The sequence below is a fragment of the Halioxenophilus aromaticivorans genome (genome assembly GCF_042850945.1).
Taxonomy (GTDB): Bacteria; Pseudomonadota; Gammaproteobacteria; order Pseudomonadales; family Cellvibrionaceae; genus Halioxenophilus; species Halioxenophilus aromaticivorans.
In genome coordinates, this window is record NZ_AP031496.1 from 3,915,469 (window position 1) to 3,972,795 (window position 57,327).

Below are 57,327 nucleotides of genomic sequence, written 5' to 3' on the forward strand. Positions count from 1 at the left end.
CAACAAAAGCGCGCCACGCGGCTGTGCAGGCTGGTCGACCAACCAATGGCCAACACGTTTCGAATGATCAGACATGAGCTATAGTGTAAGTCACAGGTTTGGGGACAGATTATCCGCAGGCACGAGATTCACGGTATCTTCATCTGCGCTGTAGACAATGACGATGTCGCCCGCCTTTAATTGTTCTTGTACTTGGGCACACTTACGAGCGAAACTGATTTCCTCGTGACCGTAATCTGTGCCTTCACGAGTGACAAATTCTTCTATGACCCCTTGCAGGGCTTCCTGGGATAACTGGTTATAGGGGATAATCATGACTTACTACGCGAACCAATGGTGTTAACACGATTATGATCGCACATTTAATAATGACTGTAATTGCCGATGATCGCCCCGGCGTTGTGGAAGTTCTGGCGGATGTCATCGCCAGCAACAAAGGCAACTGGTTAGAAAGCCAGTTAGCGCACTTACACGGAAAATTTTCCGGTATTGTTGCCATTGCCGTGCAAGAAAAAGATTTAGGCCAGTTGCAAGGCGCATTGCAAAAATTGTCTCAACAGGGCTTTGCTATTTCCAGCCAGCTGGTTGAAAAACAACCTACACGCAACAGTGCACAACCGTTCAAGTTGACCATTGTCGGCCCCGATCGCCCCGGCATCATTCGCGAGGTTTCCAAGGCCTTAGCCAAGCGAGGCATTAATTTGGTTGAGCTGTCCAGCGAGTGCTCCAGCATGCCTTGGTCCGGGGAGCCCATGTTTACCGCCCATGGCCAAGCGCATATGCCACAGGACGTCAATTTAGCCGAGCTGGGTGATGCGTTGGACACCATCGCTGAAGAGCTGGGCCTGGATATCGCCTTCGAAGATCGTCAAGAGGCATAAACACGCCTCCACTTTTCCCGCCACTGCTTTATAATCTGCCGCCGTTGTCAGCCAGCGGCGCAGAACCACATGTTTAACATCGTTTTATTTGAACCCGAAATCCCACCCAACACCGGTAATATCATTCGCCTGTGCGCTAATACTGGTTGCCACTTACAGCTTATTGCGCCCCTAGGATTTGAGCTGGACGATAAGCGCCTGCGCCGTGCGGGGCTGGATTACGGCGAGTGGAAAGACATCGAAATTCACGATGGCTGGGATGCTTTTATCGCCGCCAAAGCGCCCCAGCGGTTATACGCCGTCACCACCAAAGGCCGCAGCCTACACCACGATGTGCACTACCAAGCCAACGATTACCTGGTATTTGGCCCCGAATCACGCGGACTGCCCAACACCATTTTGGGCAGCCTAGGCCCGGAGCAAAAAATCCGCATCCCCATGCTACCAGACAGCCGCAGCATGAACTTGTCCAACGCGGCTTCCGTACTGGTTTACGAAGCTTGGCGGCAATTGAACTTTAGCGGAGCCCGTTAAAACGCTCCGCGCAGTAGTTGGGCTACCACCAGCCTGGACCAGCCGGCTACCACATTGAAACACGTTGAAACACAATCCAGAGGAAACCATGGCGAGTATCGCATTGTTCTATGGCAGCTCCACCTGCTACACCGAAATGGTGGCGGAGAAGATTGCCAATCAGCTTGGCGCCAATAACGTCGATGTGTTCAATATCGCCGACGAACCCATGGTTACTGCCGAATCCTATCCAGCCGTCATTATGGGTATCCCGACCTGGGACTACGGTGAATTACAGGAAGATTGGGAAGAGATTTGGGATGAAATTGACGACGTCGACTTCGAAGGCAAAACCGTCGCTTTATATGGCCTTGGCGATCAAATCGGATACCCGGAGTGGTTTTTAGATGCCCTGGGCTACCTGCACGCCAAGTTAGAAACACTCGGCGCTAACTTGGTTGGATATTGGCCGGTGGATGGCTACGAGTTTGAAGAATCCAAAGCCCTCACTACGGATGGCAAGCAGTTTGTGGGCTTAGCCTTGGATGAAGAAAACGAATTCGATCAGTCCGAGCAAAGAATTGCCACTTGGTGCCAGCAAATTAAGCCGGCTTTGGGTTTGTGACCACCCCCAAGGACGCAAATCAGCCGATCACCACAGCAGACCTTACCTGGGATGACAACGGCCAGCCGCTTTCCAACTATTTTGGCGACGTGTATTTTTCACGCCACAACGGCTTGGCCGAGACACAACATGTCTTTCTGCAACACAACCACTTGGCCCAGCGATTTAGCCAGTGTACAAGCGATACCCCTTTTACCATAGGCGAGACCGGCTTTGGCAGCGGGCTCAACTTTTTGGCCGCCTGGCAGTTATGGCAGCAAACGGCTCCCAGCCTGGCGCGCTTGCATTTTGTTTCTGTGGAGCGCTTTCCGCTTAGCCACGGCGATTTAGTTAAAGCACTCAGCCTTTGGCCCCAACTACAGCCCCTGGCGCAACAACTCATTGCGGCCTACCCAAAAGCCCTGTACCCAGGTGTGCACAGGCTGGGGTTTGGCCCGGTAAGCCTAACCCTTATTCTGGATGAGGCCGCTGCCGGCTTTACCCAACTACTGGCTTCCCACCACCCCGACTTCGACCATGGCTTTGCCGGGTTCGCAGTAGATGCCTGGTTTCTGGACGGCTTTGCCCCTGCCAAGAATCCAGACATGTGGCGCCCGGAGCTGTTCGCAAGCCTCGCAAGATTAAGCCGCCTTGGCACAACGCTGGCCACATTCACCGCCGCTGGCGTGGTTAAGCGGGGGCTGCAAGCGGTGGGTTTTGACATTGAAAAGGTCCCCGGTTTTGGCAAAAAGCGCGAAATGATTCGGGCGGTACGAAGTAACATCAAAGCCACACCTGAACCGCCCTTGGCGTCGCCCCTGGCGTGGCAGGCAGGCGCTAAGGTTGCCGCCCCAGTGACCACCGTAGCAGTGATTGGCGCCGGGCTTGCCGGGTGTCATACCGCTGCGGCGCTGGCTCGCCGCGGTGTGCACATTCACTTGTACGACCGCCATCCCGCCCCCGCCCAGGAGGCCTCGGGCAACCCCCAGGGTGTGGTGTATGCCAAGCTTTCGCCCCAACCAGGCAACCAAGGAGACTTTAACTGCCTAGCCCTACTCTATGCACAACGCCACTACCAATCATTTTGGGATTGCGACACACAGGACTTCGGCGACCAATGCGGTGTACTGCAATTGGCCAACGAAAAACAGGTTAAAACCTATACCGCCATCGCCAAACGCCTGGGTCAGCAAGGCCTAGTGCACTGGCTTAACCACCAGCAAACCCAGCAACAGGCCGGCGTGACCACCTCGGCGCCTGGGCTGTGGTTCCCGCAATCGGGCTGGCTTTACCCCCAAAAAGTGTGTGCCGAGCTTATCCGGCCTGCTGCAGTTACCTCTTTCTACAACACAGAAATCGGCCGCCTAGAGCCGTTACCCGGCCACCATCAGTGCTCAGACCAACCACAATGGCGCTTAGCCAACACCGAAGGACAACACCTGGGCGATTATCACAGCGTGGTGGTGGCCTGTGCTAACCAAGCCCGCGTCCTATCCCCCACCGCACACCTGCCACTGAAACCCGTGCGTGGCCAGGTTAGCCTAGTGCCGGCAACGAAGCAGAGCCGCCAGTTGAGCAGTGTAGTTTGTTCCGAGGGTTACATAGCACCGAGCTACCTCAATGACCAAGGGCTGGCCAGCCACTGCCTGGGCGCCACCTTCGACCCCAAAAGTTGTGATATGCAACCTCGGCGTGAGGACCAAAGACGCAACCTCGACGCCGCCACCGCGATGTTGCCGGAGATCAACCGCCAGTGGCCAAGGGAAGTTGACAACTGGAGCGCCCGAGTGGCCCTGCGCGCAACTTCCCCGGATTACCTACCCTTAGTAGGACCGGTAGCCGATGTCCCGGCCATGGAAACCGCCTTTGCGAGCCTGCGAAAAAATGCGCGCCAAGCCGTTGCCAGCCCAGGGCACTTTCTGCCTGGCTTATACGCCAATCTCGGCCACGGTTCCCGCGGGCTCACCTACACGCCACTGTGCGCTGAGCTGCTGGCCGCGCACCTACTGGGCGAACCACCGCCACTGGGCTTCACACTCAACCAAGCCCTGCACCCAGCCCGGTTTATCATTCGCGAGCTCATCCGTAATCAACGCTAAATAGCTAATAGATCGAAAGCGTCTAAACTTAGGGCAAGGTTTATAAACACAACAACAGCCATGGTTTAGTGCGCCAACCAGCGCCTGGGCCATTCACCAATGAGTGCACTCCTATGCTTTTGCATGTACACCCCAAGTCGAAGGCTGCCAGCGATCTCGACAGCATTCACAATTTTTATGAAAACTTGGTCATCAACCAAATAACGCAAACCAGTGAACGGGCCGCCAACGATAGCGATTTCTTGGCCGATGTGGCCTGCGTGGCGCTCAATCATCTGCCGCCGCGCTACATTCGATACGATGTCGATATGACGTTTTTCCTATCGCCACAGGAACAGCAAGAAATCCAAGATAAGGTAAACAAAGCGGTTAAAGATGCTCTGGCGTACGTAGCGAAACGGGCCCGGCCAACCGACGACTAGCACTGGGGTTGAGTCTTGCTGGGTACATGCCAGTTTGGCTACACTGGCCACCTATTGCGATGGATGCTTGGTGGCGACTTTGAATGCAAAAAAACGGATTTTAACCCTAACAACCCTATTCACCTGGGGCCTGCTGGCCCTGCCCCTACAAAGCCTTGCTGGCAACGCAATTGCCAACCTTGAATACCAAATCATCGATCAGCAACCCCACCCCAAAGGCCTTTTCACCCAGGGCTTGTTGGTGGACGGGCCCTGGATATACGAATCCAGCGGTGGTTACGGCCGCTCTAGCCTAGTGCGCTATAAGTCCAGCGATAGCTCCATGCTGGTGGAAATGCCCCTGCCCAAAAACATTTTTGCCGAAGGTCTCACCCTTCTCAACGATCGGTTTTATCTGCTGACCTGGCGGGCGGGCAAAATGCTGGTGTTTGACCGCAATTGGAACCCATTGGCCCGCCACGATTACAAGGGCGAAGGCTGGGGATTAACCCACGATGGTGAACACTTGATCATGAGCAATGGCACGGATGAAATCACCTTTTTTACTACCCGGCCATTTAAAGCGGTGAAAGCCATCAAACTGCACGGCGGCGAGCGACGCTGGAGCGCGATCAACGAATTGGAATACGCCAACGGAATACTGTGGGCCAACCGCTGGTTTAGCGACGACGTACTGGCCATCGACCCTAACACCGGCGAAGTATTAGCGCGGCTGGATTTTTCGGACATCGCCAAACAATTCCGGGTCGGCAGGGGCGCCCGCGAAAAAGTACTCAATGGTTTAGCGTGGAGCGAACCAGATCAGGCAATGTGGCTGACAGGCAAATATTGGGATCGCCGGTTCTTGGTGAAATTCCCGGCGACCCTGGAGGAGATTACTCTGCCAACGGCTGAGCGCTAGCAACGGCCTCGTCAATCAAAGACTGGCCAACGGCGGCGAGCTTATCTTCGGTGATGGGATTTTTACTTTTGCGGGCCTTCCATGCGTTCACGCCCACTTTGAACTGCTCGCAGGGCAAGCCCTCAATTTGCTGTAGCGCTTTGCTGATTCTGGCCGCGGTCGCCTGAGCTTGGCGGGAATCGGACTCCGGCAATAAAACCACCAGCTGGTCTTCCCCAAAGCGAGCACAGACATCCACCTTACGCACCGCATCGCGCAGAGCTTGGGCCACCTTCGGCATCAACGGATGATCTCCACCCATGCAAGATTGCACAGCAACGCAGGCCAAGTAACCGCTGCAATTGGCGGTACGCTCTAACTCGCGCTGCATAGCACATTGTAGATATCGCTGGCTGCCCACTTGTAGAACCGGGTCTATTTCCTTTTGCAGTTGTTGCGCTTCGCGCTCCAAACAGGCGCTAATGCAACGGCTAACAATTGCGGCCAGATGCTCTAATAAATTGGCATCCTTGGCAGAGGTAAAGCGAGTGCTCTCACTACTGGCTAAATGCAAGCTGCCGATAACACGATGTTGATCCATTAAAGGCAAAAAGGCTGCACTGCCTACTTTGGGCGCACCGGGGAACAATCGGGTGGCGGTTAACACATCCACCTCTTGCAGCATTACGATGGGGTCAGAGGGATAAATCTTTTGGTAGAAATCCGGGCTTTGACGCAACTGCAGACGGTTGTGAAAATTGCCAACTTGTATTCTGCCAAATAATTGGTCTTTGCTGCCGTCTTCATCTAACAACAGTAAACTGGCACTGGCTAGACGGAAATGACGACAGGACTCATCCAGTAGTAGCTGAAACAACTGGTGCACGCTGGCGGCATTGAGGAGCTGTAGCTCAAAAGATTGGAAGTGCTTGAGAACCTTTTGATTATCATCGATTTTATCAAGCAATTGTTGGACTATTTCGCGCAGGCGACGGTTTTCGTTGGCAATACTCATTTCCACAACGATTCTTTCCTTCATTGACTGTGTTCTTACGTGGGCAATTCAGGCGCGTTTTACTACCACGCTCTGAAGCACACCCCTGCGGCTTTGTATCCGCTTATACAGGGGTTATCGGCAAGCTGGCGCGAAGTTGAAGCCAAATTTGAAAAGCCGACGAACGGTAATCGTGATTAAAACTTGGGAAGATCAACGTATTACAGTAATCTGTAGGCTGAATATAGAGGCGCAAAAACATACCTTCTACGGCCAGCACGCAACGAACGTTTTCAATGAACACCGTTTGAGCAACAGAGGTTTTCTACGTAACGCTAAGATGGCAATAGAAAGTGTGATGGTAAACGGAACAGGCGAGGCATGAGTGGTAACAAAAATGGTAATAGAAAAAGCCATTGAATTTGCAAAGAATGAAAATCCTTGTGTCTTGATTACCGACCAAAAACAAAAAGCCGCTGCAGAATTAAAACTCGCTTACCGTAAAATAAGGAAGATTTAATGCAAGCGAAATCAACTCCACGCTCGGTGGTTGTACTGACCGGCGCAGGCATTTCTGCCGAGTCTGGATTAAAAACCTTTCGCGATAATAACGGCCTGTGGGAAAATCATCCCGTTGAAGACGTTGCCACGCCCCAGGCATTTGCAGCCAATCCAACGCTGGTACATCGTTTTTATAATTTACGCCGAGCTCAATTAGTCAACAAAGCCAAACCTAACACGGCCCATAAAGTCCTGGCCGATTTTGAAATGTCGTTTCGCGGTGATTACACACTCATCACACAAAATGTAGACGATTTACACGAACGGGCTGGCAGTAAAAATGTGTTGCACATGCACGGAGAGCTATTGAAAATTCGCTGTGCAGAAAGTGGCGAAATTTATAGCCACCAACAAGATCTCGACCAAAATATGTCCTGCCCCTGCTGTAACAAATCCGGCCAATTGCGCCCGCACATAGTTTGGTTTGGCGAAATCCCACTGTACATGAATGACATTGAATCCGTCCTAGCCCAGTGCGATTTATTTGTCTCCATTGGCACCTCCGGTAATGTTTACCCAGCGGCGGGCTTTCAACAACTGGCCAAACATTATGGCGCACATACGGTTGAGCTAAATTTAGAGCCATCAATGGCGGCCAGCCATTTTCATGAACAGCATTACGGCCTAGCGTCGGAGCTGGTACCCGAATTCTTCCAAACTGTTTTAGGAAACCCACTATGACCACAGCACTCAATGAGACATTGCAGGCCATTGATGCCATCAACCGCGAAGACCCAAACCTAGAAACCGTCGCCGGCGAGCAACAACCAAAAGAGCTGATCTACAGCCAACGCATGAGCGAGCAATTGGCGGCGTTCTTTCCCGCTGCCCCAGAAACCTTACAGATTGCAGCACGGGCACAGCACATCGGCCGCTGGAAAATTCCACGCTCGGATTACCCCATGGACAAGCCAGGCTATAAACGCTGGCGCACAGAACTGGGCAAATTCCACGCCGACACCACGGCCCAAATTATGAGCGAAAAAGGCTATGGCGAAGCGGATATCGCCCAAACCAAACAGCTATTAACCAAGCGGGGAATCAAATCCGACGAATTGGTGCAAGCTCTGGAGGACGTAATATGCCTGGTGTTTGTTCAATATTATTTGGACGATTTCGCCAACAAACACGAACGCCCTAAGGTCATCGATATTATTCAAAAGACTTGGCGCAAAATGTCCGATCAAGGCCACGCCGCGGCCTTAAAACTACCGCTCACAGAGCAATCACTGGCATTAGTGCAAGAAGCCCTGGCTTAACCGGGTATTCGGTTCACGGCGCTGCAAGCTGTTGGCGCCGATGACAATGGCCAAGTTTATGGAAATGACGACAAAACCACGGCGAAGCTAGCCAGTTTCGTGTTTTGTTTCGGGCCGCTATTGAAACGAATAAACGACAGCGATGCCGTTACAGGAAGGGATGGGAGCCCCGGCCTTACTCCTGGCCTGGGCTGCGCTTTAACTTAAGCAGTGTTTTACGCGGACGATCCGGATTGGGCCTATGCACCGGGCGCACGGGTCTGTTGCTGCTCTTGGCGGCTTTGGCCAGCGCCTCCACCCCATATCGAAGTAGACGCACCTGTTCCAATGCAGTTAAGTGCTTGGGAAATGGCCCCGGATGCACTGCCGATGGATTACGAACAGATCCTTCTACTGACAAGGAAAAACCTGTGGTATGCGTTGCCGACATAGCCTCTAGGTTAACTTCCCAGTCATCAAAGTTGATGCCTGACATACCGCTTTTTGCTCTTTGCTTGTTTTGACTCTAGGGACGGGATTTTAAACCTCGAACCCCCTGCGCAGGAACCCCTTTACACAAATTTACTTAGTAAATTCAAGAATTTTATAACTTTTTTACATGAGTGGATGATCAAAGACCGCCAATTTCCGTTCATAGAACGTTTTATGGGGTGGTTTACTCAATTAATTTATTAACAAAATTAGATAAACAGCGCTGTAATGCAAAGAACTGTGAAACAAGTCAGGTTTAACGCCGCCATACCAGCGGCACCTAATATTTTTATGAATCGGCTTTAGATTGAGTACGGCGCTGCCTGGCCGGCGGCGCTGCGCCAATGTGAACCTGAGAACGCTGCAGGGCCAACTCCACCTGCTTTTGGCGCTCTTTAAAGCGGCTGAGTTGCTCAGACGACAATTTGTCGTAACAGTGTGGGCAGCACACACCTTTCTCATAGTGTGGTGATTGTTTATCTTGCTCAGTGATGGGATAACGGCAACCGTGGCATTGGTCATAGTGGCCTTTTTCTAACTTGTGGTTCACCGCCACCCGGTTGTCGAATACAAAGCACTCGCCTTGCCATAGGCTCTCTTCTGCGGGCACCTCTTCGAAATATTTCAAGATACCGCCCTTGAGGTGGTAAACCTCATCAAAGCCCTGCTCTTTCATATAGGCTGTGGATTTCTCGCAGCGAATACCACCGGTACAAAACATGGCCACTTTTTTGTGCTTGGCCGGGTCTAGATTGTCTTTAACGTAGGCTGGAAACTCTCGAAAGGTAGTGGTTTCGGGGTTTACCGCGTTTTCGAAGGTGCCTATGGCGTATTCATAGTCGTTGCGCGTATCCACCACCACGACATCCGGGTCAGAGATCAGATCGTTCCAATCTTTGGCCTCAACGTAGGTGCCAACCACGTGATTGGGATCAATTCCCTCCACCCCCATGGTGACAATCTCCTTTTTTAGCTTCACCTTCATGCGGTAGAACGGCTGTTCCTGATAATAGGATTCTTTGTGGTCTAGCTCTGCTAGGCGCGGGTCTTGTCGCAAATACGCCAATAACGCATCAATGGCTTGGCGCGAGCCCGACACAGTGCCGTTAATGCCCTCTTTGGCCAATAACAGCGTGCCTTTAATGTCTTGGCTTTTGCAAAACGCAAGCAGTGAAGGTTGGATCTGTTCAAAATCCGGCAGGGCGACGAAGCGATACATCGCCGCGACAACGATTTCCATAGGGTAGCCTTTTACAACGAATAGTGACTTAAAACCCTGGCGTAAACAGGGCTCGACTGTAAAAACGCGCGCATTTTAGCCGCTGAAGCAAGATTTTGCGAGGGCAAAGCAGTTCCGCCGCCGCCAACCCCGTAAGGGCTACTTGCCACCGCCTCCCAAACACTGTGGCGAGTTAGGCGCTAGGCCCTTTTCCTGCCACTCGGTTGGGGTATAGGCGTGGATAGCCAGCGCATGCACACCACCGGCGAGCTCTTGCTGCAACTGTTGGTACACCAACTGATGCCTTTGCACCAAGCGCTTTTCCTGAAACTGGTCACTCACCACCACCACTTTAAAATGCGATTCGGAGCCCGGCGGCACATTGTGCATGTGGCTTTCGTTGTCCACAGACAGAAACACCGGGGCCAGCCCAGTGGTTAGCTTTTGTTCAATAATGGGCTCTATCACTTTAGCCATGGTTTAACAGCTCCTGTAAGTTCAAGGTGTGGCGCGTTTGAGGTGTGCTTAGTTTAAGGTACGGCCAGCCGGCGAACCTTACCACCGAACAGCCCTGTGCTTCAAAAACCGCTAGGTTTCAAAAGATGTACCAGGCCTTTGACGGGGCTTTTACCGGACCTTAACGCTCTTACGCCTAGAGGATGCTATACAAGTAATCGTTGATATTTCCCTTCTAATGGCAGAGGCAAACCCTCCCAAAAACCGAGCAAAGCAATCCAAAGGCCAATTTAAATTGGAATATGAGATCAAATTCGCACTTTAACAAGTCAACCCAAACAACAGACCATTTGGTAATTCTGGCATTGCCCCTTAGAAATAAAAGCGATAGAAACTAACTCGCACATACCAAGAGGTAATCTATACTTGGTTTACGATAAAGATTTAGAAGTGTGAGGGTAGATCAATGCCAGCGAAAAGCTGCTTAGAGGCAAACCAGCTTGTTTTTGTAAATCGCCGCCGTGGTAACGACAGACGCTTAGAGCAAGATCGATGTAAAGACTTGAACATGGATTTGTTTCACCGCAAACGCCGCAAATCCACAGACCGACGCAGCACTAACCGCACCCTGGCCGAAGACTACATGGCGTTCAGTGAGAAACACCATCCCAGCCTAGAAACGTTCATAACGCCTAACTAATTAACCACTCTCTAAACGAGTTGAGCGCTCTCTCGACCCGGTCAACCAAGCCGTCAGCAGGAAGCAATAATGTTGGGGTCATCTTTACTGGCCAGGGCGTGCTGGCGGTTTTGCACAGCCGCCGCAATGCGCTTAATGGGCTGCTCCAACATTTGCTTCAACTCGTCGCTAGCTGCTATTTTTTCCAATGCCTTATTAAAGCACAACAGCCACTGCTCAGTTTCTTCAGGCCCAATGCTGTATGGTTTGTGTGGTTCAGTTAAACACACGGTGCCCTGTTTAGCCTGATACAAAGATGGGCCGCCCATCCAACCGGTTAAATAGTCGCTCAGCTTTTGTTTTACGTCGGTTAAATCTTGCGCGTGCATTGCACGAATGCCCCGCACTTCAGGTAATTCGTCCATAGCATCGTAAAACGCGCAGGCCAATTGCTGAACGCCCTCTGCGCCCAGTATTTCGTAGGGAGTTTTCATACTTCGCTCCGTGCTTACTTATTGTTATTAACTAAAAATGTAGAGGCTAAGCTTCGAGATTATACACTTTTGGACCGCCCGAGTGGCGTTATAGATTATGGACCGCCCGCGTTTACATTAAGAAGCGATAGAAAAGAGTATCAAAAAATCAGAAATTAGACTGGCTAGGTTGACCGGGTTGCCAGGGCAACGGAGCCAATCGCTGAAAGGCGTCTTTCATTAGCTCATCCCAGGAAGCGCGCAAATTACGTAGGAACTCATCGTCCTCAGAATAGGACGTGTAGTACCCAGGTTGCAGGGTGCCGGCCTCTAGGATGTTCATTTCTATGGGCGGGCCTACGGTAAGGTTACTGCGCAGCGTAGCGTCCATGGAAACTAAACCGCACAGAGCGGCGCTCTCTATGGGTGTTTCTAAATCAATCACCCGATCCATAATCGGCTTGCCGTATTTAGCCTCTCCAATTTGCAAAAAGGGTTTGTGGTTGGAAGTAGCGATATAATTGCCCGCCGAGTAAATCATAAATAACCCGCTGGCCGCGCCCAAAATTTCTCCAGCCAATAAAAAGGTGCACTCAAATAACGGCCCACCGCCAGTATTGCCTTTTTGCGCTTTGACGTTAACCCGCCCTAAATAAGCGGCCGCTTCTGCCATATTAGCCACAGTGTTTAGGTTCTCCTTGGCGCCTTTAGCCATTTCGGCTTCCAGCTGAGTGATCACCGCCTGGGTGGTGGCCAGATTACCCGCTGAACACACCACAAATTGGCGTTCGCCAGGGATACCATAGCGCCACATCTTGCTGTAGGAGCTGATATTGTCGACGCCGGCACTGGTGCGTGAATCAGATATCATCACGATACCTTGATTCACTTTAATTCCTAAACAGTAGGTCACGTATTTTTGCTCTTCTCTCATCCTTTGGGTGGGCTATGGGAACACAAGCCAGCGGCACTGACAAGGGTGATTTCTCACTGCCACAAAGCCTTCATAATTAGCTGTAGCATTGCGGCTCCCGCGGGCATACCGCACCCCTGGAACAAATCACCCGGGCCTCCGATGCCAGGCCGGATTCTACCCACCCAATATTCAATATTTTGGCCACGCGCAGCAGCTCTCGGCTGATCGTTTGCGGAATGATAGCCGAGCCGCCACCGGCCACACAGGCCTCCCGTAATTGCTCTGCCAAGCCGTGCCCATCTTGCATCTGGGTATCCAACGCGGGGGTCAAATCAATGCCCGCGCAGAGCACGTGGTCGTTCTCTGCCAAATCGGACACCTTGCGCGACTGACAGGCGTAGATACGAGGTCCGCCAGAGGCTGCCATCACCGAGATTTGCGCGCAGTCTTGGTTGCTATCGACATTCACCATACGGAACACCGCCCAGTGTTGGCAGGCGTCCTCTACCAACCGCATATTGCCCCAGGGTAAGGGAATACCATTACCGCGATACACCGCACGCAAGGTGCCAGGCGCGTAGGCATCGAAGTAGTGCCAATGGGGGTATGGCGAAACCGCCGTCATTCGGCGCATGGCCACCGCTGGCGTTACGCCAATGATCTTGTGCACATCGATACTATAGGCCATACGATCTAACAATTGACGAAATGGCACCTTAGGACACAGCAAAGCCCCAGCGAAAAAACTGCATTCAAAGTCCCGCCAGGCTTGAAGAATATCCAAGGCATTGACCTCCGACGAGTGCGCTACGCCCGTCTCGCCTTGGTTGAGGGTGATACTCTGGCTGCGGCCGGTGACTAGGTAGCTTTTTACGCCGTCTTTATCGTGCAACGTGCAGTGGCCGAGGTGCACCGCCAAATCGTACTTCAAGCGATCTGGCTGGCTTTTAAGGCGATTGTTAAGGCATATCTTGTTGGGCGGCTCGAAGTACGAGCGCACCACCGTTTGTGACATCACCCCCAGTTCATCGGCCATTTCTTCCGGCACCGCGTCAAACCAATGTACCTCCAGCCCCAGGCGACCACAGACGGCTATTAGGTCATGCTCATCCATAGGCATGCGTTTTTGACCGACCTCCTCCGCCGCCCGTTCCAAATCGGGGAAATGGTTGCGGTGATATTCTTGATAGGCACGAATCAATAATTGCGCGAATTGACGCCCGCTGGTACCGGTCTGGGCCAACATCTCTGGCAGTGCAATTTGCAGAATATCGTTAGAAAACAAGAAGCTGGGTTCCAGTGCCATGCCGGCAATGCCCCCCCGGTTGTTTTTAACTGGGGTGATTTCCGCGTCGGCCGAGCTATCGTCCATAAACCAGCCGATATCTTTCTGAAAAACTTCTGCTATTACTTCTAACATACCCTCCGACGGCACCCTCTTGCCGCGCTCGATCATGGATAAATACGACACTGAAGGAGCCTGTTCAGGGTTGATTTTGACGCACCGGGAGGACAAATCCTCCATGGTTAAGTGATTGTTTTTGCGCAGGTTTCTTATCTTTGTTCCCAAAAAATGGGACTTGCGTAGCAGATTATTTGAGATCTTCATTTTGTGTAATTTCGCTTGTGAAAAAATTTACCCATTTGTGTAATTTACACTGTGTAATTTCTTTTGTGAAATTTTAACAATATTTCTATTACACTGCGCAGCACTTAACGACGACATCCATTTTCATTAAAGGAACGCAGCCATGGACCTATCCGTAGTACGTGACACCGCCGACACTAGCCGGCAGCCAGCGCGGGTTAGCTCTGAGCTTTACCAATTCCTGGAAACTCAGGTTCTGCCCCACACCGACCTGGACTCAGCCGCATTCTGGGAAGGCTTTATCGCTCTGGTCGATGAGCTGACTCCTGAAAATAAACGTTTACTCACAGTACGTGATGACTTGCAAGCACAAATCGATGCCTGGTGCACCGAAAACGCCGGCAACATCACGCCTGAAGCCTCCAAGGCATTCTTGGAAGAAATTGGCTACTTACAGCCACAGGCACAACCTGAGCAAATTGGCACTACCAATATAGACGCCGAAATCGCCACCATGGCCGGCCCGCAGTTGGTAGTACCGGTTAAAAACGCTCGCTTCGCGTTAAACGCGGCCAACGCTCGCTGGGGCAGCTTGTACGATGCCTTGTACGGCTCTGACGTTATCCCTCGTGAGGGTGAATTGGCGCCCGGTGCTGAATATAACACCGCCCGTGGTCAAGCCGTTGTTGAATACAGCCAAACGTTCTTGGATGAATCATTCCCATTGAACAAAGGCTCGCACAGCGACGTTACCCACTACTCGGTATTCAGCAGCCACTTGTTGTGCTTCTTCGCCGACGGCAAAACCACAGGCCTCGCCAACCCTGGCCAGTTCATCGGTTTCGAAGGCGACGCCAACGATCCAGAATCGATTCTACTGCGCAACAACGGTTTGCACGTGGAACTGGAATTGGTAACCAGCGGCCAATGTACCGAGCGTGGCGAAGTTATCAGCGACATCAACATCGAGTCGGCGCTGAGCACCATCATGGACGGTGAAGACTCTGTTGCCGCGGTCGATTGCGAAGACAAAATCGAAGTCTACCAAAATTGGTTGGGCTTGATGCTGGGCACCTTGGAAGATCGCTTTGAAAAAGACGGCGAAATTATGTGTCGCCGCCTAGCGTCGGACAAAACCTTCACCACCCCTATGGGCGATGAAGTAACCGTTGCCGGTCGCTCTTTAATGCTGATTCGTAACGTTGGCTTGTTAACCGATATTAACCTAGCCACCGATGCCGAAGGCAACGAGGTTAAAGAAGGTATTGTTGACGCAGTAGTTACTGCATTGATTGGCAAGTTGGATATTACCGGTAAAGGTCAAGTCCAAAACAGCCGCACAGGCAGCATCTACATCGTTAAACCAAAGCTGCACGGCCCGGATGAAGTTCGCTTCACCTGTAAATTGTTCAGCAAAGTAGAACAATTAATCGGCTTGGAAAAGAACACGCTAAAAATCGGCATTATGGATGAAGAGCGTCGCACCAGCTTGAACCTAACCGCGTGTATTTTAGCGGCTCGCGACCGTGTGTTCTTCATCAACACCGGTTTCTTGGATCGCACGGGTGATGAGATTCACACCAGCATGATGGCCGGCGCGTTCATGCCAAAAGGTAGCCTTAAAGGTGAAAACTGGTTGACCGCTTACGAACAACGCAACGTTGCCATCGGCGTACAATGTGGTTTCCCTGGCCGTGCGCAGATCGGTAAAGGCATGTGGGCCATGCCAGATTCCATGGCCGATATGATGGAACAAAAAATTGGCCACGTAAAAGCCGGTGCGACCACCGCTTGGACGCCTTCACCAACGGCGGCAACCTTGCACAGCTTGCACTACCACAAAGTAGACGTGTTTGCGCTGCTTGCGGAAAAGTCGGAAGAGCAACCACTGCCAGTAACCGAACTTTTACAACTGCCATTAATGGCCGATACCAGCAGCTTAACCGCCGAGGCCATTGAGCGGGAGTTAGAAAACAACTGCCAAGGTATTTTGGGCTACGTTGTTCGCTGGATTGACCAAGGTGTTGGCTGTTCTAAAGTGCCAGACATCAACGGCAACGGCTTAATGGAAGATCGCGCAACCCTGCGTATTTCCGCTCAGCACATTGCCAACTGGTTGCAACACGGCATAACCACCGAAGCCCAGGTTCAAGCAGTATTAGAACGCATGGCAGCGGTTGTAGACGAGCAAAATAAAAACGATGCCAGTTACCAAAATATGGCACCTAACTTTGATCAAAGCATTGCGTTTAAAGCGGCGCAGGCACTGATCTTTGAAGGCAAGCAACAGCCCAGTGGTTACACCGAGCCCTTGTTGCACAGCTTCCGTCGCCAAGCCAAGCAGGCCTAACGACGGGGCTAGCAGCCCAAACCGCTTTTCGTTCAACGTTAAATTGTGTCTATTTGTTTTATTCACGCGCCGGGTAATGCCGGCGCATCTCAGATCTAGCCGGAGTGGGTACGTTGTGTAGCCACTCCTCCTAAACCCATTGAGGAGCAGTACAATGCAAAACTACGATCAAACCATCGCTGATGCGGCCAAAGCCATCGAAGGTAACAAGACCTGGGAAGCAATTAACCCAGAGTCTGTATCTCGCATGCGTTTGCAAAACCGTTTCAAAACCGGTTTGGACATCGCCAAGTACACCGCTAAAATTATGCGTGAAGACATGGCTGCCTACGACGCCAACAGCGCTGAGTACACCCAATCCTTGGGTTGCTGGCACGGTTTCATCGGCCAACAAAAACTGATCGCAATTAAAAAGCACTTCGGTGATACCAAGCGTCGTTATTTGTACCTCTCTGGTTGGATGGTTGCTGCTCTGCGTTCAGAGTTCGGCCCACTGCCTGACCAATCCATGCACGAAAAAACCTCAGTTTCTTCCTTGATCGAAGAGCTGTATACCTTCTTGCGTCAAGCCGATGCCCGTGAACTGGGTGGTTTGTTCCGCCAGTTAGACGCTGCTCGCGACGCTGGTGATGCCGCTGCTGAAAAAGACGTTCTGGCTAAAGTCGAAAATTTCCAAACCCACGTTGTACCTATTATTGCGGACATCGACGCAGGTTTCGGTAATGAAGAAGCCACTTACTTGCTAGCCAAGCAAATGATCGAAGCCGGTGCTTGCTGTATTCAAATTGAAAACCAAGTATCTGACGAGAAGCAATGTGGTCACCAAGACGGTAAAGTAACCGTGCCACACGAAGACTTCCTGGCTAAAATCCGCGCCGTTCGCTACGCGTTCATGGAGCTGGGTGTAGACGACGGCGTTATCGTTGCCCGCACTGACTCTTTAGGCGCTGGCTTAACCAAGCAAATTGCTATCACTAATGAGCCAGGCGACCTGGGTGACCAGTACAACAGTTTCTTGGACGGCGACTACATAGAAAGCGCTGACGATATCCAAAATGGTGACGTTGTTATCAAAGCCAATGGCAAATTGTTAAAGCCTAAGCGTTTGGCAAGCAACTTGTTCCAATTCCGTAAAGGTACTGGTGAAGACCGCGTTGTTCTGGACTGTATTACTTCTTTGCAAAACGGTGCTGACCTGCTGTGGATCGAAACCGAAAAACCACACGTTGGCCAAATCGCTGCGATGGTTGATCGCATCCGCGCCGTTGTTCCAGATGCGAAACTGGTTTACAACAACAGCCCATCGTTCAACTGGACTTTGAACTTCCGTCAGCAAGTATTCGATGCTTGGAGCGAAGCTGGCAAAGACGTTTCTGCCTACGACCGCGCAGCATTGATGAGCGAAGAGTACGACAGCACTGACCTGTCTATCGAAGCTGACCGTCGTATCCAGAGCTTCCAGAAAGACGCTTCTGCTAACGCGGGTATCTTCCACCACTTGATCACTCTGCCGACTTACCACACTGCGGCCTTGTCTACCGACAACCTGGCCAAAGAGTACTTCGGTGAAGAAGGTATGTTGGGTTATGTTGCTGGCGTTCAGCGTAAAGAGATCCGTCAAGGCATCGCTTGCGTTAAGCACCAAAACATGGCCGGTTCTGACATGGGCGACGATCACAAAGAGTACTTCTCTGGTGACGCGGCTCTGAAGGCCTCTGGTAAAGACAACACCATGAACCAATTCTAATGAACATTCGCCCCGGTGCAGGGCTGGGGTGATGTTTTTTAGATTGGCAAAACGGCAGTAGGAACAACACACAGATACTTATTTTCTGCCGTGGAAGTTGGGATAGTTTAGCTTGTCGATACTTCAATAACGTTAAACGCCGGAAAACCGCAGCCTTTGGCTGCGGTTTTTTTATGGCTCGTCCAAATCCCGCAACTCAGCTTCAATGATTTTTCGCTCCCACAGGTTTTTGTTACCGGTTTGCTGTTGCAGCAGTTTCAACGCCTCTGCCCTAACGGTTTTAGCCTGCGTTGAGTTTTTCTCCGCTGCCAAAGCTATATCCAATAAATGCAAAGCGTGTAGCGGCTGCAGTTGATTGAGGTAGGCTTGCGCTCGCTCTATCAATGGTTGCACACCACCCAACAATTCCTTTAGATCACCGGCAATACTGGAAGCCGGAACGGAATACAGGTCGGTTATGCCTCGCTCGGGCTCCTGCCAGCCGGTATATTCGTGATAAATAGCGCGTATATTCCAGGATAATTTTCCGTATTCCTCGGTTAGCAACAGACCATCTGGCGGCTGGATATCAGCCATCAAACGGCGCAGGCCCACCCCTGCGTTCATCCCGGCAATGGTTTTATCGTGCACCCATTGCATTGCGTCAATGATGCGCGTCAGTTGTTTATGTATTTTCGCTTGGTCTTGGATATCCTCGTGGCCGGTTAAAATTTGCTTGGGTTTTAAATGGCGCACTCGTTTGGCCGAATCAATAAAAGCCAAAGCACTGCGGGGTTTATCGCCCCTTAGGGTGTTTAAATTGGGGTAGTTGCCAAACAGCGGGCCAAACAGGTTACCAACAATGGCAATTTCTTCATCCGGCAACCAAACCATCGCAGCACTGCGTGTTTCACCTCCGGGGGTGGATATAAGCTCAAACCGCCTGCCACCTAGGGTAAACGACAGGTAATCATCGAACAGGCAATCCGGCAGGATTTCCTGGCTCGGCACAATGTCTTTTTTTGGCCCAGTGATCTGGCTAAAAACCCGTCGCGAACCACGTTGGTAATGCTGGTTAAGCGCATTAAAATACTGCCGATCTTCTAGATAGGTGCGCTGGGCTACCACCGAATTGCTGGGTGTTTTGTAAACTTCCAAACCGCCAAACTGATTGGCATGGCTTTGGGTTAACACAATATAGCGGATGGGCTGGTCAGACACCGCAGCAAATAATTGCCGGCCGCGCTTGGCGTCGCCCAAAGCACCGGCGTTAACCAGCACACTGCCCTCATCGGTGGTGATCAAATAACTGTTGCCAATGCCGCGGCTTTCATAGATGCCAGCGGCCCGCTCGATCGCCTGGGTTTGCCCCTGCCCGGACTGCACCATGCTGGCTACTGTTAATGCCGGATCACTACCCTGCCTGTCATCTGCCATTACTGTTTACCGTTATTGTAATTTAGCGTTACTGTTGGTTATCGATATTGTTAATTACCACTACTCTTTAGAAGCTCAATTAGGTACTCAACCATAAAAATCGGAAGCCCTGGAAATAGCCTGACTAAGGATCAGTATTCAATGTTTCCAACGGTATACCCAATACCCCACATCAAGGATGTATAACTTCACCCACACAAAAACATAAGCCAGCCCCCAATAACACAGCGCCGTGTCCTTTTTAAAAAGTTATGGCATAAATCCGAAATCACTTAGCTTGTGTTAGCCGGTGATAATTTCTACTGTACTGAACCTCCCCCATTTACAACGATAACAACAGGGTTCAGCACAATGAAAATGGCTGTATTGCACGCCCCGCTCGATCTACGGCTGGATGAATTCCCCAAGCCTAGCATCGGCCCCAAGGATATTTTGGTTCAGGTGATCTCGGCCGGCATCTGCGGAACCGATTTGCACTTTCGCCACATGGGCCCGCGTTTTCCAGACAAACCTATGCCGCTGGGCCACGAGTTTGCCGGCGATATCATTGCCGTAGGTGCAGGCGTGACCGGCTTTGCTGTGGGAGAACGTGTGGCCTATAACTCCAACAACAGCCCAGCGGATATGGGGCGCGGTGGCGAATGCGGTGGTTTTAGTCATTTTGTGGCGCTACGAGATGTGGACCAACATCCACAATCCCTGTGCCGTATTCCTGATCACGTCAGTTACGATCACGCCGCATTGGTGGAGCCAATTTCTGTAGGCACCCACGCGGTGACCCGGGCCGACCCTAAGCCAGGAGAAAGCATCACCCTGTTCGGCGCAGGCCCCATTGGCCTGGGTATTATTATGACGCTGGTCAGCCGTGGGCTAACGGACATTGTGGTGTTTGACCTATCGCCGTTGCGCCGGGAAATGGCGCTTAAGGTTGGTGCAAAGGCCGCCTACGACCCGCGAGAAAGCCCACCTAAAGAGGTGCTTAGTCAGCTGCGAGGCACCGGCCCCATCTGGGGTATTCCCCACCCTAAAACGGATATCTACTTTGAAGCCAGCGGCGCACCGGGATTGATTGCCGATATCGCCGGGTTTTGCAATAAAAATAGCCGCATTATTACCATCGCCGTTCACAGACAACCGCTGGAGCTTGATGCCACCAAAATCATGAGTAAAGAAATCAGCTTAATCGGCTCACAGGGGTATCCCACTGAATTCCCCGAGGTAATGGCCAAGCTCGCCAGCGGCGAAATCAATGCCGAGACCATGATCAGCCATCGGTTTCCTTTTAGCGAATTTAACCAGGCGTTTGCTACCGCCGACGATGCAAGCTCCGCGGCCAAAGTGGTGCTGCAATTTTCTGACACAGTACAATAATTATGACCATTACCTTTGATGAAATAGTAAACGCCGCTCGAGAAGCCACCGGACTACCGGACCCAGATCAAGACACCTGGCAAGACGGCCTGGGAATACTGCTGCGCGATCACGCCAAGGCAGGCCTGCTATCGGAGCGAGGTGAAGGCATTATTCGCCGGCGTTACACCAATGCTTTAGCCACCAGAATGCAAGTGGACGACTATTTGCGCCGCCACCCAGAGGTGCTAGAAACGCCGGTAAAACGCCCGGTGTTTATTTTAGGCTTGGTGCGCACCGGCACGACCATGACCAGCTATTTAATGGATGCCGACCCAGCCAACCGCTCTTTATTACGCTGGGAAGCCTATAACGCCGCCCCGCCGGCGGCCCCAGGTGCCTTAACCACAGACGAACGCTGCCAGGCCGAGCTTGCCATAGATAAAAAAATGCTCAGCGAAAACCCGCAGATGTTTACCACCCATTTTGAATCCGCCGATGGGCCAACAGAGTGCGTACATCTATTAGCGCAGGACTTTCGCTCCATGATGTACGCCGCGCTGTCTACCGTACCGGTGTTTTCCGATTGGATTCTCGACTGCGACATGAGCTCGGCCTACGAGCACCGCAAGCGAGCATTACAAATTTTGCAGTCCACCAACCCAGGTCGCTGGGTTTTAAAAATGCCTTCCGACTCTCTATTTATAGAGACATTATTTAAGACCTTCCCAGACGCAAAAGTCATTTGGACGCACCGAGACCCTTACAAGGCCTTCGCCAGCTCGTTTAGTATGCGCGGCAAATCCCGCCATATCTTTAATAAAGATATGGATCAACCCTTTATGCGCTGCAAATGGCCCAAGCAACTTGCATTACATGTCACCCGGCCGTTACAAATGCAACAGCAACGCCCAAATGACATCTACAACCTGTATTATGACGACCTTATGGCCGACCCTGTAAACGCCATGAAGAATATTTATGCCTGGCTTGGCGACGAATGGACCAACCAGGCCGAAGCCGGTATGCAACAATGGCTGCAGGACAACCCACAAAACCGTTTTGGCTCCCACGATTACTCGCTGGAAGAATGGGGCTTTAGCCGGCAAGAATTGGAGCCGTATTTTGCCGAGTATCTCGCCGCTCACCCGGTGGCGAAATAACCGTGGCTACCCAATGCGTGTTTATGCATGGTGGCGGCCAGGGTAGCTGGGTTTGGGCACCGTTAATTAGCGCACTTAAAAACCGCGCCCGGGGTGCCATAAAAGGTGCCATAACAGATGCCATAACAACCGTTGCACTGGATGTGCCCGGCTGCGGCACAAAACGCGACAGAAAGACCGATGACTTAACGCTGCCTGATGTTGCCGATGAATTAATTACTGAACTGGAAAACCAAGGCTTAAGCCAGGTTATTTTGGTGGGCCATTCCCAAGCCGGCCAACTGATGGCACAAATGGCGTTGCGCAAACCGGGTTTATTTAGCCAATTGGTATTTATTGCTTGTTCCATTCCCCTACCTGGCCAAACCGTGATGCAAATGTTGGGCACAAGCCTGCACGGTGAAAACGATGCCGAAGTAGGTTGGCCCCTGTCCCCCGCCGAATCCGACATCACCAGCCGTTATCAGGCCATGTTTTGCAATGATATGAGCGACCAGCAGAGCAAGGCATTTTTTCAACAGCTAGGCTATGACAACTGGCCCGCAAAAACCTACGCCTTTACGGATTGGCAAACAGAGCATCTAGCCAGTATTCCCTCAACCTTTGTGCTGTGCCGCCAAGACCAGAGCCTGCCGCTAAATTGGCAAAAAATCTTTGCTAATCGATTCAAAGCAAACACAACGCTCTCCATAGACGCCGGCCACCAAGCCATGCTCACTCAGCCAGAGAGCTTAGCAAAGTTGCTGTGGCTACATTGGCAAGGCCGGTAGTTATTATTAAATACGCCCTTGGAAATTCTCTTTAGGGTAATCCTCGCATCCCCATTGTTGGTATTCTTGCTCGTCGTAAAACTCCATGGTGAGCCCGTACCAAAATAACTGGGTATACAATTCACAGCGTTTCTCTTGGCTGTTGATTTTATCGTCTTGTTTAAGGCGCTGCTTTAAATCTCTCACAGAAACCGAATGGTCAATCATGCGTATGCCTTTGGGCTGGCCATCTAACACCAATTTTTGGGTTTGTTTGTCACCCCAGCTTTGCCATTGCGGTAACTGGTTACTTTTACCCTTACCCGGGTTGCCAGTATGGGCAAATTCGGCCCAGTAATCTTGCATGGCATGCTCTAAGCTTTGCCTGGCGGGTTTGTCCTCAGCCATGGCAAATAACGGCAATGTGTCCACGCCATCGGTACCAAATAAAAAGGTGACTTCAATACCGTGGGCTGCGCCAAAGGCCTGGGCCATATCAAATCCCATAACGGTTTTTTGATGTGCCCAATCAAAGCGGTAAGCATATACATTTCCCGGCAGGCTTTCGGCCAGCACCTGGGCCGGCTCTGTTACGCCGATGGCTTGCCATTGATCGGAGAAATAACCACTGATGTGGTTAAGGTTTTCTGGCTGTACCACCTTAGGTAAGATACCCAAACGGAAATCGGTAAACCCTTCGTCGTTCCACAACCAAATTTTATATTCATCTCGGTTATTACCAATGATTACAGGAACGCTGTTAAAGTTTTGTGCATCCGAAAACACCTCTAGCAACGATTGTTTTGGCAGTGCAATACCATCACGAATATTGGCCAATACAAAGTAGCCCAATGCGCCCCTGGGCTGGGCCGCTGCAAATAACGCCTTGGGTTCCAGGCTTTGTAGGTAATTCACTAACTCATCCGGAGCCATGGATTCCTGTATTGCTTTAGCCTCTAACCTATTCGATGCTCTACCCTGATCGATTAACACGCTGTTAATCCACTCCTTGGCGCTGTAAGCAAAGCCGGGCTCGGCGTCATCCAGGTAATTTTCTGCCCAACTCTGAGGGATAGTTTGGGTGTTGCCACTTTGCACAATGGCTTTATGAAACAAGCCTTCCGCCAGTGGTGACCCCAGCAGAGAGTACACCTGAAAATCACCGGCACTTTGGCCAAAAATCGTGACATTGTTTGGGTTACCGCCAAAAGCGGGAATATTCTCCTGCACCCACTCTAGCGCCAAGATCATATCCAGCGTGGCGAAATTACTGGTTTTATCGTTTAATTGAGACGCAGTTTGCCTCAGCGCAGGGTGGCTCAACCAACCTAATAAACCCAGCCGATACTGCAAGGCCACCACAATCACATCGCCCCTGCCGGCTAAGTCGTGGTAGCGAATGGCACTGCTCATACCCATGGTGTTAGCGCCGCCATGTATCCACTCCATTACCGGTAAATTAGCATCGTGCAATTCTGATGGCGGTATTCTCGGCGACCAAATATCCAAGTTTAAGCAGTCCTCCTCTCCCATAACTTTGCGCTGGCCGAACAACTCAAACAGCAGTATCTGTGGGCACATGGGGCCGCTCTCCAAGGCCTCCAGCACACCCTGCCAGGGTTTAGCGGGAAGTGGAGCGCTCCAACGTAAATTGCCCACTGGGGGCTGGGCAAACGGTACTCCTAACCAGGCGTAGGTGTTGGATTTATCAGCAAACCCTACCAGGGTGCCGGATGGCGTGTGCCTGGTTGAATCGTTACCTAACTCTGTTGTATCGGGTAACAAGGCAAGCCCAACAATTACCAGCGGCACTCCCAGCAACATCGTCCATTTGAGTTTTTTGTTCATTATTATTTCATCATGTAAGCAGTAGACCCCAGATTGTAAATGACTGAATTATGAAAGATTTAGGTTCAACAATTTTTCTATATCGCGAAAAGGACGTAGCTATGAATTCGCACATTACGATGAATGCTTCGACTGGCTCGACCCTAGCTAGACAATTAAAAGCAAATATCACTTTAACTTTTATTAACGCTAACAGGCCAAATTTCACCCACCTGCACTTGACGCCAAATTCAACATGGAGGTTCATTTTACAATTGATGCTGGGAGCTTACTGCGTCGCGTGCATGGAATGTGGGTTGGCTAAAAATAATTAAATCGGGAAGAGTCGTTGCGCCATGGATTTTATTTACGGATAAAAGAGCAATTCTATGCAGAGAAAATACAAGGCGAGTATTTTTGCGGTAGCACTCGTCACCACAACAAAAGCAACCGCCGATATTGTGATAGATCGCTGCACTGGCCGCCACTGCGAAGCTCATCGCTGGCGGCGATGTCGGCCATAATTTAGCTACGATATCGGCAGCGGAAATCAACATAGGCGGCGCCATTAATGTTGCAGGCCTAACCGCCACAGGTTTACCCATGGCAGATAATTAACCTACCTCCAGCGAAACTCAACCGATCTGCATACCAGCAATCGCTTAATAATATCGCCTCGCCACCAGACTCTGTGAAGGTGGAAAGTGATTTAGGCGGTACCAGCACAATTCCCGTTACCATTCAGAACTAAGCTCGCCAATTCGACGCAAGGGGCCTTGGCCCCTTGCTGAGATTATCTAACCTGGCCTTATGCTATAAGCCAGCTAAGAACACTGTGAATGCCTCACAGGCGATTCCCCCATAACCCGCTTATACGCCCGCGAAAACGCCGCTTCTGATTGATAACCAAGCTCTTCGGCCAACTGGCCCAAGCTAATAGACCCGGTTTTTAATCGAGAGCGCGCCAAGCTCATCCGCCATTCGGTAAGATATTGTTTTACCGAGCTGCCAATAATTTCACTGAACCTTGCTGAAAATCCCGAGCGCGACATCCCCGCCTGCTGGGCCAGTCGCTCCACCGTCCAGTCCGATTCCGGGTGGTTGTGAATTGCCGCCAGGGCTTTGCCGATTTTTGGGTCTTTTAACGCCGCTAACCAACCTTGCGCCGCCTCCGGTGCAGTGGCAATCCAGTGACGTATGGCGCGAATGACGATGATGTCGGCCAGATGAGCGACGACGGTCTCACCGCCTGCGGCCATGGTGGTTGCTTCGTCGGCCATCAATTGAATCAACGGCCCAAGCTGCTGCACACATTGGCCATCTTCGCTTTTTATATGAATGATGGGCGGCAACTGACTGATAAGTTTTTCGCCGGCCACGTGATCGAAGCTCAGCACCCCGCAGGTAATATTGGTGCGTTCACCACCACCGCCGTAACGCAACAGCTCAAACCGCTCAGATAGCTTAACCACTGGAATATCAAAAAATGGCTCACAGGGTTGAGTTTCAGCACTGGAAATTAGATGCCCCTCGCCCCTGGGTAACAGTGCAAGATCGCCCGGCTGTAACAGGACGTTAGCGTAATTAGGAAAACGCAGCCACACACTCCCCTGGGTAACAATGTGGAACATCATCTTATCTTTCATGACAGGCATATCGATGCCCCAGGGCGCGGTTAATTCCGAACTGGCGTAGATCAGCCCATTGAGCCTAAGCGCACACAGGGTTTCGCCCAAGGTGTCAGAAATTTCGGGTATGTCTCGCTGTTTTGCCACCACCACAATGCACTCCCTTTCATCGGAAACCAGCAAAAACTATGGTTAGTTGAGAACTAAAAATCAAGCGCCAGCCAATCCGTTGAGTTTGGACGAATTGCAATAAACCTTGGCCAAACGAGCATTAATGATTCCCCTCCTAAAGCGCACAATGCTCTGCAACAACTCACCACCACAACCTAGGAGCGAACCATGCCATACAATGCAGATTTAACCGTAGCGGTAATCGGTGCCAGCGGCAAAACCGGTAGCCGTGTTGTGCGCCAGCTTACCGAGCTTGAGATTAAAACTCGCCCTCTATCAAGACAAACCTCCCCTGCTTTTGACTGGGCCAATCCTCAAGCCTGGCCGCAGGCACTAACAGGCGTTGATTCGATTTATATTACCTACCACCCCGACCTCGCCCTACCCCAAGCAAAAGACGACATCGCCCAATTAATTACTGTGGCCAAAGCTCAAGGTGTAAAGCACTTGGTGCTTTTGTCTGGCCGGGGTGAAGACGGTGCCCAACAAGCAGAAAAACAGGTTATTCAATCAGGCTTGAACTGGAATATCGTTCGCGCCAGCTGGTTTATGCAAAATTTTAGCGAAAGCTTTATGTTAGACGGTATTTTAAACGGCGAATTAGTGCTGCCCCATCCCCAAGCCACCGAACCCTTTATTGATATCGATGACATCGCAGAGATCGCTGTGGCGGCACTCACCAAACCGGAGCTTGCCAATCGATTGTTTGAAGTCACCGGGCCAGAACTACTGAGTTTTGCACAATGCATTGAATTACTAAGCCTGCGATTAAATAGGCCCGTTGGATTAACCACCATCGCTCTGGAGGACTACATCGCCGCGGCCCAACAACAGCCAGACTTACCCGAGGGGTTTGACTGGTTAATACACGAATTATTCAGCACCGTATTAGACGGCCGCAATGAATTTACCACCGACACCATTAATAAAGTGTTGGGTCGGCCAGCCACCCGTTTTGAGCAATACCTAGAGAAAACGGCTGAAAACGGCGTTTGGCGAACACGCCAGCGGGAGAGCTTGCCATGTTAATTGCGCTTACCGTAATGACTGGCATTATGGCCGGCATATACGCTGCCTTCTCGCTGTTTGTGATGCGCTCGCTGGCCAAACTCGACGCCATCAATGCCGGCGAAGCCATGGTGGCCATCAACCAAACCATTGTAAAAACACTGTTTGTGCCTTTGTTTTTCGGCTCGGTGTTGCTTTACGCCTACGCACTGGTGGATGCGCTGGTTTACTCAAAGCCCCAAGCAACGCTATTAGCCTTTGCCGCAGTCATTTACCTTTTGGGAATGTTTGTGGTCACGCTTAAAGGCAATGTGCCTATGAACAATCGCCTACAGGTGCTAGCACCAAATCACCATCAGCTGCGGGAATACTGGCCACAATACGCACAACAGTGGAGCCGATTAAATCATATTCGCACCGTCAGCTCTGCTTTGGCCACTACGCTGCTGTGCAACGTTATGTACCTGGCCCAATAACCGGGTTTTAAATTCACCGAGCTCAAAATTCATCGTAATTGAGATAGAGGAAACTCTGATCAGGAGCAAAAAAATGACTGCGTTAAAATGGATTGCAACAACCTTAATACTGATTATTTTTTGGCTAGCAGTAGTGGTGTACGGCGCGCTGAGCGGGTGGTGGTTGAAGGCCATTGCACCCACCAATGATTCCAAGCAATTTATCTCCGCCATAGATTCCAAGGTTGAACAGACAATGACGGCTGGCAGGGCCGGTAACGTTATATGGGCGGTACTCAAGGATGGCGAAGTACGCCATCGCTCATCTGCATACTCGTCCGACGGCATCAATGAGCAAACACTGTTTCCGGCGGCGTCCATGAGCAAATTAATTACCGCCTACGCAGTGTTACTTATGCTAGAGGAATTTAGTATCGATTTAGACGAACCTATCGTCAACCGGCTAACTCGCTGGCAGCTACCCGCGGGTGAATACAATCACAAGGTTACTTTGCGACACTTGTTATCTCATACCGCGGGCTTAACCGATAGCTTGGGCTTTGGCGATTATCAGCCCCAGGCTACTCTTCCAAGCTTAGAACAAAGCCTCAGCAATCCACTTGCCGCCAATGGCTCTGCAGAGATTAAAGTCACTCAACCCCCTGGCCAGCAGTGGGCGTACTCTGGCGGCGGCTACCTATTGATGGAGTTGCTGGTAGAGGAAATTACTGGCGTCAGTTTTGAGCAATGGGTACAGAGCCGAGTATTTGACCCACTGGATATGAACCGATCAACCTACGACTACTTAGGCGATCAAACCAATATTTCTCAATCCTACAACGCCAACGGTCAATTAGCGCCACTATTTCAATATGCGTCCCCCGCAGCCACCGGCTTAAATACCACGCTTGCGGACCTAACCAAATTTGCCCAGGCATTAATGCAGACAGAGCAACAACCGTTTGCGCAACAAATGCAACAAGCCACAGGCTTTAAAGCCGGTGCCGCCATCTGGGGATTGGGCGCTATGCTGTACGCACCTACCGAACAGGGTAGTTTTGTATTTGGCCACGACGGCAGTAACGATCCAGCCATAAACGCCACACTGAGAATCAACCCCGCAACCCACTCTGCCCTGATTGCACTCACTACAGGGCCAAAGTACTTGGCCTCGGAAATCGGCTATGAGTGGACCCTATGGCAAACTGGATTGCCTGATTTCTTACATTTAGATACAGCATTCAATAGCGCGGTTGTTCCCGCGGTTGTGGGCCTGACCGTCATTATTGGTTTGCTAGTCTTCGCTGCTTGGTGGCGCACCCAATTCCAACGCAGTCTCCCATCAAAAGCATCCCCTATACCGGCGCTGTAAAGCCGGTGCCAACACGGCTCGGCAGGGATGCTGTAGCGCTATAGCTTGAAAGACCAACATTGCAAGGACGACATTGCAAAGACAACATTGAAAGACCAACAAAGCCGCTTTGCTACACCGTTGGTAAGCACGCGGCGCTTTGGTACATGCTTCATTTACTTGTTCGGCAGAGTAGAAGGTATCAATCAACGCTACCTATCGACACTACCTATCAAAGCTACCCATAAAAGCTAATATCCGCGCCTACTCATAGGCACCGAACATCAGACTCTCTTACGCCCGGCAGCTTTCCTGGTGTGGCAACTATTACGGCGTTGATCAATTTCTGGTAGTCTTGGCCATCGCCAAAATGACAGCGATGTCAATTTGCCGATTTACTTACGGTCCCACATGCCTTAAAACGGACAAGTGGGTTTTTTTTGGCCTCGAATTGAGGCAGCAGCCGGAAAGATACATTTCATGACACCGATAAAAATACGATTAAGCTTTATGATGTTTCTCCAGTTCTTTGTCTGGGGAGGATGGTTTGTCACCCTTGGCACCTTTATGGCAAGTAACCTTGCCAGTAGTGGTGCGCAGATAGGGTTGGCGTTTGGCACGCAATCCTGGGGAGCGATCATCGCGCCATTCATCGTTGGTCTGATTGCAGATCGATTCTTCAACGCCGAGCGCATTCTGGCTGTGCTCCACCTAGTGGGTGCCGCCCTACTCTACGGCATGGCAACCGCTGACGATTTCTCCGCGTTTTACCCGTTAGTGTTTGGTTACATGGTTCTGTACATGCCAACCTTGGCGCTGGTAAACAGCGTCGCCTTCCGACAGATTGACAACCCAGCCAAGGATTTCCCAGCCATTCGAGTATGGGGCACCGTGGGTTGGATTGTTGCCGGCTTGGCCATCAGCTATATATTTGCCTGGGATTCCCAGGAAGCCATTCAAGAGGGTATGTTGCGCAACACCTTTTTGTTAAGCGCTGGTGCGTCTGCCCTATTGGGTGTCTACAGCTTCACTCTGCCCGCCACGCCACCGGTTACCACCTCGGGCGAGTCCATTTCTTTGGCTAGCCTTGTTGGCGCCGATGCGTTTCGCATGCTGAAAGACAAGAATTTCTTAATCTTCTTCGTTGCATCCATTCTGATCTGTATTCCGCTGGCCTTTTACTACCAGAACGCGAACCCATTCCTAAGTGGTGTTGGCGTTGAGAACCCCACCGGCAAAATGACCTTGGGGCAGATCTCAGAAGTCGCGTTTATGCTGGCCTTGCCGATTTTCCTGGCTCGCTTTGGTATCAAAATCACCCTGATCGCCGCCATGCTGGCATGGGCTCTGCGCTACGCGCTATTTGCCTTCGGCGATGCGGATGCGGGTTTGTGGATGTTAATTCTGGGTATTGCGCTGCACGGCGTTTGCTACGACTTCTTCTTCGTGGCGGGCCAGGTTTATACCGATGCCAAGGCCGGGCCAAGTCATCGCAGTGCTGCACAGGGCATGATTACCCTGGCCACCTACGGCGCTGGTATGTTGATCGGCTTTATGGTTGCCGGCTGGGCCAGCGACCATTATCAGGATGGCGATGGCGTTATCTGGTCACACCTGTGGCTGCTACCGTGCTATATCGCATTGGCAATTACACTGCTGTTTGCCGTTAGCTTTAAGGGCGACAAAATCGATAACAAGCCAACCGCCTAAGCCCCACCCTACCTAACCCTGGTGTTATTCTGCTGCCGTAGCCGGCCTGCGGAATAATTGCCAGGGCCAAGCCTTTTAAAGCTTTTCGCCCTCACCCAACAAGCTCTCCCCCCCATGCCAGCCAATTACCATCCATCAGCCGTAATACACAGCTATATCAGCGCTAGCAACGCAATAACTGGCTGTTACTCCCATGAGTTGAGGGATTACGGATTTCCTTGTGTTTCCCCCGTCTTAGTACGCCACAACTGATAGTCATCAGTAATCACCATGCTCCTACCGTAATTTTGGTATGTATTACCGTACTTCGTCTATTCTTGGGTTAGAAGCAAGCTGATAGCCTAATTGCACACTAAAACAGACAGTACACTTGCCATGAACCTATCCCTCATAAGACCACTTTCTTGCTATTTTTTTGCCTCTATCGCATTGGGGGCAGCCTCTACAACCGCAGAATCGTCACAGCCCAACGTTCGCTATCTAGATTCCGGCCAGGCTGCACCGACAACGACCGTAGCATTATCAAAAAAGGCCTTTGCACCGAGCGACGAGGTAACGCTTTATTGGCTAGGCATGGCTGGATTTTTAATTAACAATCAGGGTACAACCATGATGATCGACCCTTTACTAGAAGGGTTTGACATGGAGGTAATCATTGATTTTCCAATACAGGCGAGCCAAGTAGAGTTACTTGACGCAATTTTGATAACTCACTCTGACAACGACCACTTTAGCTTGCCAACGCTAAAAAACCTCGCCAAGACCGGCGCCGTTAGTCACGCCACACAGTACACTCACAGTCTGATACAAGCACAAGGACTGGCGTCTATCGGCCACGATATAGGGGCCGACTTTAGCGTTGGCGACAACACCAAAGTCACGGTTATGCCAGTGGATCACGCTTGGCAAAACAGTTATCCAGACGCCGCCGAGCGAGAATTTAAACTGGAAGACAGCGCTGGGTTTTGGATTACTACCAGTCAAGGAACGATCTGGGCCACCGGTGATTCGCGATTAATGGCCGAGCAACTGACCTATGCCCCAAAGCCAGATGTTATCCTGTTTGATTTCTCCGATAGCGAGTGGCACTTTACGCTGGCTGGAGCTGTAAAACTGGCGAACCATTACCCCAACGCGCAACTTCTTCTGCACCATTGGGGCTCGGTAGACGCTCCGGATTTTGCTCCGTTCAACGGTGATCCTAATGATTTATTTGGCCTGATCGACAACCCAGAACGAATCCACGTGCTGCTACCGGGTGAGCCATTTACACTTTCAGCCCAGCCTACAAACCACTCTAATACTCCGAGCCAATGACGAAACCCAATGTTATCGAGACCCTACACTCAGTGGCGGCGTTTAACCGAGAGCGCGGCCAAGCCACCCACCACCCATTGATATCGGTTATCGACCAAAAGGACTCCACGCCATTTTTTCCGCAACGCTACCTAAGCGAGTTATTCATCATTTTTTTAAAGGAAAGCGAATGCGAGGGTATTATTTACGGCCGTGGAGAGTATGCATTTTACAGGGATAATTTACTGTTTATAGCGCCGGGCCAGGTATTATCGCATCATTCAGACGAGCAATATCGCCCCCAGGGGTGGGCTATTGCCTTCCACCCGGATCTGATCGCCGGCAGCAACATCAACAGCAACCAATTTGATTTCTTTTGCTACGACAACAACATCGCCCTAGCCGTTACCGCCGACGAAAAAAAGCGCCTGCTGACTTTATTTGCTCAGTTAAAGGATGAGACCGAGAGTTCCACCAGATACTCGCCCTCGAATAATTTAATAGCCAACAACCCCATTGAGGACCAAGTCATATTAAGTTATTTGGAGTTGATTTTACGGATTTGCCACAGGCTACATTTACAAACCAATAACCAAACACCCAAGCCAAACAGTGATCTATTATTACGCTTGGAGCAAGAGCTGAATTTTTATCTGCACAGCGGCCAGGCACAAGACGTTGGCTTACCCTCTGTGCAATACTTTGCTGAAAAAATGCATTTAACACCGAATTACTTTGGCGATGTCATTAAACGCGAGACGGGTATATCAGCCAAAGCATTTTTAGAAAAATGGCTAACCAGTATCGCCAAACAAAAAATGGCCGACAGCTCGCTCAACATAGCCCAAATTGCCTACCAATTGGGTTTTAAGCACCCCCAGCACTTTACTCGGTTCTTTAAACGCAATGTGGGCGTAACGCCTACACAATACCGGTAACCAGAGGCAAAACAACCATTAACAGGCAAACCACCATGCGCACTTTTTCGTTATTAGCCACCACAGCATTTACAGTGTTAATGGGCTGTAGCAGCATCACCCCCAAACATCACCAACAAGGCCATAAGATGCCCTATTCAGACAGCGATTTTAACAGCATTAAACGGCAGTTTATCTCACAGGACATTGATACTATTGATGTCCTAAGCAACACCCAAAAGCACATCAGCCGAATAGCGGCGCTGGCCACTCAGCAAGCCCTGCCTCAGCTAGAGCAGGAAATAATGACTGCACTGAACAACGGTGTTGCGCCAACGGATATCAAAGAAACACTCTATATTACCGCGCCGTTTATTGGTTTTCCCAAAACCGAAAACAGCCTAGCCACAGCCTACTTGGCATTTAAAAAAGCCGGAGTTGAATGGCCGGTAGACCAGCAAGAACGAGCGTCGGACCGTTATGAAAAAGGCTTAGCAATACAGTTTCCTATTTACGGCAATGCCATTAAAGACGCCTACGCAGACTACCCCCAACCGTACAATGAAAAAATACCCACGCTATTAACGGAGCTGTTGTTTGGGGACATTTACAGCCGCAGCGGTACCTCTTTGCAAAACAGAGAGCTGGCTGTTTTTATTATCCTTGCCAGCCTGGGTGCAGACCGGCAGTTGGCTTCCCACGTACGCGGCAATTTAAAGGTCGGTAACAGCAAACAAGTGTTGGTCGGCGCGCTGGTACACTGTTTACCCATTATTGGTTTCCCGGCCATGTTTAACGCTTTAGACGATGTGAAGCGAGAGGAAATAGCCGCCTCACCCTAAGGAACGTTTTAATCGTCGCCAATGGTTAATTGATACGCCGTTACCGTGTTGTCGTAAAATCCTGGCAGGTAAATGATCTTGTTTTTCGAATCGTATCCCAGGTCCGCCGCACTGGTGCCGTTGGTGAGAAGTTTTTGAGCGTGGCCTTGGCTAACCAAATAGAGATTGCCCTTCCAGCAAGACACCAGCCAGCGGTGTTCGTCTAGGCGTTCTATGCCATCCACTACCCCTTCCATGCCGTCTGCAATCAGCGTTACTCTGCTCTCTTCCAGCCGTTCCTCATTTTGCTGCCCTTCATTTACCCGGCCTTCATTCAGACGGCCATCATTTAAACGATAGAGTGCTCCGTTATCAGCAAAATACAGCCCATCGGGCTGCCAGAGTACGCCGTTTAGTTTTACGCGCCCCTGCAAAATGGCCGTAGCCCTACCCGCCTCAATGCGATAAATAATGCCCTCCTTGGAGTTGGTGGCGTATATCACACCGCCGGGGCTCGCACTGACGTCGTTAACCTGGCCGGTGGTGGTCAGTGCTAGGCGATCTATCATTGCGCCGGTTACTAGATCAATCGTGACCAAATCGTCGCAATCCGTGACGTACAATTGCTGCTCGTGAATGACCATCCCCTTGGGGCAGTTGAGGCCCTGCACCCACTTATCCTCCAACACCTCGCCTCCGAGTGACAGCTTGGAGATATAACCTACGCCATCGTCTCCCCAGGGCTCACCCGCAATATTGGAGACGTAGAGAACCGAGCGTTGCGGGTCGAACCGAACCGACTCCGGTACCGCCAAGCCCTGGTTCTGCTGCCATAACTGAGTGATAACAGAAGTCTCCTTTGCCTGTAGTTCGCCCTGCTTACTGGTACTGCAGCCTATACCACCGGCCATCACCACCAAGAGCAGCCCCCCCAAGTACAGACCTACTCGCTGATTGAGGTGCCGATACCGCGCTACGATTCTCGTTATAGTTTTAGCCATGATGTTTATTGTCCTGTTTGTATTTGGGCCCTTCCCAATGTAATTGGCGCCGTCTCGTATGCCATCTAACATGCCAACCGGATATGCTAACTACTATGCCACCGGTAGCATATCAAAATGAGACCGCACAGCACCAAACTATCGCCCGCCATTACCAGCAGGTTCGTATCTGAACCGAATGTAGGCTTTAATGCGACTGCCAAGAAACGGAGTACTCGCCTTAATGGGGAAAGAATTGGTGGGCTTAGGCTTCGAATTTGGTGGTATCGTTAGAACTCAACCAGCCAGGATATGACCATGCAGGATCTACTACTCAGCGCAATTGACGCCCGAATACTGGGCGTTTTAATGGAAAAACAACTCACCACCCCGGACCAATACCCACTAACGCTGAACAGTTTGGTTACCGCCTGTAACCAAAAAACCAGTCGTGAACCGGTCTCCAGTTACAGCAGCGGCGAAGTGGGAAGTAGCTTAAACGAGCTGCGTAATAACAAACTGGTTGAGGTGGAATACGGCTCCCGCGCCGAGCGTTACCACCAGAAGTTATCTCGGGTATTGGGGCTGGATAAACGCAAACAGGCCATATTGACCATTATGTTACTGCGCGGGCCGCAAACCGCCGGCGACCTGCTCACGCGCAGCCAGCGCATGGCAGAGTTTGACGGCATTGCCGACATGGAAGAACTGTTAGAGACGCTGTGCAATAAATCTCAGCCCATGATTATGCGTATTGCCAAAAGAGCCGGCCAACGTGACGACCGTTATATGCACCTGCTGTGCGGTGAAATCGATCTATCGAGCCTGCCAGAGCCGAGCGCCAGCGCTGCAGGCTCAGCCACCGCCAGCAATGCCGAGCTGGTGAAGCGGGTAGAAGTATTGGAAAGAAAGCTGGCCCTGGTGATGGCCCAATTAGACCTACAAGAAGATTCCTCGGAAGAGGAGTGATCCAACAACTGCCTCCTGGGCCCTAATGGCATAGCGCTTGCTGTTCATCAACTCTGAACTCACCAAAGAGAAACCCTGAGGCCGTCTAATTACTACTCCAGGCGGCAGGGTTGTTGACTGGACCCGCAAATATGCGCAATTTTATAGCCTCACTCCCCAAAGCCGAACTTCATGTGCACCTCGAAGGCACGTTTGAGCCCGAGCATATCTTCGCCATGGCCCTGCGCAATGGTATAGAGCTAGGCTACGAATCGCCGGAGGCCATTGTCGCCGCCTACGATTTTCACGACCTACCCTCGTTTTTAACCTTCTATTACAAGGCCATGCACGCCCTGCAAACCGAGCAGGATTTTTACGAGCTGACCTACGCCTATTTCGAAAAAGCCGCCGCCGACAACATTGTCTATGTGGAGCCTTTCTTCGACCCCCAGGGCCACACCAGCCGTGGCATAAGCTTCGCTACAGTTATCAACGGCATTCACCGTGCCCAGCAGGACGCGGAACAAAACCTGGGCGTGAAATCCAATTTAATTATGTGCTTTTTGCGCGATATGAGCGCGGAATCGGCCATGGAACATCTGCAGCTAAGCCTCCCCTACAAAGACTGGATTATTGGCGTGGGACTGGACAGCGATGAAAAAGACAACCCGCCGATGAAGTTTAAAGCGGTGTTTGATCGCGCCCGCGCAGAGGGCTATAAGCTCACCATGCATTGCGATGTGAACCAGAAAGATATCGTTAGCCACATATGGGAATGCCTAAACGACATCGATGTAGAACGTATCGACCACGGCATTAATAGCTTGGAAGACGATGCTCTGTGCGCAGAGATCGCCAAGCGAGAACTTGGCTTAACCATCTGCCCCGTATCCAACCAATTTGTGGTACAAACCTACACCACCGATGAAATACGCAGCATGCTGCGAAAAGGCATGAAGCCCACCATCAACTCCGACGACCCAGCCTACTTCAGAGCCTACTTAAACGACAACTTTGAAGCCTTGGTAGAACACGGCAATTTTAGCCAAAGCGAGATACTGCAACTGGTGAAAAACAGCTTTGAAGTTAGTTGGTTGGAACCAACGGATAAGAACGGCTATTTGAGCAAACTGGCGGAATTAGAAACTTGCTAAGCGGTGCCTACTGCTTGGCTATGTACTCCTTAAACAACTGCACCAAAGCAATAGCTTTCTTTGACTGGGCATAGTCAACTGCGTTGTAGCCGTTATTATTCCTTACCATCGGATCGACGCCCTTTTCAAGGAGACTTGCTGCAATTTCCAAGCGATCCAGTAGCGCTATATTGGACTTTGATAACGACACCAAAAGGTTGGAACCGGATTCGCTTTTATAGTCGGCGTCGATATCCCTGCGCAGCAATTGCTTAAGTACAATCGCCTTACGGGTTTTAACCTTGTTGTACTCAGATTCGTCCGAAGGGCTCCCGCCACTTACGAGGCTAAGCGGTGCGACATGATTTTCCAGTGCGCAGGCGATCAGATAAGCATTTTGATTAGGATTGAGAGTGGGATAACCGCTGGCATCCAACTTGCCGATTGAAGCACGATAACAGGCAGGTTCTAACCCAGCACTGGTTGTTTTCTCATCTAGGCCATGTTCACCTATCTTATGTGAAGCCGCACTGTTTTCCTGAGCCGCACTGGCTTGGCAGGAAAACAGTGCAATCAATACCAAGATAGCCATCAATTCCAGAGGCTTATAGTGAGAACGCCATTGAATGGCGATTGTGTAGAGCAAACCCTGAAAAACGGCTAATTTTTCATGCATACCAGCGTACTTTAGAGTCAATCCGAATCACGCTGCGAAAAGCGATGCGGTACCACCGTGGAGCGGGCGTTTTCCCTTTCGTCTTCTGGCTCAGGTTGATTAGCCACAAAGTCTACTTCCAGCTCGGCTTTATCAGTGAAATGTTCCGGCAACTCCTGCTTAATGGACGGCGCCAGGTGTTTGAAGTCGGCCACTTGTTTCACCAGGTTTGCCTTGCCACTGAGCAACTGCCCCTCTGCTTTTTGGTAGGATTCTTGAGCTTTATCCAAGCCTTTCTTGACCCCATCGAAGCTCTTAAGAAAGGCATTCAGCTTGTTGAATACCCCCTCGGCTTTTTGTGCCAAGGCTGCGGTGTGTTTGTTTTGATCTTCAAATCGCCACAATTGACGCACGATATTTAAGCTGGTTAATAACGTGGTGGGAGTAGCCACAAGAATATTTTGTTGTAACGCCGTTTGAAATAGATCTTCATCGGCTTTAAGCGCTTCGACAAAGGCCGATTCAATGGGCACAAACATAAACACCACTTCGGGCGAATTTAGCGCGGGGATTTTATCGTATTCGCGTTCGGCCAGCTCTTGAATGCGGGCCTTCATGGCTTGGACGTGGTCGGCTAAGGCCAGGGCACGCTCAGCTTCGTGCTCACTATTCACATAGCGGGTATAGGCATTGAGCGAAACCTTGGCATCGATGATAAGGTGTTTATTTTGCGGTAAATACACCAGGGCATCCGGCCGCTGGTGGCCATGTTCGGTTTTAAAAGAAACTTCTCGTTCGTAATCCTTGCCCCGCTGCAAGCCCGAGCGGTCCAGTACGTTTTCCAGTACTAATTCGCCCCAGTTGCCCTGCAACTTTTTTTGCCCGCGTAACGCCGTGGACAACTCGTGGGCTTCTGTGGTGATTTGTTGATTTAGGGCTTTGAGTTGTTCCAGTTCTTTTTTTAATTCCCCGCGCTGGGTGGTTTCGCGGTGATGTATGTCTTGCACCTCTTTTTTAAAGGCGTCTATGGATTGCTGAAAGGGATTAATAACCGACTGCAACCCCACGTTGTTTTGCGCTGCTAATGCCTCGGATTTTTTATCCAATATTTCGCTGGCAAGTAATTGGAAGCGCTCGCTTAAGTCTTGCTTTTGTTGCTCAAACAGCACCTGCTGTTGTTTGAGACTGCGCTCTCGCTCGGCCACCGAGCTAGATAGGGCTACGTTGTCTTCGCTCAATTGTGAATATTGCTTTTGCAGGGCTTCCAGCTTTTGCTGGCCGGACTCTAGTTGTGCTTCCAGGCTGGCGATTCTCTCCGCTTGGTTGTCCACCCGGGTTTGATAGCCCTTGATATCAGCCAGTGCAGTTTGGCGGCTATCGGCCAAGGAATTATTTTTGTCTGCCAAGGCCCGCTCGCGCAGTTTTAGCTCGTCGAATCGTTGCTTTAAATGGCCGGCTTGCACACCGCGCAGCTCAAACCTGCGGCTAAGCTCATTGTGGCTGTGCTGCAATGATTGCTGCTCTTGTTGCAGCTCGTCATGTGCTTGCTGCAGCGCCTGTTGAGCCTGTTCGGCTTGGCTTAACTGGGATTTTAACCCCCGGCGGGCCAACCAAATGGTTAGCCACCCTGTAATAACCAGCAGTAACAGCCCACCGCCTAAAATCAGCCATTGCGTTTGGTCTAATACTGGCAAATCAATGGGCCTCCGCGCTGCCACCGCGTATTTTATCCACCAGGGTTTTGATGCCTACCAGTACACCACCAGCAACGATGCCGACCACGGCGTTGAGCAACATACCGGAGATCACTTCCATCACTGTGGCTAAAGGCAAATTGTGCACCCACTCTTCCAACACGTGGATAACGTCGTGGCCGCCGGGGATACCGTGCAGCAATATGCCGCCGCCCACCAAAAACATGGCCGCGGTACCAACAATGGTTAGGGTTTTAAGGATATAGGGGCAAACCACCAAAATGCCGCGGCCCAATTTATTGCTAAAGCTGCTCTTTTCTGGCTCAGAGAGGTAAAAGCCGAGGTCGTCTAGCTTAACGATGGCGGCCACCAAACCGTAGACTGCCAGGGTGATTAAAATGGCAATGGCCACAACCACGCCCAAACGCACACTAAAACTGGCATCGGCTACAACGCCTAGCGCGATAACCACAATCTCAGCCGAGAGAATAAAATCGGTGCGCACAGCACCTTTGATCTTCTCTTTTTCGAATTCTGCCAAGTTGATGTTGGGGTCGGCCAATGCCTCTTTGCGGGCTTCGTGCGCCGCGTCCTTCGGCCCGTGCAGCCATTTATGGAATACTTTTTCAAAGCCCTCGAAGCACAGGTAACCGCCGCCCACCATTAGCAGTGGCGTTATTAACCAGGGCAATACAGCGCTGATTAACAACGCCGCCGGCACCAAGATGCACTTGTTGATTACAGAGCCTTTAAACACAGCCCAAACCACGGGCAGTTCCCGCTCGGGTTTTAACCCGGTCACCTGTTCTGCGTTTAGCGCTAGGTCATCTCCCAAAACGCCGGCGGTTTTCTTAGCGGCTACCTTGGTCATCACCGATACATCGTCCAGCACCGTTGCTATATCGTCCAGCAGCGCGAGCAAGCCTGCAAATGCCATAGTCCTATCTCCTTTTGCAATGGCGCCACTATACCATTCTTATCTGGCCATAGCGCCAGTGGCTCTCTCACGCCCTGGGGTGGGCCCATAGTAATCCAGCAATCGTACAAAACCAGCCCTACCATTTGGAGCCTATGACTGGAGACGGTTATTTGCGTTTAGAGGGTTGGCTTTGCAAATGATAATTTACGCGCCACAGACTGTTCATAAAGTCGCAATCAAGTTGTAACAATCGGTTTTTAGGCTATGGGCGGATTTAGAACTAATACACCATGGAGTGAACCGATGAGTCAGCCTGAAAACCCAAAACAAACAGAAGCAATGCTTCACGACGACGTTATCCCTACTACCAATAAAACCAACAACCGTACCTTTGCCGACGTGCTTAAAGTGAACCTGTCTCGTCGCAGTGTTCTGCAAGGTACCGCCGCAGCCACCGCTGCCTCTGCTGGTTTTTTTGCGCCGGGCGCGTTGGCCAATATGTGGAGCAGCTCTGCACAGAAAGCCGACTCCGGTGAGTTGGTTGGGTTTCAACCAGTAACCTTAGAAGCGGCCAATGCGGTTGACCAAACCTGGCCTGTTATATCTCCAGACTACGACTTCCAAGTACTGATTCCTTGGGGCACCCCGCTCGAGCCAGGCGCCTGTGAAGAATGGGCCGGTGACCCAGACACTCGCCCAAGCCCAGAAGACGCTGCGCTGCAAATTGGTGTTGGCCACGACGGCATGTGGTTCTACCCAGGCGATGCTAAAAAAGGCTACGGCATTGAAGGCTACGAGTTTGTATCCACCCACGGCGTACTGTGTATTAACCACGAATACGGTAGCAACACCCACGTACTGGGCAAAAGTGCTCCCGAAAACCTAGACGACGTGCGTCGTATGCAACACGCCATGGGCGTATCCGTGGTTGCCATCGCTAAGCGTAAAGGCGGCTGGAAAAACGTTAAAGACAAAAAATCACGTCGTATTCATGCCAACACGCCGTTTATGTTCTCAGGCCCTGCTGCCAAATCTGACTTGCTGAAAAATGGCGCCGGTAACGTACCTCTGGGCACCTTGAACAACTGCGGTAGCGGCCCTACTCCTTGGGACACTTACCTCACTTGTGAGGAAAACTTCAACGGTTATTTTGGCGCCTCCATGCCAATGGTTCTGTCCGAAGAGCAAGAGCGCTACGGTTTATCTGAAAACGGTTCTGGCTACGGCTGGTACAACTTTGACAAGCGCTTTGATCTTTCCGATGACGACTACGCCAATGAGTGCAACCGCTTTGGTTGGATTATGGAAATCGACCCCTTCGATGCCACTCAAACGCCTGTTAAGCGCACTGCCCTAGGCCGCTTTAAGCACGAAGCCATCGCCATTGGCGTTGCCGCCGACCGCCGTGTTGCCGCTTACATGGGTGACGATGAGCGCTTTAACTACTGCTACAAATACATCTCTGATCGCAGCATTGAAAACTGCGAAGCGCGTGGTGTGAGCCCACTGGACGAAGGCAAATTATACGTTGCCAAGTTCAATGACGACGGCACCGGTGAGTGGATGGAACTAACCATCGAAAACCCCGTTCTGGCCGAGCGTTTTGCCGACCAAGGCGAAGTACTGATTTACGCCCGTATCGCTGCCGACTTGTTGGGCGCCACCCCAATGGACCGTCCAGAGTGGACCACCGTTGGTAAAGACGGCGAAGTCTACTGGACCATGACCAACAACTCCCAGCGTACAGAGCCCAACGCAGCCAACCCAGAAACACCAAACACCCACGGCCACATCATTAAAACCACCGGCGGCCACGTGAACACCAGTTTCCGTTGGGAAATCTTTATGTTGGCGTCTTCCACCAGCGGCACCGAAGGCTCTTTTGCCTCACCAGACGCAGCCTGGGCCGACGCCTACGGCCGTTTGTTCATCGGCACCGACGGCGGCCAGGACGATGGCCTACAGGATCAACTGACTGTACTGGACACCTCCAACAAAAACGCCATGCCTAAGCGTTTGTTTATGGGCGTTGTTAGCGATGAGATCACCGGCTTCACCATCACTCCAGACCAGCGCACTGCATTTATCAACATGCAGCACCCTGGTAACGGTGACCCAGCCGCAACTAACTTCCCAGCGCCACGCGATTACATGACCATTCCTCGTGACTGCACCATCGTAATCACCAAGAAAGACGGCGGCATCATCGGCTCTTAAATGTACCGATAGCGCTGTAAAAAAGGCCTCCATCGTGAGGCCTTTTTTTTTTATTACATATAGACCACCTATAAGTGCATATTTTGCACTCCGTGAGGTGGTTTGTGAGTAATCCACTTTCTAACCCAAACATAAAGTGCAATACTTGCACTCCATGCTCATCCGTCGTATACTGTGTGCATAAGTTGCCCGTAGAGGTCATTTGATGCCCACAATTTTGTCACTTAACAACGAGAACCCCCTTAAAGAAGGGCGGGATTCGTTTGCAGGTTTGACGGAGAAGCATCGCGCTATCGCCGAAAACCTGGTGAGTGACTGGCATGCAAAAATCTCCCTGATGGGTGAAACAGAAAACTCTACTGCTGACAGTTATCTTGTAACGGTGAAGCGGCTTCTCTCTTTCACAGGTAAAGCGCCTTGGATGCTGCGAAAAAAGGATGTTGTCGATTTTCTGGCATTCCGGCAGAACGAGCGAGACGGAGTTCCACTGGCTGAATTGACTGTCGCGGCATACGGTTCAGCTTGGAGGAGTTTCCAAGCGTATATGTTGATGCAGGATGTGGCTAACGAAATTTCTGTAGCCGCCGGGCAGCGGCCACAAGAATTTATCGACGATCAAAACTGCATTCCAGTTCGGCGAGCCAAAAGTGACCAAACGCCCAAAGGCTGGGCTTTAACCCCTGAATTTATCGACAAAATAGAAGATGAATTGCTGCACATGATCAGCATCGCAAAGAAACGCCGCAGCAAGGCTTATTACGCATTGATCCGCGATAGAGTGATGTTTCACCTCGCAATACATTTCGCTTTGCGCGTATCTGAGCTGGTCACGCTTACCCTAAAGCAGTTTAGTCCTCATACGAGCCCCAAAATGCGCGAGAAATTTGGGAAGTATGGTGCGCTTACCGTTTCCGGAAAAAATAAAGTGACCGGGACAATTCCCATGCGCGATGAGGCAATTTACCGATTGCTTATTCTTTACATAGAAAAGGTTCGTCCCAAGTTATTGCTTCGCCGTTCTCGAAAAGAGGAAAATAACGGTCTGACTTCTTACAAGGGGAAAACCTACGCTGTTGCTGACTTGCTTTTCTTTTCTGAACGCGGGAATGTTCTGAATCCTCGCAGCTTCAGGAAGCGCCTAGAAGAGCTTTCAATGGCTGTAATGACGCCCCAGAAAATGACTCCCCATACACTTCGGCATACAGGCTGTACTCTGATGGCACCCTTGTATTCACCGGATGTGGCGCAAAAATATATGAGGCATAAAAACCTCGCAACGACACTTCATTACTATCATCCTGACCCGCTTAATGCCGGAGCGCATTTGAATCCGGACTATGATGTAGCTGGCTGGTTTGAAGATGAAGAGGACGAAGATGATTATTAAGGACTGCCTATGAAAATCACACTTAAAAACAATGTGCGAACCACAATGGCTAGCCGCGATATTACGATGTGGAAGGATTTGGCGGAGCGATTGAAAAACAATCAGGACTATTCCATCACACGCACATCACTGGCGCGTCAGATCGAGCAGGAAACACCAGCGTACTCGCTGTCCTTAATTGAAGCGCTTTGTAATGAATTGCAGTGTCTTCCAAATGATTTGTTCCGGATTGAGATCACCGACGCTACTGCCGATGATATTCGCAATCTGACTCGGCGGGAAAAGCCCTTTGAATTTGGGCATATCATTGAGGCGGATTCTGCTACCTCGAAAGAGAGTCCGGCAACTAATGCTGACTCGGCAAGTCAGCAACAAGATGATTTTGATGATGAAGATGAGCTGGTTGGAGGCAGGGTCTCCCACCAGAATGCTGGAAGTATACGCAAGCGAGAAAAGTAAAACGTGACTGAAGCAATCTGCCAAATTTGCCTTGGGTTATTCACGGTCGAATCGCATCGTCGTGCGTATAGAGTGCGAAATTGCCAGCACCAGAAGGCCTCCCCTGGCGGAGACTGCTGGTTCGAGCAAGAGGGATTGATCAAACTCATTGCAGAGTCTATGGCTCTGCGTAAACCGCCTAATCCAACATCCGCAGAACTTCGCGACCATTTGCTGCGTGGTTTGCAAGGAGCCGCTACAGTCAATGAGAACGTAGCTCGACAGCATGTTTCTGGGCTTTCCTCTGAGGAGCGGTGGTCATTGCTGAAATTCGCTTCTGATGGTTTGCGCGACTGGCTTTTAACGACGTATCGCGAGCGTGAGCTAATTGCTGTTGAGCCACTACAGCCGGTTCGTTATCCCGATCTTCCAGAAGGGCTGCTGGGTCGCCTCAAAGAATGGGAGGATAAAAATCGTCGCAGGCTAAATACTCGCATCGAAAACGGCCACTCGCGTGCATCAACAACACTGCGACGGCGCATGGTGGAACCAATCGCCCTGGCAGATTTCCTCGCAAAAAATGGAATTACTCGGTGGGACGCTATGAAAATGAGCGACCGGGTTGCATTTGCAAAGACTCGTCCCGGAGTCGCACAAAGGAAACTGAGAACTTTCCTATCTTTCATCGATAGTGGTAATGCCTTCAAGGTCAAGCGAGGTCGCCCGCCCAAGAAAGCTGGGAAAGTGGTTCGCGAGACTCGCCAGATTCCCATTGTGCAGCCAGATGAATTAAAAGAGCGCTTGAGTGAAGCGCGAAAGCGGCTGTCTCCTGAGCAATATTTACTGTTTTGGCTTGTGGCTAAACTTGGATTAACTGCCAAGTCTGCCTATGACCTCACCTTGGATTGCATAACCATTAATTCAGAAGGGCGGTTAGTAATCCGGCCCGCCGAAGCCTGGTTTGCTCTACCGAAAAGTATTGCGCCGATAATGAAATCCTTAGCGCAAGCTGCCGACTCCTCTTGGCCATATAAGAATCCTGCCAAAGCGCCAGCTTTGCCAGTAATGCATTCAGTCATCAAACGGCACCGAATGGGCACGGAAATATTTCAAAATGAAACAACATTATTGAGGTCTTCTGCGATATTCGCCGCTATGCACGAGGGTCAGCTCGACCGAAAAACACTTTCTGCGATAACGGGAGTATCAAAACAGACTATTTCAGAAATGGAGTTCCTTGTTCCAGCCGATATTCACAGCCTGGTTAGCCACGACCTCGTTGCTGCCCGCAATCGCGCAATTCTCGGGAATAACGATGACTAGCCGTGTTTGGTTTGTGTATTTGCTTGGTTGCCGGACTGGTCGAGTCTATACAGGTGTCACACCCGACTTAGAAGCGCGTCTCTCCAAACATCAAAACGGCACTGGAGCGATGTTTACTCGCCTTAACCAACCAGAGCAGTTGTTAGCGGCAAAAGCTTTTCCCAGCAAAGTTGAAGCGATGCAGCTTGAATATCAAATAAAACGCTTAGGGCGCTCACAGAAATTGTTGCTAGCTTCACGGTGGTGTGAGGAGTATCCGCTGCACAAGCTCGCTGAGCAGTTTCCGTCGCTCGTCGAGTATGTCGTATAACTGATACTGAACATCGGGCGTAACAGACCCGACCTGAACTCCGCAGACAATGGCTGAAATCAACGCCCAGTCTGGCATGGCATTGATTCTCTCAACCATTTGCCCGCATTCAAAGCCGCCAAGCAAGCCCTTCATGGGATGCAGCGTTGGGAAATCAGGCGATCCTAGCTTAGCCAAGGAATCCTTGACGTTCAGCCCGCAGGAGAGCAGTGAATTGCCCTGATCCAAGGCAAACAAGATATTTGGCTCGTTGTCTTTGCCCTCGTCGAGCTGTCCCTTGATATTGAGGTCTCTATCCTCATTACCAATCCACAGATCAAAGACCGCGAGTTGCGCAGCCTCTATCGGATGCCTTTCACATAGGCGTTTGAACTCCCAGTAGAAGCCGGATTCATTGAAAGCTCCGTCGGGTGCTGGCGGCGCGTCTGGGTCAGGTTCAGCCTCAGTAAAGTCGAAAACACGGGCGTCGTGATCCGCAACCCACAAGCTGGCGAAAAGAGAGATACTGGGGTCAACGCCATCGCGAGCAGCCACACCAATTGCTACGGGTAGGCCGAGAAACTGAGCAAGTCGATTTGCAACCAGCTCTGAATAGACCTGAGTAGGGTTTTCGACACCATCGCGTTTAACGGCTACTTGAAGCTGTCCAAGTCGAGCCTGCGTAGTAGTGCGTTGCGCGAGATTGGATTCCTCTCCCGTCAGAAGATAGCTCAGTATCGCCACGGTTGGCCCTCAAGGTTGCTCAAAGGCCCAGTCGTCTGAAAGCCTCTCAGCTTGGTTAACAACCCGCTCAAGGGCGTCAGGTGCATCGTCCGGTGGATACTTATGCGTTTTCAACAGAACCTTGATCATTAACCGCATCCGAGCGCGTGCATCACCACGTTTCTGCCAGTTGATGGTGGAAGATTTACGAATTTGGTCTGTCAGTTTGACAGCCAACGACCTCAATACAGGATGACCCAGTTCGCGCACTGCTGACTCGTTTACGGCTAATGCTTGATAGAAGGCCCATTCTTCATCAGACAGATCATCAGGTGGCTTTGAAGCATTCAGCTCCTTGGCCAGTTTGATCATCTCCTCGATGATCTCTACAGTGTGGAGGCCACGGTTCTGGTATTTGTTAATCGCTTCTTCCAGCTTTTCTGCGAACATTGTTTCCTGCATGGCGTTCTTACGGCCACGGGCTTTTATCGCATCATTGAGCAGCCGCTCAAGCAGTTCTGACGCCAGACTTTTTTCCGGCATGGCGCGTATCTGTTCGAGGAATTCTTCATCGAGCAAGCCTATATCCGGTTTATCTATTCCCAATGTGCCGAATAAGTCGGTTACGCCCTCTACGATAACGCCTTTGGCCACAAGTTGTCGCAGAGCGGCTTCCTTTTCAGCTTTCGAACGGCCTTTGCCTGCCGCTGTGTGTTTACGTAGCGATACGGCAATGGCTTGCATAAATCCGATTTCTTCACGAAGTATCAAAGCTTCCTTAAGGGTGCCTGCCAAGGCTTGCGCTTTGCCGAGTTTGGCAACACTGTCCAGGTAGGATTTTACCGACCAGCCGTGTTTATCATTGCCCTGTTCATCAGTCTTTTTCTGGGCCTGAGTCAGAATATGGTTCATTGCTGGGCCGAGCAGTTTCAAAGCCGTTTTGGCATCCGTGAAGCCCTCGTAATTAAACCCGGCAAAGAATGTCTTGCGAATAGCGTCTATGGTGTCGAGCAATATGCCCAACGCCTCGCCGGAGACATCAACTGGGGGCTTGTCGCTATTAGCATCGCGAGTATAGGTCTTGATCGCTTTCTTAAGTTCTTCGCCAAGGCCAATGTAATCCACGACCAAGCCGCCGGGTTTGTCTTTCCATACCCGGTTTACACGGGCAATCGCCTGCATCAGTCCGTGGCCCTGCATCGGTTTATCTACGTAGAGTGTGTTGACGGGCGGAGCGTCGAACCCGGTCAGCCACATATCGCGAACAATCACCATCTCCAGTTCATCATCGGGGTCACGCAGGCGCTTTTTCAATAGATCACGCTCGTGTGCTTTTGTCTGGTGTCGTTGAAAATGCTCCGGGTCTGATGCTTTGCCGGTCATTACAACCTTAATCTTACCCTTGGTTAGTTCATTACTGTCCCAGCCCTCACCAGCGCGTTTGCAGACCGCATCGTACAGCCGTACAGCGGCCTCTCGACTGATTGCCACTACCATGGCCTTACCTTGAGGCATCGTCTCCCTGCGAAGCTCCCAGTGCGTTACAAGATCATTTGCAAGCGTGTCCAGTCGGCCATCTGCCATGGCAATGGCTTCTAGCCTGGTTAATCGGCTGACGGTGCGATTGTTATCTTCGACATCTTCGGCTTCAGCGCTGGCAAGAAACTCATCCTGCAAAGCCTGGCGTTCGGCTTCGTTAAAGCTGAGATCAATAACCCTCGACTCATAGGAAATGGGGACTACCGCGCCGTCTTCCTGAGCGGCCTGCATGTCATAGACATCAACGTACGAACCGAAAACTGCTTCGGTGTCGCGGTCATCCAGTGATACTGGAGTTCCTGTCATGCCAAGGTAGATAGCCTTTGGTAAAGCATCGCGCATGTGCTTTGCCAAACCGTACTTCTGCTCGCCGGTCTTTGTGTCAGTTTGCGCAGTGATGCCGTACTGTGTTCGGTGAGCCTCATCTACAATCACGACGACGTTCTCTCGATCACAGAGACTCGGTACTCGGCTCTCGCCTTGTTTGGGCGCAAACTTGTTGATAGTGGTGAAGTACAATCCACCAACTTCCGTTTCCGCAAGCATGGCCCGCAAGTCGTCCCGGTCTTCCGCTTTTCTGGGTGTTGCTTTCAGTGATTCACTGCATCCTGCAAACGTCTCGTATAACTGGTCATCCAGGTCAATACGGTCTGTTACAACAACGATAGTCGGGGCACGAAAGGCAGGGTGGTCACGCAATGCCATCGCATAAAACACCGCAAGAAAGCTTTTTCCTGAGCCTTGGGTAAACCAAACAACACCGCCTTTGCCATCCTTCTTGTTCTCAAGTGCGTCAACAGCGCGGGCAACGGCCTTGTTGACCCCCTGATATTGGTGCCACTGGGCTATTACCTTGACCGATGGAGACCCGTCACTGATTGCGTAAGCCACGGAACCACGGAAGTAGCGCAACAAAGTTTCCGGCGCTAAAAGGCCTCTTACCAGCACCTCCAGTTCCATCAAGGTGTTGTCGGTGTTCTTTTGATCGTTGATGAGTCGCCAGTAGCCATGCCGGGCAAAATCGGCGGTCACAGAGCCATAGCGAGCATTAATGCCGTCGCTGAGTACGTTTAAGAGGTTGTAATGGAATAGCTGCGGAATATCGGCCTTGTAGGTCTGAATCTGGTTGTAGGCCGACTCTATGTCTGCGTTTTCGTCTGCTGGGTTCTTAAGTTCAATAACGACGAGCGGCAAACCATTGATGAAGATCACCACATCGGGGCGGCGGATGTTTTGTCCGTGAACGGTGAATTGCTGCACGGCTAACAGATCGTTGCTAAGGGGATTTTCAAAGTCGAAAACTTTCAGGCGCTCGATTCCTCGATGACCGTCACTACCGACAACCTCTACCTCAACGCCACCGCGTAGCCACCCATAAATTTCACGGTTGCCATCAATGACGGACTGATTCGAATAATCAGCCAGGCGGGATACAGCGGCGGCCTGAGCCGCTGCCGGTATGCCGGGGTTCAAGCGTGCAATAGCATTCTCTAAACGTGGCCGGAGCACTACCTCGGTATATTTCGTGCGGGCCTCTTCGGGGCCACCAAGCGACACATCCTCACCGGTCAGGCAGGCATATCCTAGCCCCTCAAGCCATTCCAGGGTCAGAGATTCGAGATGATCTTCTTTCATTAGAATGCGTCCATAATTCTAAAATATACTTAATTATCATTATGTTAGTATTGAAAAGCCAGTATTCCGTACGGGTAAGCCGCATTGACATCAATTATCACTTAAATTACAGTGCGCTCAGCTCATCAACCATGTGTTGAAGGAGTTACGAAGCCGTCCCCTGGGGCGGCTTCAGCCTTTCTGGGTCTTCCAAAATGCTTCATATCGCTTCTTAAGCTTCTGTTGTTGATGCCCTCTTTCCACTGGGTAGGCTGTCCAAGGCAGTACATAATCTCCTCGGTCGGCGACAACCATCAGATAGCTAAAGTCCTCAAATGACAGTAAAACTCTGGTCTCGTTGCGGCGTTCTTCTGCCCACCAGATAACTCTCGCTTTTGATTCACCTGGAGGTAATTCATCGTGTTCCTCCATCATTGGACTGGGCCAGCGGATATGCTCGCAACGTCGCAAATCAGGTGTCCGATCTTCCTCTGAGCTTCCTTCAGAAATCATGTGCCAAAACGTGGCACTTTTTCCATCATACTCAGGGTGACGCTTCAAGCCGACTCGCTTATTCAGCCACTTCGGCTTTGATGTAACAAAGTCCTTTTCAAAGGCCGAATGCAGCGCTTCAAGATATTCATTCCAGTCGCCGTTAAAATCCGAGAAGAGCATTAAGTCCGGCAGCCAATTATCACTCATGCAGATAGGCTCCAGATTGGCCGCGCCACAGGAATAAATTGAATTTTGGCTCTCTAAGGAGTGTAGATGCCTTTAATGAGTACCCGGAGCGTTGGCGAAGCCGATCAATAAAACTGTCTTTCCCAGCATTACCTGACAAGTCACGATTGACGTAAGCGACAGCGCCAAGCAGTAGGTCAGATAGTTGTAGTTGCTCAACGGCATGCGATTCCACAACTTGTACGCGCTCTATGATTTCACGGTCGAAATCATAGAGATTATTGCAGAGCACGTCGTGGAGCTTACTGACTTTCTTGGCGCTTCGGGTATCTTTCTTGTCGAGGTATATTCGATGGCCGGTCTGTGGCTTGATGATGGGTTCTAGTAACCGGAACATCATCTTGAAATACCAGTCATCGTGATCCTGATTAAACGCGCCATGATTGAGGCAAGTTTTATCTGCAACAACAGCCCTAAACGACAAGTCATCGTCGTCGAAGAAGTAATCTAGCCAATCTCGATAAAAGGCCGCCTTGGCGGGAGATATTTTGTTCCACTTGCATTCAAACGAAGGGGCGAATCCGTGATCCTGCTTGATTTCCCGGAGCCTGACCGCAATTTCACGGGCCTTGTCTACAGGGCAGACAACCGCCCCCAGCACCATGATTTTTTCGCCATCATTAGGAAGATGGCAGCTTTCATCGCAGTATATATTGATCGATTCAGTCATAGTGCCTTTATAGACTCAAAGTGTTTCAGCCTGATAGGACGGCGCAGCACCTTGACTATCTGTTCCGCGTTCATGATTTTGCATGCATTTTGTCGATTGATTTCTTAATTTCTTTAAGTTGATCCGGAAGCTGGGTGATGCTGTAAAGCGCCTTCAACTCTTCGGTTTCGTCCTTCAGACCCCAACTGAATATCGTAGTGTCGATAAGAAACTGGTGGCTAAGCTTTCGTCCACGCTCATCTTTGAAGTGAATTCTTCCTCGCAATCCGTCAGGACGGTCTTTTACGTCGGCTGCGACCTCATGCGAAACATCCAGCATCGTAGCTATCGATTCACCGGGAAGCAGCAAACGGATCGCATTGCCCCGCCCAGTTGCGAATTCCTTTGGGGCTTTTTTGCCACCTGAGGAACCTATGGGTTGTGATCCTTCCTCCCAGTCGATGTAGACATCATGTGCCGCCGAACCACCCGCATTTTTGATGCGAAGTAGCACTAGTCCCATTCTGCTTCTGAGATCAAAGAATGGATATGGGTACGGACGTAGTTGTGCCTCGGCCAACTCTGCGGCTCGAAATGCCACCAACGAGGCCAGTGCTGCTGCAAACACAGCCGCTGCCCCAGTGAATGCATTCACAAAGTCTTCATCATGAGTGACGAAAAACTTGTGTGCTGAAAAATAGGCAGCCGCCCCAGAGAGTGTGAGGACAAACCACGTGGCGGCTTTTGCTAACGGAACTAGGCTCAAGGCGTGGTGAATCTTTTGCAATTTTCTCATTCCGCCATCTCCTGTCCGGTTACGGTTTCGGCCTCTGGGAGGCGGAGCTTGCCTGAGATTAGTCGGGGAAGTAGAGCGTCTCGGAGTTGGGCCAGCTCCTGCGACTCGTCTCCCAATTGCCGAATCTTTGCGCGCAATGGATCAATGATGTGATCAAATTTCCTACAGATGCTTTTCCCTGGCAAGGCCAACCGCCAGCGAGCCAGGCTGTCAGGTTGAACCCTTTGTCTCCCACTGGTTCCGGTCATGCTCGAAATGGCGTGTTCCCGAAAAGCATCAAGGCGGCAGAGCAGATATCCAAAATACGAGGGAACCGGAGGTTTCGCCCTTAACACGATAAATTCTGTCGAACCCCAGGCAACTTGGCCGTTGTTGAGGAAATCGACATGCGCAGCTTTCCCATTCTCCAAGCATGGAGTGATGCGCGCTAGCAACGTGTCTCCATTCTGAAATTTCGTACCGGAGCTGAACTCGCGAGGCACAACTTCATCCGGGACATGTCCACGAACAGGCACATTTGACATCTCTAGGTATGGTGCGGGCATACCCTTCTTGAGCGTGTATCGTGGATTCAGTTCGAAAGCGTCAGTGAGACAGGAAGCTTCCCACCCCTTCGGAATCAAACCCAACTCGCTTTCGACGAGTTCATCCGGAAACAAGGCGGCAGTTTCGGCGTCCATGCCGGTAGGGGTGCGGCCTTCCATCTTGGCCTTCACTGGGTCGAAGTCCACGAACCAGGATTTGAAGATGGCGCGGGCCATGGCTTCGAGGTCGGCGGCCAGGGCGCGGTTGTTGGCGATTTTGTCGTCAATGGCCCCAAGCGTTGCGGAGATTTCACGTTGAACAGCCAAAGGGGGGAATGGCAGTGTTAGCTTGCGATAATCATCGCGCCTGACAAATTCCCTCGCAGCTCCAGATGCCCAACCGAGCAAGTCTTGGCTTGCAATGTTGAACGCAAAATGCAGAAACACGGGATCGGCAACTCGATCCTTTGCCCGGATCACCCACATGTTCTGATTCAACAGTGCAGGTAGGTCTTCTTCCTTAACGAGGCCGGTTTTCCCAAGAGTGGCCCCGACCATGACGAATAGCGTGTCATTCGTCCTGAGTTCAAATCGTTCAAATTCTCTGGCGTGCTCTTCTGAAACGAAAGTCGCGCCTTCCCTCGTGATGCGCCCTTCATTCGAAATGTTGACGGTACGCAGCACGAATCTTCCTGAATCGCGGTAGTCCTTGCTCTTGAAGGCATAGCCACCTTTCAGTTCCGCCACTTCCTCAAGGGCTTTCGTAGGGAATTCATATTTCATACCCAATCCCCGCCAGCCGCTGCCGAATCTCGTCTTCCAACTCGCGCCCACGCGCCATCCGCTCAGCCACGCGCGCCGTCAACTCCGCCATCTTGTCCTCGAAGGCTTCGTCATCATCGTCCATGTCCGCCGCGCCGACGTAGCGGCCCGGCGTCAGGGCATAGTGGTGCTTCTCCATGTCGGCCATTGAGGCAGACATGCAGAAGCCCGGTTCGTCGGCGTAATCCTGTCCGTCGCTGAAGGCGCTGCCACGCCAGCGGTGATAGGTCAGCGCGATGGCGTGCAGCTCGTCATCGGTGAAGGCGATCTGCGTGCGGGAAAGTTGCTCCGCGCCTTTCTTTCGGCAGTCGATGAACAGCACCTCTCCCTTGCGGTCGATGCTGCCATTGACGCCCGCCCCCTTGTCCTTGGATAGGAACCACAGGCAGGCGGGAATCTGGGTGTTGCTGAAGAGCTGCCCCGGCAGCGCGACCATACACTCTACTAAATCACTGATAATGAGATTTTTGCGAATCTCGCCCTCGCCAGAGGTCTGCGTGGTCATCGATCCGTTAGCCAGAACAATAGCTGCTCGACCTCGCTGAGACAGACGACTGGCCATGTGTTGCAGCCAAGCATAGTTGGCGTTGTTCGCTGGGGGGATGCCCCATTGCCAGCGCGGATCATCGCTGAGCGAATCGCCGCCCCATTTAGAAATATTGAACGGGGGATTGGCCAGAATGTAGTCGGCGCGCAAATTAGGGTGCTGGTCGTTGGTGAAGGTGCTTCCGTAGGTGTTCCCCAGGTCGCCCCTGAGTCCATGTACAGCTAGGTTCATCTTGCACAGCTTGCGTGTGGTAGCCATGAGTTCCTGGCCATAAATAGGGAGGTCGCCGTCTTTGCCAAGCTGTTTCTCATGCGCGTGCATGAACTTGATTGACTGCACGAACATACCGCCGGAGCCGCAAGCAGGGTCGTAAATTTTTCCTTTAAAGGGGGCGAGTATTTCGACCAGCAGGTTAACCACCGACTTGGGCGTATAGAACTCACCGGCCTTGGCTCCCTCAGATCGAGCAAACTCCCCAAGAAAGTATTCATATACCTCTCCGAAAATATCACGGCTGCCATGCTTGGCAGGGTCGAACTTGAGCTTGGCCAGCTCTTTCATCAGTTCCCCGAGCTTTCCGGCTTCAAGCTCCAAGCGGCCAAAGTCGCGGTAAAGCACGCCCACCAACTCCGGGTTTTCATCTTCAATAGCCTTCATTGCTTTATCCAAGCGCTGGGCTAGGTCATCAGCCGCGATATGGGCCAATAAATCCTCGTAGCGGGCACCTTCTGGAACCCAAAACACATTGTCCTGTGTATAGGCATCTCGGTCAGATGCCAGCTCTGCGGCCATCTCTTGGCGCAAATCACGGTCAACCACGTACATCGGCGAATCCGGCTCTGCCAGCCGATTTTCAATCACCTTGCCCTGTGCTTTGAATATATCGCTGACATATTTCAGGAACACCAATGCCAATACGGGATACTTATACTCTGCGGCTGCCACAGAACCGCGCAGGATATTGGCGCTGTTCCAAAGCGTGGATTTGAATTCTTCGTTGGTCACTGTGCTGTCTTCTCCGTCAGACTTTTATTAAGATCGTGTGTGGGATTCTAACTGGGCAGGGTTTTCGGGGTAGCCCTCGCGTTGCAGAGCTGCGTTCAAGGTCACTCTGGAAACGCCAAAATGCTCTGCCACTTCGGTTTTGGTAATGTCCGGATTCTGCAACATCGCGGCAGCCTTCTTAATATCACCCTTCGACATCTTTGGCTTGCGGCCACCTTTGCGGCCCCTTGCCCTGGCGGCTGCTAATCCAGCCCTAGTCCTGTCGGCGATTAAGTTGTGTTCAAATTCTGCGAGCGCTCCGAACAGGTGAAATACCAGGCGTCCTCCGGCACTGCTGGTATCAATACTCTCAGTGAGAGATTGAAAGGCTATTTCTCTACCTTCAAGGCCGTGTACGATTTCTACCAAATCTTGGAGTGAGCGGCCTAGCCGGTCTAGCCGCCAGACAACTAACGTGTCACCCTTGCGCAGGGTACGCAGGCAGGCCTCAAGCTCTGGGCGAGAGCGGATGCGGCCAGACATTTTTTCATGGAAAATCTCCTCGCAGCCAGCCGCTTTCAATGCGTCTAGCTGAAGGTCAGGGTTCTGATCCTGTGTAGAAACTCTGGCGTAGCCGACTCGCAAAATAAAAGTACCTTTTCTATACAAAGATTACTTTACATAGATTCTTTACGCCAAACAAGGTGGATTTCGTGTTTTTAATGCAAGCACTTAGAATGTAAAGAAAACGGTGGTTAAATTCTCAGGCAAGACTCTCGCATTCTAGACTCGAGCGGTTAGTTATCGCAGCGAAAGCTATGGAAGGATTTAAAGGAAAAGTGCGTGGCAACTAGAACAACAACTAAAAAAGTTTATTATCTCCGAGCGAGGGCTAATCAACAGCCCAAAAACCTGCAGACACTGGTTGAAACGGCAAGAAGTAACAAGCCAACAGTGGCAGATACGGAAGTGACCTTCGGAGGCGGGGATATTGTTCGAATACAGCACTATCGGCAAAACAGTGGGCATGGTGTATACCTGCATTTGACTCGGTACGTACCTGGCGAAAAGGCTCCAACACTTCAACCGAAAGCCGTAGCTGCTGAGGACAACGAGGGCACTCAGCCTGCACCAACTGGGAAAGAGTTCAAGGACGGTGATTGCTACCTGCTAATACAACAGCATCATGTGCTTTTTTGTAGTCATGGAATACATGTTGCAAAAGCCATTCAATACTTGGCCATGCTATTTAAGAAGTGTGATATGGACCAAAGTGGCCGCGAATTCGATGTATCCCCTGTTAGCAACTTGGATAAAGTAAAACTGCTCCAGGAACACGGAGTTCGATCCATTTTGCTTTCGACTAATGCGTTTGATATTAGTTTGCCGGAAGCGGAGCGAGGAAGTTGGATTTCAAGAACTTTTGGCAAGCTATCAGACGAGTTTAACGCGCTGATGGAGAAAGATGACTCGATAGCCGACCAGAAGATTAAGGAAGATCTGTTGGTTAACGTGGAGCTGCGCTTAAATGGTAATACACGTGCTGCGCAGGATACTCAGGACTTTATCGAAGACGTTGCAGAGTCTGTTTTGTCTGACACAGATTCGCCAATAAGCGAGTTCGCTATAGTGACGCAATCTGGCGAGACTGTTAAGCCTGGGAGCATTCGACTGCAGAAGGGCTTCAGAGTGCCTGTGATCGACGGTGCTCTGAGTCATATTTCTATTTGGGACTCAATGGAGAGTTACTATACAGAGCTGAGACAAGGCAACATACTTGAGCAATAGCGAATGAATGTAGATTGGTCAAGAATAGGTTTTTTCGCTGGGGCACTTGCCATATCTGTTACTGCGGGATGGCTGGGTCAGCCCCTGATACATGGGAATAACGACGCCATAGGCGTGATCGTAAATGTATTTTCAATTCTTGCGGGTTTTCTCGTTACGATTATGACGTTGCTTGGTGAGCCAAGTCTTTTCCGTGGTCGTTCTTGGCGCGCAGAGGCTGTACGGCGGAGTAATGTGTACAGGCGGCTTATAAGGCATAAGTGGCTATTCATTGCATATTTGCTAGTTTTGGGCCTCATATTTGCAACATCTCTAGTAACGTATAAATATCCTGAGCATTGCACCGTAATATGGCTTGAGCGAATTTACCTATCGTTAGCGGCACTGGCATTTATCATGTCACTAGTCCTTCCGGGGCGGCTAATGAATTTGCAACTAGCTCGGTTTGACGAAATGGTAGAAAATCGGCGCAAAGGCCACTCAGATGGTGCTGAGTGACCCCTGATTTTAGAAGTTAGTGTCTACACTTTGAAATTCCCTTCAGGCCACAATTCTATGATTTTGAAAGATGTACCTATGTTTAGGGAATATCTGATTAATTGAAGCAAATCGACATGACGGCAATTATTTTCAACAATCAGAC

Annotated in this window: 55 protein-coding genes (1 of these 55 only partly in view); 30 read left to right on the forward strand and 25 right to left on the reverse strand. The window is 51.0% G+C overall.

The window, feature by feature from the left end; genetic code table 11:
• Positions 1–75: the 5' end (the start) of an alpha/beta family hydrolase gene (locus ACGHM3_RS16775; RefSeq protein ID WP_345425337.1), read on the reverse strand. The gene continues 570 nt to the left of window position 1, outside the view; only the first 75 of its 645 coding nucleotides appear in the window; its start codon is at positions 73–75; its stop codon lies off the left edge, out of view.
• A 15-nt stretch (positions 76–90) separates the two neighbouring features.
• On the reverse strand, positions 91–315 hold the full coding sequence (locus ACGHM3_RS16780) for a YheU family protein (protein ID WP_345425340.1): 225 nt from the start codon (positions 313–315) through the stop codon (positions 91–93).
• Positions 316–350: 35 nt separating this feature from the next.
• Here ACGHM3_RS16780 and ACGHM3_RS16785 point away from each other — a divergent pair, with 35 nt between their 5' ends.
• The 6 genes from ACGHM3_RS16785 to ACGHM3_RS16810 all read left to right on the forward strand — a co-directional run bounded on the left by ACGHM3_RS16785 (position 351) and on the right by ACGHM3_RS16810 (position 5,420).
• Positions 351–881, forward strand: coding sequence for an ACT domain-containing protein (locus ACGHM3_RS16785; RefSeq protein ID WP_345425343.1), 531 nt, complete (start codon positions 351–353; stop codon positions 879–881).
• A 69-nt stretch (positions 882–950) separates the two neighbouring features.
• Positions 951–1,415 (forward strand): tRNA (uridine(34)/cytosine(34)/5-carboxymethylaminomethyluridine(34)-2'-O)-methyltransferase TrmL, encoded by a 465-nt coding sequence (gene trmL / locus ACGHM3_RS16790; RefSeq protein ID WP_345425346.1) that lies wholly within the window; start codon positions 951–953, stop codon positions 1,413–1,415.
• A gap of 88 nt (positions 1,416–1,503) precedes the next feature.
• Positions 1,504–2,019, forward strand: a complete 516-nt coding sequence (gene fldB, locus ACGHM3_RS16795; protein ID WP_345425349.1) for a flavodoxin FldB — start codon at positions 1,504–1,506, stop codon at positions 2,017–2,019.
• Complete coding sequence (gene mnmC / locus ACGHM3_RS16800; protein WP_345425352.1) at positions 2,016–4,097, forward strand: bifunctional tRNA (5-methylaminomethyl-2-thiouridine)(34)-methyltransferase MnmD/FAD-dependent 5-carboxymethylaminomethyl-2-thiouridine(34) oxidoreductase MnmC; 2,082 nt, start codon at positions 2,016–2,018, stop codon at positions 4,095–4,097. The genes fldB and mnmC overlap by 4 nt, the downstream gene beginning before the upstream one ends.
• A gap of 113 nt (positions 4,098–4,210) precedes the next feature.
• Positions 4,211–4,519 (forward strand): late competence development ComFB family protein, encoded by a 309-nt coding sequence (locus ACGHM3_RS16805; protein ID WP_345425355.1) that lies wholly within the window; start codon positions 4,211–4,213, stop codon positions 4,517–4,519.
• A 79-nt stretch (positions 4,520–4,598) separates the two neighbouring features.
• The gene (locus ACGHM3_RS16810) at positions 4,599–5,420 is read left to right on the forward strand and encodes a glutaminyl-peptide cyclotransferase (protein ID WP_345425358.1); all 822 of its coding nucleotides are present in this window, start codon (positions 4,599–4,601) and stop codon (positions 5,418–5,420) included.
• Here the strand turns inward: ACGHM3_RS16810 and ACGHM3_RS16815 are convergent.
• Entirely contained in the window at positions 5,395–6,438 is a 1,044-nt protein-coding gene (locus tag ACGHM3_RS16815; RefSeq protein ID WP_345425361.1) for a DUF484 family protein, read from the reverse strand. The genes ACGHM3_RS16810 and ACGHM3_RS16815 overlap by 26 nt on opposite strands.
• A gap of 340 nt (positions 6,439–6,778) precedes the next feature.
• Between ACGHM3_RS16815 and ACGHM3_RS16820 the strand changes: the two genes are divergently transcribed.
• The 3 genes from ACGHM3_RS16820 to ACGHM3_RS16830 are packed head-to-tail and all read left to right on the forward strand — an operon-like array spanning position 6,779 to position 8,213.
• Positions 6,779–6,913: a hypothetical protein gene (locus ACGHM3_RS16820; RefSeq protein ID WP_390517285.1), complete on the forward strand. Its 135-nt coding sequence runs from the start codon at positions 6,779–6,781 to the stop codon at positions 6,911–6,913.
• The gene (cobB, locus tag ACGHM3_RS16825) at positions 6,913–7,635 is read left to right on the forward strand and encodes a Sir2 family NAD+-dependent deacetylase (RefSeq protein ID WP_345425367.1); all 723 of its coding nucleotides are present in this window, start codon (positions 6,913–6,915) and stop codon (positions 7,633–7,635) included. The genes ACGHM3_RS16820 and cobB overlap by 1 nt, the downstream gene beginning before the upstream one ends.
• Positions 7,632–8,213 (forward strand): DUF4202 domain-containing protein, encoded by a 582-nt coding sequence (locus ACGHM3_RS16830; RefSeq protein ID WP_345425370.1) that lies wholly within the window; start codon positions 7,632–7,634, stop codon positions 8,211–8,213. The genes cobB and ACGHM3_RS16830 overlap by 4 nt, the downstream gene beginning before the upstream one ends.
• 175 nt (positions 8,214–8,388) lie before the next feature.
• On the opposite strand, the gene ACGHM3_RS16835 is transcribed toward ACGHM3_RS16830, so the two are convergent.
• From ACGHM3_RS16835 to ACGHM3_RS16845, 3 genes are all read right to left on the reverse strand, one after another.
• Positions 8,389–8,688 carry a hypothetical protein gene (locus ACGHM3_RS16835; RefSeq protein ID WP_345425373.1) on the reverse strand — a complete coding sequence of 100 codons (300 nt, stop codon included), beginning with the start codon at positions 8,686–8,688 and terminating at the stop codon, positions 8,389–8,391.
• A gap of 285 nt (positions 8,689–8,973) precedes the next feature.
• Complete coding sequence (locus ACGHM3_RS16840) at positions 8,974–9,924, reverse strand: rhodanese-related sulfurtransferase (protein WP_345425376.1); 951 nt, start codon at positions 9,922–9,924, stop codon at positions 8,974–8,976.
• A gap of 138 nt (positions 9,925–10,062) precedes the next feature.
• Entirely contained in the window at positions 10,063–10,380 is a 318-nt protein-coding gene (locus tag ACGHM3_RS16845) for a BolA/IbaG family iron-sulfur metabolism protein (RefSeq protein ID WP_345425379.1), read from the reverse strand.
• A gap of 445 nt (positions 10,381–10,825) precedes the next feature.
• On the opposite strand from ACGHM3_RS16845, the gene ACGHM3_RS16850 reads away from it, so the two are divergent.
• Positions 10,826–11,059, forward strand: coding sequence for a hypothetical protein (locus ACGHM3_RS16850; protein ID WP_345425382.1), 234 nt, complete (start codon positions 10,826–10,828; stop codon positions 11,057–11,059).
• 53 nt (positions 11,060–11,112) lie between these two features.
• Here ACGHM3_RS16850 and ACGHM3_RS16855 read toward each other — a convergent pair whose 3' ends face one another.
• From ACGHM3_RS16855 to ACGHM3_RS16865, 3 genes are all read right to left on the reverse strand, one after another.
• Positions 11,113–11,532, reverse strand: coding sequence for a group II truncated hemoglobin (locus ACGHM3_RS16855; protein WP_345425385.1), 420 nt, complete (start codon positions 11,530–11,532; stop codon positions 11,113–11,115).
• A gap of 148 nt (positions 11,533–11,680) precedes the next feature.
• Positions 11,681–12,445, reverse strand: a complete 765-nt coding sequence (locus ACGHM3_RS16860; protein ID WP_345425388.1) for a peptidase — start codon at positions 12,443–12,445, stop codon at positions 11,681–11,683.
• Positions 12,446–12,521: 76 nt separating this feature from the next.
• Positions 12,522–14,036 (reverse strand): DUF3612 domain-containing protein, encoded by a 1,515-nt coding sequence (locus tag ACGHM3_RS16865; protein ID WP_345425391.1) that lies wholly within the window; start codon positions 14,034–14,036, stop codon positions 12,522–12,524.
• 142 nt (positions 14,037–14,178) lie between these two features.
• Here ACGHM3_RS16865 and ACGHM3_RS16870 point away from each other — a divergent pair, with 142 nt between their 5' ends.
• Both ACGHM3_RS16870 and ACGHM3_RS16875 read left to right on the forward strand, forming a co-directional pair.
• Positions 14,179–16,365 (forward strand): malate synthase G, encoded by a 2,187-nt coding sequence (locus ACGHM3_RS16870; protein ID WP_345425394.1) that lies wholly within the window; start codon positions 14,179–14,181, stop codon positions 16,363–16,365.
• Between the two features lie 154 nt (positions 16,366–16,519).
• Entirely contained in the window at positions 16,520–18,112 is a 1,593-nt protein-coding gene (locus ACGHM3_RS16875) for an isocitrate lyase (protein ID WP_345425397.1), read from the forward strand.
• Positions 18,113–18,283: 171 nt separating this feature from the next.
• Here the strand turns inward: ACGHM3_RS16875 and ACGHM3_RS16880 are convergent, their stop codons facing one another.
• Positions 18,284–19,528: an alkyl sulfatase dimerization domain-containing protein gene (locus ACGHM3_RS16880; RefSeq protein ID WP_345425400.1), complete on the reverse strand. Its 1,245-nt coding sequence runs from the start codon at positions 19,526–19,528 to the stop codon at positions 18,284–18,286.
• Positions 19,529–19,879: 351 nt separating this feature from the next.
• Here ACGHM3_RS16880 and ACGHM3_RS16885 point away from each other — a divergent pair, with 351 nt between their 5' ends.
• Genes ACGHM3_RS16885 through ACGHM3_RS16895 form a run of 3 tightly spaced genes read left to right on the forward strand, consistent with a single transcriptional unit; the run spans position 19,880 to position 22,811 of the window.
• Positions 19,880–20,899, forward strand: a complete 1,020-nt coding sequence (locus ACGHM3_RS16885) for an alcohol dehydrogenase catalytic domain-containing protein (RefSeq protein ID WP_345425403.1) — start codon at positions 19,880–19,882, stop codon at positions 20,897–20,899.
• 2 nt (positions 20,900–20,901) lie between these two features.
• Positions 20,902–22,041 carry a sulfotransferase gene (locus tag ACGHM3_RS16890; RefSeq protein WP_345425409.1) on the forward strand — a complete coding sequence of 380 codons (1,140 nt, stop codon included), beginning with the start codon at positions 20,902–20,904 and terminating at the stop codon, positions 22,039–22,041.
• A 2-nt stretch (positions 22,042–22,043) separates the two neighbouring features.
• Positions 22,044–22,811, forward strand: coding sequence for an alpha/beta hydrolase (locus ACGHM3_RS16895; RefSeq protein WP_345425413.1), 768 nt, complete (start codon positions 22,044–22,046; stop codon positions 22,809–22,811).
• Between the two features lie 6 nt (positions 22,812–22,817).
• On the opposite strand, the gene ACGHM3_RS16900 is transcribed toward ACGHM3_RS16895, so the two are convergent.
• The 3 genes from ACGHM3_RS16900 to ACGHM3_RS16910 all read right to left on the reverse strand — a co-directional run bounded on the left by ACGHM3_RS16900 (position 22,818) and on the right by ACGHM3_RS16910 (position 26,398).
• A complete protein-coding gene (locus ACGHM3_RS16900; protein ID WP_345425416.1) occupies positions 22,818–24,638 on the reverse strand; it encodes a carboxylesterase family protein in 1,821 nt (606 codons plus the stop codon).
• Between the two features lie 248 nt (positions 24,639–24,886).
• Positions 24,887–25,174, reverse strand: coding sequence for a hypothetical protein (locus tag ACGHM3_RS16905; protein ID WP_345425419.1), 288 nt, complete (start codon positions 25,172–25,174; stop codon positions 24,887–24,889).
• 267 nt (positions 25,175–25,441) lie between these two features.
• Positions 25,442–26,398 carry an AraC family transcriptional regulator gene (locus ACGHM3_RS16910; protein ID WP_345425422.1) on the reverse strand — a complete coding sequence of 319 codons (957 nt, stop codon included), beginning with the start codon at positions 26,396–26,398 and terminating at the stop codon, positions 25,442–25,444.
• Positions 26,399–26,584: 186 nt separating this feature from the next.
• On the opposite strand from ACGHM3_RS16910, the gene ACGHM3_RS16915 reads away from it, so the two are divergent.
• The 7 genes from ACGHM3_RS16915 (at position 26,585) to ACGHM3_RS16945 (ending at position 33,995) form a co-directional block, all read left to right on the forward strand.
• The gene (locus tag ACGHM3_RS16915) at positions 26,585–27,445 is read left to right on the forward strand and encodes an NmrA family NAD(P)-binding protein (protein WP_345425425.1); all 861 of its coding nucleotides are present in this window, start codon (positions 26,585–26,587) and stop codon (positions 27,443–27,445) included.
• On the forward strand, positions 27,439–27,900 hold the full coding sequence (locus ACGHM3_RS16920; RefSeq protein WP_345425428.1) for an anthrone oxygenase family protein: 462 nt from the start codon (positions 27,439–27,441) through the stop codon (positions 27,898–27,900). Before ACGHM3_RS16915 ends, ACGHM3_RS16920 begins: the two co-directional genes overlap by 7 nt.
• A gap of 73 nt (positions 27,901–27,973) precedes the next feature.
• Complete coding sequence (locus ACGHM3_RS16925) at positions 27,974–29,251, forward strand: serine hydrolase domain-containing protein (protein WP_345425431.1); 1,278 nt, start codon at positions 27,974–27,976, stop codon at positions 29,249–29,251.
• A 459-nt stretch (positions 29,252–29,710) separates the two neighbouring features.
• Positions 29,711–30,940, forward strand: a complete 1,230-nt coding sequence (locus ACGHM3_RS16930) for a nucleoside permease (protein WP_345425434.1) — start codon at positions 29,711–29,713, stop codon at positions 30,938–30,940.
• 375 nt (positions 30,941–31,315) lie between these two features.
• A complete protein-coding gene (locus ACGHM3_RS16935) occupies positions 31,316–32,257 on the forward strand; it encodes an MBL fold metallo-hydrolase (protein WP_345425438.1) in 942 nt (313 codons plus the stop codon).
• Positions 32,254–33,174 carry a helix-turn-helix transcriptional regulator gene (locus tag ACGHM3_RS16940; protein ID WP_345425440.1) on the forward strand — a complete coding sequence of 307 codons (921 nt, stop codon included), beginning with the start codon at positions 32,254–32,256 and terminating at the stop codon, positions 33,172–33,174. The genes ACGHM3_RS16935 and ACGHM3_RS16940 overlap by 4 nt, the downstream gene beginning before the upstream one ends.
• A 35-nt stretch (positions 33,175–33,209) precedes the next feature.
• Positions 33,210–33,995, forward strand: a complete 786-nt coding sequence (locus ACGHM3_RS16945) for a carboxymuconolactone decarboxylase family protein (RefSeq protein WP_345425443.1) — start codon at positions 33,210–33,212, stop codon at positions 33,993–33,995.
• A gap of 8 nt (positions 33,996–34,003) precedes the next feature.
• Here the strand turns inward: ACGHM3_RS16945 and ACGHM3_RS16950 are convergent, their stop codons facing one another.
• Positions 34,004–34,975 (reverse strand): hypothetical protein, encoded by a 972-nt coding sequence (locus ACGHM3_RS16950; RefSeq protein WP_345425445.1) that lies wholly within the window; start codon positions 34,973–34,975, stop codon positions 34,004–34,006.
• Between the two features lie 297 nt (positions 34,976–35,272).
• On the opposite strand from ACGHM3_RS16950, the gene ACGHM3_RS16955 reads away from it, so the two are divergent.
• Positions 35,273–35,923 (forward strand): YceH family protein, encoded by a 651-nt coding sequence (locus tag ACGHM3_RS16955; RefSeq protein WP_345425448.1) that lies wholly within the window; start codon positions 35,273–35,275, stop codon positions 35,921–35,923.
• Positions 35,924–36,054: 131 nt separating this feature from the next.
• Positions 36,055–37,056: an adenosine deaminase gene (add, locus tag ACGHM3_RS16960; RefSeq protein WP_345425450.1), complete on the forward strand. Its 1,002-nt coding sequence runs from the start codon at positions 36,055–36,057 to the stop codon at positions 37,054–37,056.
• Positions 37,057–37,063: 7 nt separating this feature from the next.
• Here the strand turns inward: add and ACGHM3_RS16965 are convergent, their stop codons facing one another.
• Genes ACGHM3_RS16965 through ACGHM3_RS16975 form a run of 3 tightly spaced genes read right to left on the reverse strand, consistent with a single transcriptional unit; the run spans position 37,064 to position 40,321 of the window.
• On the reverse strand, positions 37,064–37,711 hold the full coding sequence (locus ACGHM3_RS16965; protein ID WP_345425453.1) for a hypothetical protein: 648 nt from the start codon (positions 37,709–37,711) through the stop codon (positions 37,064–37,066).
• 17 nt (positions 37,712–37,728) lie between these two features.
• Complete coding sequence (rmuC, locus tag ACGHM3_RS16970) at positions 37,729–39,384, reverse strand: DNA recombination protein RmuC (RefSeq protein ID WP_345425454.1); 1,656 nt, start codon at positions 39,382–39,384, stop codon at positions 37,729–37,731.
• Position 39,385: 1 nt separating this feature from the next.
• Positions 39,386–40,321 carry a DUF808 domain-containing protein gene (locus ACGHM3_RS16975; RefSeq protein WP_345425455.1) on the reverse strand — a complete coding sequence of 312 codons (936 nt, stop codon included), beginning with the start codon at positions 40,319–40,321 and terminating at the stop codon, positions 39,386–39,388.
• Positions 40,322–40,606: 285 nt separating this feature from the next.
• On the opposite strand from ACGHM3_RS16975, the gene ACGHM3_RS16980 reads away from it, so the two are divergent.
• The 5 genes from ACGHM3_RS16980 to ACGHM3_RS17000 all read left to right on the forward strand — a co-directional run bounded on the left by ACGHM3_RS16980 (position 40,607) and on the right by ACGHM3_RS17000 (position 45,978).
• A complete protein-coding gene (locus tag ACGHM3_RS16980; protein WP_345425458.1) occupies positions 40,607–42,520 on the forward strand; it encodes a PhoX family phosphatase in 1,914 nt (637 codons plus the stop codon).
• 205 nt (positions 42,521–42,725) lie between these two features.
• Entirely contained in the window at positions 42,726–43,907 is a 1,182-nt protein-coding gene (locus ACGHM3_RS16985; RefSeq protein WP_345425462.1) for a tyrosine-type recombinase/integrase, read from the forward strand.
• 9 nt (positions 43,908–43,916) lie between these two features.
• Positions 43,917–44,366 (forward strand): helix-turn-helix transcriptional regulator, encoded by a 450-nt coding sequence (locus tag ACGHM3_RS16990; RefSeq protein ID WP_345425465.1) that lies wholly within the window; start codon positions 43,917–43,919, stop codon positions 44,364–44,366.
• A gap of 3 nt (positions 44,367–44,369) precedes the next feature.
• Positions 44,370–45,668: a hypothetical protein gene (locus tag ACGHM3_RS16995; RefSeq protein ID WP_390517296.1), complete on the forward strand. Its 1,299-nt coding sequence runs from the start codon at positions 44,370–44,372 to the stop codon at positions 45,666–45,668.
• Positions 45,661–45,978, forward strand: coding sequence for a GIY-YIG nuclease family protein (locus ACGHM3_RS17000; RefSeq protein WP_390517298.1), 318 nt, complete (start codon positions 45,661–45,663; stop codon positions 45,976–45,978). The genes ACGHM3_RS16995 and ACGHM3_RS17000 overlap by 8 nt, the downstream gene beginning before the upstream one ends.
• On the opposite strand, the gene ACGHM3_RS17005 is transcribed toward ACGHM3_RS17000, so the two are convergent.
• From ACGHM3_RS17005 to ACGHM3_RS17040, 8 genes are all read right to left on the reverse strand, one after another.
• Complete coding sequence (locus tag ACGHM3_RS17005) at positions 45,904–46,701, reverse strand: hypothetical protein (protein ID WP_345425471.1); 798 nt, start codon at positions 46,699–46,701, stop codon at positions 45,904–45,906. The two genes, ACGHM3_RS17000 and ACGHM3_RS17005, sit on opposite strands and share 75 nt — an antisense overlap.
• A gap of 9 nt (positions 46,702–46,710) precedes the next feature.
• Positions 46,711–49,854 (reverse strand): type I restriction endonuclease subunit R, encoded by a 3,144-nt coding sequence (locus ACGHM3_RS17010; RefSeq protein WP_345425473.1) that lies wholly within the window; start codon positions 49,852–49,854, stop codon positions 46,711–46,713.
• Between the two features lie 171 nt (positions 49,855–50,025).
• A complete protein-coding gene (locus ACGHM3_RS17015) occupies positions 50,026–50,535 on the reverse strand; it encodes a hypothetical protein (RefSeq protein WP_345425476.1) in 510 nt (169 codons plus the stop codon).
• Complete coding sequence (locus ACGHM3_RS17020) at positions 50,528–51,244, reverse strand: DUF3800 domain-containing protein (RefSeq protein ID WP_289083343.1); 717 nt, start codon at positions 51,242–51,244, stop codon at positions 50,528–50,530. Before ACGHM3_RS17020 ends, ACGHM3_RS17015 begins: the two co-directional genes overlap by 8 nt.
• A gap of 70 nt (positions 51,245–51,314) precedes the next feature.
• Positions 51,315–52,019: a hypothetical protein gene (locus ACGHM3_RS17025; RefSeq protein WP_345425488.1), complete on the reverse strand. Its 705-nt coding sequence runs from the start codon at positions 52,017–52,019 to the stop codon at positions 51,315–51,317.
• Positions 52,016–53,326 (reverse strand): restriction endonuclease subunit S, encoded by a 1,311-nt coding sequence (locus ACGHM3_RS17030; protein WP_345425491.1) that lies wholly within the window; start codon positions 53,324–53,326, stop codon positions 52,016–52,018. The genes ACGHM3_RS17025 and ACGHM3_RS17030 overlap by 4 nt, the downstream gene beginning before the upstream one ends.
• Positions 53,316–54,917 (reverse strand): class I SAM-dependent DNA methyltransferase, encoded by a 1,602-nt coding sequence (locus tag ACGHM3_RS17035; RefSeq protein WP_345425494.1) that lies wholly within the window; start codon positions 54,915–54,917, stop codon positions 53,316–53,318. Before ACGHM3_RS17035 ends, ACGHM3_RS17030 begins: the two co-directional genes overlap by 11 nt.
• A gap of 27 nt (positions 54,918–54,944) precedes the next feature.
• Positions 54,945–55,541: a recombinase family protein gene (locus ACGHM3_RS17040; RefSeq protein ID WP_345425497.1), complete on the reverse strand. Its 597-nt coding sequence runs from the start codon at positions 55,539–55,541 to the stop codon at positions 54,945–54,947.
• 198 nt (positions 55,542–55,739) lie between these two features.
• Between ACGHM3_RS17040 and ACGHM3_RS17045 the strand changes: the two genes are divergently transcribed.
• Positions 55,740–56,684, forward strand: coding sequence for a hypothetical protein (locus tag ACGHM3_RS17045; RefSeq protein ID WP_345425500.1), 945 nt, complete (start codon positions 55,740–55,742; stop codon positions 56,682–56,684).
• Positions 56,685–57,327 lie beyond the last annotated feature (643 nt).

Excerpts from the sequence above, each read along its gene's own strand:
- ACGHM3_RS17025 (WP_345425488.1), bottom strand. The coding sequence starts at position 52,019 with ATGAGAAAATTGCAAAAGATTCACCACGCCTTGAGCCTAGTTCCGTTA.
- ACGHM3_RS16885 (WP_345425403.1), top strand. The coding sequence starts at position 19,880 with ATGAAAATGGCTGTATTGCACGCCCCGCTCGATCTACGGCTGGATGAA.
- ACGHM3_RS16935 (WP_345425438.1), top strand. The coding sequence starts at position 31,316 with ATGAACCTATCCCTCATAAGACCACTTTCTTGCTATTTTTTTGCCTCT.
- ACGHM3_RS16875 (WP_345425397.1), top strand. The coding sequence starts at position 16,520 with ATGCAAAACTACGATCAAACCATCGCTGATGCGGCCAAAGCCATCGAA.
- ACGHM3_RS16830 (WP_345425370.1), top strand. The coding sequence starts at position 7,632 with ATGACCACAGCACTCAATGAGACATTGCAGGCCATTGATGCCATCAAC.
- ACGHM3_RS16920 (WP_345425428.1), top strand. The coding sequence starts at position 27,439 with ATGTTAATTGCGCTTACCGTAATGACTGGCATTATGGCCGGCATATAC.
- trmL (WP_345425346.1), top strand. The coding sequence starts at position 951 with ATGTTTAACATCGTTTTATTTGAACCCGAAATCCCACCCAACACCGGT.
- ACGHM3_RS16930 (WP_345425434.1), top strand. The coding sequence starts at position 29,711 with ATGACACCGATAAAAATACGATTAAGCTTTATGATGTTTCTCCAGTTC.
- ACGHM3_RS16880 (WP_345425400.1), bottom strand. The coding sequence starts at position 19,528 with ATGGCAGATGACAGGCAGGGTAGTGATCCGGCATTAACAGTAGCCAGC.
- ACGHM3_RS16990 (WP_345425465.1), top strand. The coding sequence starts at position 43,917 with ATGAAAATCACACTTAAAAACAATGTGCGAACCACAATGGCTAGCCGC.
- ACGHM3_RS17000 (WP_390517298.1), top strand. The coding sequence starts at position 45,661 with ATGACTAGCCGTGTTTGGTTTGTGTATTTGCTTGGTTGCCGGACTGGT.
- ACGHM3_RS16980 (WP_345425458.1), top strand. The coding sequence starts at position 40,607 with ATGAGTCAGCCTGAAAACCCAAAACAAACAGAAGCAATGCTTCACGAC.
- ACGHM3_RS16815 (WP_345425361.1), bottom strand. The coding sequence starts at position 6,438 with ATGAAGGAAAGAATCGTTGTGGAAATGAGTATTGCCAACGAAAACCGT.
- ACGHM3_RS16805 (WP_345425355.1), top strand. The coding sequence starts at position 4,211 with ATGCTTTTGCATGTACACCCCAAGTCGAAGGCTGCCAGCGATCTCGAC.
- ACGHM3_RS16925 (WP_345425431.1), top strand. The coding sequence starts at position 27,974 with ATGACTGCGTTAAAATGGATTGCAACAACCTTAATACTGATTATTTTT.
- ACGHM3_RS16955 (WP_345425448.1), top strand. The coding sequence starts at position 35,273 with ATGCAGGATCTACTACTCAGCGCAATTGACGCCCGAATACTGGGCGTT.
- ACGHM3_RS16870 (WP_345425394.1), top strand. The coding sequence starts at position 14,179 with ATGGACCTATCCGTAGTACGTGACACCGCCGACACTAGCCGGCAGCCA.
- ACGHM3_RS16985 (WP_345425462.1), top strand. The coding sequence starts at position 42,726 with ATGCCCACAATTTTGTCACTTAACAACGAGAACCCCCTTAAAGAAGGG.
- ACGHM3_RS16890 (WP_345425409.1), top strand. The coding sequence starts at position 20,902 with ATGACCATTACCTTTGATGAAATAGTAAACGCCGCTCGAGAAGCCACC.
- ACGHM3_RS16780 (WP_345425340.1), bottom strand. The coding sequence starts at position 315 with ATGATTATCCCCTATAACCAGTTATCCCAGGAAGCCCTGCAAGGGGTC.
- cobB (WP_345425367.1), top strand. The coding sequence starts at position 6,913 with ATGCAAGCGAAATCAACTCCACGCTCGGTGGTTGTACTGACCGGCGCA.
- ACGHM3_RS16940 (WP_345425440.1), top strand. The coding sequence starts at position 32,254 with ATGACGAAACCCAATGTTATCGAGACCCTACACTCAGTGGCGGCGTTT.
- ACGHM3_RS16840 (WP_345425376.1), bottom strand. The coding sequence starts at position 9,924 with ATGGAAATCGTTGTCGCGGCGATGTATCGCTTCGTCGCCCTGCCGGAT.
- ACGHM3_RS16915 (WP_345425425.1), top strand. The coding sequence starts at position 26,585 with ATGCCATACAATGCAGATTTAACCGTAGCGGTAATCGGTGCCAGCGGC.
- ACGHM3_RS16785 (WP_345425343.1), top strand. The coding sequence starts at position 351 with ATGATCGCACATTTAATAATGACTGTAATTGCCGATGATCGCCCCGGC.
- ACGHM3_RS16945 (WP_345425443.1), top strand. The coding sequence starts at position 33,210 with ATGCGCACTTTTTCGTTATTAGCCACCACAGCATTTACAGTGTTAATG.
- ACGHM3_RS17015 (WP_345425476.1), bottom strand. The coding sequence starts at position 50,535 with ATGAGTGATAATTGGCTGCCGGACTTAATGCTCTTCTCGGATTTTAAC.
- fldB (WP_345425349.1), top strand. The coding sequence starts at position 1,504 with ATGGCGAGTATCGCATTGTTCTATGGCAGCTCCACCTGCTACACCGAA.
- ACGHM3_RS16850 (WP_345425382.1), top strand. The coding sequence starts at position 10,826 with ATGCCAGCGAAAAGCTGCTTAGAGGCAAACCAGCTTGTTTTTGTAAAT.
- ACGHM3_RS16900 (WP_345425416.1), bottom strand. The coding sequence starts at position 24,638 with ATGAACAAAAAACTCAAATGGACGATGTTGCTGGGAGTGCCGCTGGTA.
- ACGHM3_RS16845 (WP_345425379.1), bottom strand. The coding sequence starts at position 10,380 with ATGGCTAAAGTGATAGAGCCCATTATTGAACAAAAGCTAACCACTGGG.
- ACGHM3_RS16835 (WP_345425373.1), bottom strand. The coding sequence starts at position 8,688 with ATGTCAGGCATCAACTTTGATGACTGGGAAGTTAACCTAGAGGCTATG.
- ACGHM3_RS16865 (WP_345425391.1), bottom strand. The coding sequence starts at position 14,036 with ATGAAGATCTCAAATAATCTGCTACGCAAGTCCCATTTTTTGGGAACA.
- ACGHM3_RS16860 (WP_345425388.1), bottom strand. The coding sequence starts at position 12,445 with ATGAGAGAAGAGCAAAAATACGTGACCTACTGTTTAGGAATTAAAGTG.
- ACGHM3_RS17020 (WP_289083343.1), bottom strand. The coding sequence starts at position 51,244 with ATGACTGAATCGATCAATATATACTGCGATGAAAGCTGCCATCTTCCT.
- ACGHM3_RS17030 (WP_345425491.1), bottom strand. The coding sequence starts at position 53,326 with ATGAAATATGAATTCCCTACGAAAGCCCTTGAGGAAGTGGCGGAACTG.
- ACGHM3_RS16950 (WP_345425445.1), bottom strand. The coding sequence starts at position 34,975 with ATGGCTAAAACTATAACGAGAATCGTAGCGCGGTATCGGCACCTCAAT.
- ACGHM3_RS16975 (WP_345425455.1), bottom strand. The coding sequence starts at position 40,321 with ATGGCATTTGCAGGCTTGCTCGCGCTGCTGGACGATATAGCAACGGTG.
- ACGHM3_RS16905 (WP_345425419.1), bottom strand. The coding sequence starts at position 25,174 with ATGTTGATTTCCGCTGCCGATATCGTAGCTAAATTATGGCCGACATCG.
- add (WP_345425450.1), top strand. The coding sequence starts at position 36,055 with ATGCGCAATTTTATAGCCTCACTCCCCAAAGCCGAACTTCATGTGCAC.
- ACGHM3_RS16965 (WP_345425453.1), bottom strand. The coding sequence starts at position 37,711 with ATGCATGAAAAATTAGCCGTTTTTCAGGGTTTGCTCTACACAATCGCC.
- ACGHM3_RS17010 (WP_345425473.1), bottom strand. The coding sequence starts at position 49,854 with ATGAAAGAAGATCATCTCGAATCTCTGACCCTGGAATGGCTTGAGGGG.
- ACGHM3_RS16855 (WP_345425385.1), bottom strand. The coding sequence starts at position 11,532 with ATGAAAACTCCCTACGAAATACTGGGCGCAGAGGGCGTTCAGCAATTG.